Source organism: Bathymodiolus platifrons methanotrophic gill symbiont (assembly GCF_002189065.1).
Classification (GTDB): Bacteria; Pseudomonadota; Gammaproteobacteria; order Methylococcales; family Methylomonadaceae; genus Methyloprofundus.
In genome coordinates, this window is sequence record NZ_BDMN01000159.1 from 1 (window position 1) to 54036 (window position 54036).

Here is a 54036-nt window from a genome sequence, read left to right on the forward strand (position 1 = left end):
CATCCTCAATGCGAACATTAACAATGCCTTTTATTTCATCCGTTAATTTATAACCTCTTTAGGCTTGTTTTTGTGTCGTTCTTGGGCAAAATCTTCTGCTTGTTTATGCCTGTAGCCTCTTTGACCTGTATTGCGTTTAATCTCGCGTGAAATATTGCTTTGGCTTCGTTCTAAAGCTTCTGCTATTTTATTCTGTGAAGTTCCCTTTTTTAATTCAATTTCTATATAATATCTTTCTTCAGGACATAGGTGTGTATAGCTCATTTGTAGCCTCTGTAAATTGTTTGGTAGCTGTTTACTTTCACCTATGTCTTGTCTTAATTCAACAGGTGTTAGTCTAGCCAATACTTGCAGAGGGTTATGCACTTATTATACGAATTCAGGAATGTTTAAATTCTTAAGGAAAGCTGATACGCTGGTTGCCTGGAAACTAGATAGGCTAGGAAGATCATTACAACACTTACTCGGAGTTATAAATGATCTTGAAAAAAAAGGAATCGGCTTTGCCTCATTAACTGAGGTGATTGACACAACAACCAGTACCGGGAAATTAACTTTTAATATTTTTGGTTCACTTGCAGAATTCGAACGCTCATTAATTAAAGTGATTGAGCCACTTTTCCAGAGAAATAGTTAGTTTCGGGGGGGGGATGGTTTGTCTCCTGCAGGACAGTTTTATTCATTAACTGCATAAAGGTCGGTTATGACCAATCTTTACCGTCATAATAAGTTCTTGCGACAGAACCCTATTATGGTTCTGTCGCAAAAAAGACAAAAACAGGCTATTACCTACGATCATAAGATTAAATTTCAGCCAAAGAAGGTTCGCATGTTCAACTAAAAATGGTGCTACTTTTCAAGTTATTATTCTCGCGAATGTCATATGGTATGGTACCTGACTTTACAACTAGTTTATCGGATGGGATGAGAAAGTTTTTCTCCTGGATGGTGTCTTATCCATTGGTTGCATAAAAACAGGTTACAGTTGATTTTTACACAAATATTTATTTCTTTTGCGACAGAACCCTTAACGGTGACATAGCCTATGAATTCGGGGGAGGTTTACTTTGCATATTGAATCCATAAAGCTGAAAAACTTTAAAAGTTTCCGTGATACGAAAATGCTCGACATACCAAAGTTTTGTGTCATTGTTGGTGCAAATGGTGCGGGAAAATCCTCGCTATTTAGCGTTTTTGAATTTCTTCGTGAAGCATTGGATAGTAATGTACATACTGCGCTGGTAAAGCTTGGTGGTAATCGAGGTTTTAGTGAAGTACGTAGTCGTGCTGTATCGGGAAATATTGAAATCGAAATTAAGTTTCGAGAAACAGATAAGTCTCCCTTGGTTACTTATTTGGTAGTGGGTTAAATCTGTTATTATGCATGAATATCTCGTCCAAATTCGACTTTATTAATTAATAGTCCAATGACAATATCATGCATTTGTTCTATTTTGGAAAAACAGATTGTTCGACGCGTTAAGCGTTTAACCCATGTTCTAAAATTTAGGTTTTTTCGTTCAATTTTTTGAGTGTTTTGTTTGCCTATTTCATGTTCATTTACATCTAAGTTTCGCTCATAAGCCCCCCAGTCATCTGTATAATATCTGCTTATTTCAAAAGGAGTCAGTAAGGCTTTTAGCTCTTTGAAAACATCATCTTTACGCTTGCCAAATACATAAGCAATGACTGTATTAGTCGCATGATCAACAGCATGCCATAACCATCGCTGATTCGACTTTTTACCTACAAATGACCATTGTTCATCAATCTCAACTTCTTCGCAAACAAGCTCCAGCCGAACGTCTAAAGGTGTTTCTGATTTTTGAGATAGAAAAATAGGATTTACCTGTACAAGGCTATCTTCTTTGCTTTTCAGGATGCTGATGACTGTATTTTTATTGATTTTCAGAACCCGTGCGGTGTCTCTAATACCACTGCTATTAATAGCCATTTCGACGACTTTTTCTTGGACTCCAGGCACACATGCATTATAGCGATAGTACAGCATAAATGTTTGAGTTTGGCAGGCACTATTTTTGCAGCGATACCGCTGTATATTTTGAGCATTCTTTCCTGATTTCATGAAGCGACAATTTGGGCAACTTACTTCTTGATAACATTTCATTCGAGGAATTATGATGTAAACCTTTTACTTCTCCTAATTATTTAAGTGAAATAACAGATTTAACCCACTACCCAAATAACATAGGAAAGTGAAAAATATGAGACAAAACCCTTTTCAATTACACTCATTAATACATAATAATTTATTATTAGCGGTAGCATTAACTGTTGCACCTAGTTCCGCAAGCGCTATTAGTGTAGAGGCTTTGGAGAAACTGATTAAAGAGGTAAAGGCATCCGAAGTTGCAACTCGGGAGAGGTCTAACCTAAATACCACTCTAATCAACAAAGCAGAAAACAACATCAATCTCAATAAGAAAAATATTAAAATTAACAAACAAGGTATTGAGGTGTTTAGAAAAACTCTTGACAAAAGTAGTGGGGATATTGAGACGGCTCAGAAAACTGTTCAAGGGCTTAAAGTGACTCATGACAGCAATAATAAGGGTCTTATTGGTCAGATTACTTTATATACGGATAAAGTAACAAAGATTAAAGAAACTATTTTACCTGAGGAAGTAGCTGCAATCGGTACCTTATCCCTAAGAAGATGCGCGGGTACGCATCAAGTTACATGGAATAAGTGTGTTTATAAGCTGGGGGGAAAGGGGCCAAAAGGAGGCATCATATTCAAAATAGGCCATCAAGGGAATCATGGCTCGGAAGTTACCCCGGAGGATGTCATAACCGCCCCCTTTGGCTGTCTGAATGTTAATTTTAATGGAGAGTTAAAAGAATACATAGGATCAGGAAAAGATAACACAGATGTTATTCTAAATAAGAAATGTACGGGGAGTCTCGCAGCTGGGGTAACAACCAGTTTCAAACTGAAGGGACAGGGAGGCTGGTATTTACCTTCGGTTTATGAATTGAGAATAATACGAAATGCGCTGCGGACCTTAGGATTAGGGGATTTCAATAACAATGAATACTGGTCATCTTCTGACAATGGGGGCAACAACGTAGCAGCCTATACATTTGACTTTGAAAACAATTATAAAATAGCAAGGGAGAGAAGTAGCCTTCACTCAATAAGACTTGTTTCAGATTTCTAATAAGATTTTGAGCTAATGAAAATGAATAAAATATTTAGTAGATTAGTAATAGGTGCAGGTACGGTAGTATTAACTACCGCACCTAGTTTATCAAGTGCTATTAGCTTAGAGGATTTGGAGGATCGGATTATCGATGTAAAAGCGTCCGCCGCAGGAACTCTGATAAAGGTGGGGCGTAATACCTCTCTAATAAGTAAAGCAAACAAGGACATAAATCTCAATAAGCAGAATATAACTATTAATAAAAAAGAGATGGATGAAATTAAAACTGATATTGATAAAAATAGTTCAGAAATTCATGATATCAAGCAATCTGTTATTGATCTTGAAGTAACACATAACAGAGATATTGAAAATCTGGTTAAACAGCTTAAAGGGTATATAAAAATAGTAACAAAGATAAAAGACACTATTTTACCTGAAGAAGTAGATGCAATCGGTACCTTATCCCTAAGAAGATGCGCGGGGACACATCAGGTCACATGGGATAAGTGTGTTTATAAACTTGGTGGAAAGGGTCCAAAAGGAGGGATCGTGTTCAAAATAGGAGATCATGGGGAGCATGGGTCGGAAGTTACCCCCAAAGATGTTATAAGACAAACTTTTGGGTGTCTTAGTGTTAATTTTAATGGAGATTTAAAAGAATACATAGGATCAGGAAAAAATAACACAGATGTTATTCTAAATAAGAAATGTACGGGGAACCTCGCGGCAAAAACAGCTATAAATTTTAAGCTGAAGGAGCAAGGGGGTTGGTATTTACCTTCCGTTTCTGAACTGAAGCTAATGCGGAATGCGCTTCTTGGATCAGGAGTAGGAGGTTTCCATAACAATGAATACTGGTCATCTTCTGACAATGGGGGCAACAACGTAGCAGCCTATACATTTGACTTTGAAAACAATTATAAAATAGCAAGGGAGAGAAGTAGCCCTCACCCAATAAGACTTGTTTCAGATTTCTAACCAATACCTTTGCCAATTTTAATTTAAGCCAAAAATTACAATCTTACACCTATATAAATCAATCGCTTATAGGCTGTAAAATTCATAAAAATGAGTGTATTTTCATCTTGGCGAAGGTGTTGCTAATAAGATTTAATTAATATTAATAAGGTGTATAAATGAAGCTTTCAATTAAAACAGCAGTAGCAATAATAATCACAGCGTCCTCATTCCAGGCAATGGCAGAAAAAAAGGAATCCTTTTCAGGAACCCGTAAAGATTTTTCAGATTTCATAGAAACACTAGGAGAGGGAGACGTTTATTGCGAATCAAAAGGGTTTGATAAAATTACTAATAACGGGGGTGGGGATAATGCTCTCAATGCCCAGAAAGGATACGAAATAGGAGGTGTGGGCCCGCTAGGCGGAATAGTTTATCAAATTGTGGATGAAGACGGTCTACATGGAAACGAGGTAACTCCAGAGGATTTCCTAAGCGACTTTGGATGCTTGGGAATGCCACTGAGAAAGAGACTTGAGGGGCTTTATAACCATGGAAGGGATAACACGTCGGATATCTTTGATGGTTATTGTGACGGGGGGTCTTTAGCAAACACGGCAGTTAACTACGAAATTAATGGATTAAAAGGTTGGTACATCCCTACACAGAATGAATTACATGCTCTTTATGAACACGCAACCAGATTCTCCGGAGACCCCATTGGTATTGAGTTATCTGAGGATGAATATTGGAGTTCTACAGTACTTGAAGAGGGTTGGGGTTTAGGAGAGTACGCAATAACAGTAGACTTCAATAATGACACTCCTCACGGCGTGGCAACGAATAGAGGTAGAAATGAGGTGTATCGAGTTAGATTGGTGCATGAATTTTGATACTGTAAATAAGAATCTGTCTCAAAAATAGAGAGGGTATCAAACAGTTATTCAAGGTTCTGTCGCAAAAGATAAGTATTTGTGTAAACCAGGCTATAAACCTGTTTTCATTCCTCTCATGAAAAAAGCATCATGCAGGAGAATATACTATTACCTCATCGGGATAATTGAATGGATAAGCCAGGTATGATCTGGTGTTAAGGAAAATAATTACTTAAAAAATGGTACAATTTTTAGTTGAGAATGCAAACCTACTTTGGGTGAAATTAAATCTTATGATCGTAGGTAATAGGCACGGCTTTCTCATAAAAAGATGCTAAAAACCATGATACAATCCAAGCCCAAATTATGGAAGAAAGATTTAGTTTATGGAAAATAAAAATCCTTTTAACGACAAAGAAATCGCTAGCTTTGTCGACATGCTAAACACTGAGCTACCCGATATCCGAGATAATAGGGGTAAGCGTCACTCACTAACCTCAGTCATTGTTGGAGTTGTATTGGCAACGTTGGTTGGTCGTCAAAAACTTTCCGAGATTCACCGCTTTATCAGTAATCGCATTGTTTGGTTAAGTGAACTGACTAAGACAAAATTAATTAAACCTATCTCTCGTGCTCATTTGCCACGATTACTTGATGGGCTGAACTGGACATCAGTGAATGAGCTAGTTGAACGCTGTTTTGGTGTAAAGATACGGCATGATGAAATTAAAAAATGGGTTGCTATTGATGGAAAAGCACTGCGTGGCACTTTGGATTCAGGCGATAAACAAAACATCGTGCTTGCAGTTGATCATGACACCCGAGAAGTCGTCGCACAAGCTCGACAATGTGGGGACAAGTCGAGTGAAATTCCAGTGGTTCGTGAGCTCTTGAAAGACACTGGTCTAGAACAGCAAAAAATATCGTTGGATGCACATCATTTTAATCCTAAAACGACGAGCCAAATTCAGCAAGCAAAAGGGATTTATTTAACGCAGGTTAAAGAAAACCAGGCAACCTTTTTAAAACAGTGTAAAGAGCTAAACAAAGATTTCTCCGCTTTTGCCGAAACGATTGAACATGAAAAGGCACATGGTAGGGTTACTACACGCTGTGCTCGGTTATTCTCTCTGGAATCATTAACTCTTGATTCACGCTGGAAAAACAGTAACCTTTCTCTGTTAATAGTGGTTGAGCGTGAAACATTTGAGGTCTCCAAACAAAAAACGACTTTCGAGACATCTTATTATGTCAGTTATTTGATGCTAGAAACCAGCGCAGCGAATTCTCTTGTGCAGGAAATGGCACAAGCTATTCGCCAGCATTGGGGAGTTGAATCCAACAATTGGATTCGAGATAGCAGCTTTAATGAAGATCACACCCGAAAAACTTTCGGGCAGCTATAGATAAATTTGCAGATTCTCACGTTGCCTTAGAAGCAATGCTTATGCAAGTGAAATTTTTATGAGAAAGCCGTGGGGTAGACGGTTAGCGCCACTTACCCCAATATATAGGGCTGTTGCTACTGAACCAGTCACTGATGCAGATATAACTTATGGTTATCAGGGGGGAAAACACAACATGTAGTTGTTGGTGGCGGGGGACGTTTTTTGAACCACGGGGCTTTTCTGGGGCCTTGTGTGTGTTTCTCTTGCCTCTCAACTAGGGTAGTCCCCGGATTTCAACTCGTAATTTACAGGATACAAAACAATATGTTATTTAAGAATTTTTTGTACATAGGTGTTGCTTTATTATTATCTCAGAATGCTTTTGCTGATAATAAGGGTAAGCAGGATCCTTATTATCTTTCGCGCGCTAATTGCATGCTTCCACATGATGTCTTTTACAAGAATCAATTGAGGAATGAGTCCATTACTTGGGATCCAATAGAGTTCTGGGATAGGTTCACAAAGATTGGGGGGTACAAATATTATCAGATAAAAACAACCAGCTCTCATAATGTGATGCTGACCGGCGAAGTAAAAATGCATTTGCATGACAATTCAGATGAGGAGCTTTGGGGAATCCATTCCGCAGTCACACACAGAGACGATGTAGCTCAGAGTCTTTTTGGTGTGGCAGGAGATCACTTTTATAAAGGACCTTGGGGCTCTGATAAAGAGGGAAGTCAAGAGGTAGCTAATACAGAATTTACCAAGTTCCCGAACACCTGGGAGGAGGACTGCAACCTGAAGTTATCTCAATGGATAGGTGGCGCTCAAGATAATGACCCCGACTAGATCATAATCTCTTGCAAAGGGTGTTTAAGTAGTGCTTGCACGAAAAAGCCGTTTTCTGAAAAATACCCTACATAAGCTAACGGTATATTTTTTGAATTTTGATTCAGCTTTGCAAAAAACTGATATACGTTTCATCGGTTCTGTCGCAAAAGTTTATCGTGCGCATAAAAACCGGTCATAACCGAGTAAGTGGCGTAGCTTGTCTAGGTGGGAAGAATCGACGCTTACGTTTAACTGGCCATTAACACCAATATCATATTGTGTGGGTTCCAAAATATAGGTATAGAGTATTGAAAGATAGAGTTGGGTTTGAAATATCAAAAACAATTCGTATTTTTGCAGAGAGGCTTGGTTGTGAGGTTGTTGAACTGAATGTTCAGGAAGATCATGTACATTTGTTGGTAATGGTTCCGCCTAAAGTCTCTATTTCTCAGTTGGTTGGAACAATAAAAGGTAAGTCAGCGATTCAGATATTTAAGCAGTTTCCTTACTTGAAAAAGAAACCTTATTGGGGAAATCATTTTTGGGCTAAAGGGTATTGTGTTGATACATGCAGAAATGATACGAAAATATGTAAAGTTTCAAGAGAAAATAGAAAAGGACTTAGAGTCCTAAATTAAAATGTAAAATTAATAATAGGCGGCAATGGACTAGCCTTCTAAGAGGGCTAGTCATTACACCCTTCTAGGGTGCAATCAAAACCACGTTCTTAGAACGTGGTTTTTTACTCATTAGCTGCATAAAGGTCGGTTATGACCAATCTTTACCATCATAATAAGTTCTTGCGACAGAACCCATAGGGTTACTGTCCTTGATATTTCAATTTTCGTTTATCAAATGCTGGCTTAGTTCCTTCTAATATTTTAACAATGCTCTTGTTAATTTCAGGGTTTTCAATTGAGCCAGAAACGAAAGAGAATTCATTTTTATTTGTCTTATCGATACAAACATGAATAATCTGCTCAGCATCAGCCCCAACAGCTAAATTAGGGTTATGAGTCACCATAACTATTTGTCTCTTCTTTTTGGCTTGCTTGATAAATTTGCTAAGCATATTGTAAACACTTTCATTATCAAGGTTATCTTCGGGCTGATCGATAACAAGCGGTATTTCTTCTTTATCTGAAGTTTCCCAATAATTATTTATGGTAAAATTGAAACTATGCTACAACTATATGAAAAAAATAGTCTTTTCATTCGTTTCAAATGCTATTGCCTAAGGGGAATTAAGTAGGGGTTTGCTATAAACATGGCAAAACCACCTAAAATAAACCTCGATACACCAGCATTGTGTATTTCAGCTACTCAATAATTGGGAAACTTCAGCTTCTTTATCAATCATAAAATAAAAGATTAATAATAATGCTCCTCTTTCCCCAGGAGATAGTTGACCAAGTACTTTTCCACCTAGTTTTAATTCATATTTTGGTTTTAAATAATCTAGTGAAAACACATAATCATAGAATGAATTTAATTTATCATTATTTACTTGTTCACTGATTTCGGCATTATTTTCTTCAAGGCTATCAATTATATTGGTTAATAAAATTTCGATCTTATTTTCATTACTAAAACCACTATCTTCAACAATTGATTTTATCTTATTTCCACCTTTTTCTTCCCCTAGAAAACAGCCACTCTTCCTTTGATTAATAAAATTAAGAAAATCACTGTAGAAGTTTGAATTAAGGTAAAATGAAGAATCAATTTTTATATCATAGTCTTCAAGCAAGTCTTTACTTTGTGCGATTTTATCGTCTACGGATTTTTTGAATGAGTTGTAAAGTTCAATGATTTCATTCGCTGTCAGCCCCGGACGGGATGATAGTCTCCAGAAGGCGCAGGGTTGTTGCCAATCCGAAGTGCGCGATAGCGCGCGAGGGAGGCTAAAATTTTATCCCGAATAGCCGTAGAGCCATTTGTGGTAGCCATGACTGAGCTGCTTTGTGCTCAGTCTGTGGCGGACGCAGGGCGGCTGGAGCATCTCCTATTCGCTGCGTAGGTGAACGAATTACGGCGACAGGAGTCCCGGAATTTCGTGAGGTAGCATGGCGCGCCTACTTTTTCTTTTTTCTTTTAGTAACTGCTGTAAATGGACATTTATGAACTCTTTTTCCTTTTCATAAAAACCTAATGATTCAAGCGATGGGTTTTCAGGGACTCCAGTCAGCTCTTGAATTTTTTCATTGATTGATTTTTTTCGCTGTTCATTCTGTTGATATGCTTTTTCTTCACCTGTTAGCTTATCTGTTTCAGCTTTCAATTGCTTAGTTAGTAACTTGATTTTGTAGACAATACTTTCATTATTACTATCGGCACTCCTCGCTTTGGTAGACTCAACAGTCCCAATGAAAAGATTTATCTTTTCTAATTCTTTTTCAGAATTTAGTATTTTTTCCTCAATTGAGGAAAAATCCACTTTGATTTTTAGTATTTTATTGATGTCGAGGTTATATTCTTTAGCTTCTTCTGTATGACTTTTCAGAAACTCCTCTACAGATTGTTCTTGTAGCTCAACTTTCTTTTTAAATTGTTTAAGCTCTTCAATCTCACTTGTTAGAGTTTCCCTGCTTTTTTCTTTTTCTTTGAGGCTATCTTTTAACGCATCTAGTTCAGTATTCTGCTGCGCTATCTTACTTTGTTGTTCTGAGTCTTTATCATCGTTATTTGGGTTGGTGATTTTTGGTAAGCTTTCTAATAATCTATTTTGCTGGCCAATCTCGATTTGTTTTTTAGAAATAAAGCCTTTTATTGATTCCAAAAAGTCAGGGTGTTTCTTTTTTTCGAGATCAATAATCTCTTTATTTATATTTTGTTTTTTTGTTCTTGAATGGCTTTATTAACATTTTCAGCTTTATAACTTTCCAACTCTTCAAAGCTAGACTTATTTAATTTTTCACGATCGGGAATATATTCAAAAATTATATTTTCTAAAACATGTTGAAATTTACTTATCTGAAGTTTCCCAATAATTATTTATGGTAAAATTGAAACTATGCTAGCATAGTTTCAATTTTACCATAAATAATTATTGGGAAACTTCAGATTAGAAGCTGTGGATTTATTTATTAATGTAACACATTTATTTTAAAAGATTTCATATAAGCCATTGAAATCTACTAAACTTATTGTAGCTTTTTGTTTTTAACAATTAAAAGATAATCTGAAAATATAAATCCATACCCGCTCAATGTGAGTTCATAACCAATTTATTATAAAATATAATTAATGTATCTATCTGGTTTTTAGTTCAATATCTACCAATTTTTAAGATAAATATGACTAAAATCAGGTCAAAATAAAATATATCCACTTGATTTTAAAGTTAAAAAATACGCTGAGTAGTTACGTTTTTAATTAGTTGTTAAGTTCTGCTATTTCTTCTCTTACTGCTTGAATCTCACTCCTTACTTTAGCCAATTCTGTTACGTTATCATCTGCTTCTACGAGTTCTTTTCTTAGATCACTTATATGATCTAATAGAGTTTTTTCACCTATTCCAAAACTGATTAAGCCATCTTCTGATTTGTTAGCTTCGATTCGAACGAAAGCTTTTTCTCTAACAAAGTCTCCGCCAGATACGTACGTATTAACAGCAGCTTCAAGCGTCTTAAAGGATTCACTTTGAAACCACCACCCCTCATCTGAATATGCACCTGATTCAGGATGAGCAATATAGAATTTAACGCATTGATGAAGATCGTGATACCTTTGAAATTCATCGGCTAGTAGAACAGTAGCTGCTTTAACTATTCTTATATCAATTAAGCCATCTTCTTGCCCTTTAGGACACGTCGTCGCTGTCTTATAGGATTTGGTAGAGTCATATTCCGAAATGAAGAAACTGTTATTATTAGTATTATTTTCCGCCATTATATTGAGCGATATGGTGGATAGAACAATTGCTGATACTGATAGTATATTTTCATGGATTTTCATGGATTTTTACTTAGTGTCTTATGTGGTAGCTGGATTGCTTTTTAGAGCTTCTAGCTCTTCTTTAAGAGTTTTTAAATAAGCTTTTAATGTCGCTAATTGGCTCTTAATTTTATCATTTTCAACTTTGCTTTCTTTCAATTCGAAGATTTCATCTTTTAGGGTTAATTCTCTAAGTCCTAAGTCGTATAGACCTTCTTCCGTTTTCTTAACCTGAATGCGAACATAAGCATTTTTCCTAATGAATTCTCCACCTGATACATAGTGGTTAATAACTTCCTCAATTACCTTAAAGCTATCGCTATCAATCAGCCAACCTTCTTCTGAAAAAGCATTGGGATGAGCAATATAAAACTTAACGCATTGATGAAGATCGTGATTTTTTTGGAATTCATCAGCTATTTCATCAGTCTCTCCTTGAACAAGCCTTATATCAATTAAGCTATCTTCCATTCCTTTTGGACAAGTAGTCGCTGTCATATAAGATTCAGTAGAGTCATAGCCTGAAATATAGTAATCGTTTTTAGCACCACCCTCTGGCTTCATATTTCTTTGAGGACCAGAAGGAAGATCAGTAACAGGAGTAGGCTCTGGTAAAGGAACATATTCGTCATCATCATCTGCACCAAACCAACTCTTTACCTCTTTCCACCATTTACTTAATGTAGGCAGAATTTCTTCCTCCAGAAACTTATTAACTACTGGTATCTGAGTTATTCCATAAATAATAGCTGATGTAATAGAAAATTTTAGTAGGCCAATTAAAGAGAATGGAAAAGTACCATTGTAAGGAGACATATAGAATGTTACAGGCACTTTCACCCATCGATATGTTATAGATGGATCAATTGGAATACTGGGTGGCAATAAGACTGGCACTAAGACTGGAGGATATACTTTAGCCTGTGTCTGCATAGATGCCATTGCCAGTGAGAATGTAAGTATTATGTATAGTATTTTCTTTTTAATTTTCATTTTCTCTTCATATTCCTTCGCTAAAAACCATGGGTTCTGTCACAAGTATTATTGAAAAAGCAGAAACCCTGATCTTCAGGTATAACTATCCTGCTAAAGCCATAAACTGCTTGGTAGTGGGTTAGATCTGTTATTAGGCATTAATATCTCGTCCAAATTCGACTTTATTAATTAAAAATTAAACCACGTCCTTAGGACGTGGAGTTGGTCGAAAGGATCCGCCTGGAGAGACAAATAAAGTCTATTCATGCATTCTAGTCATGTTGTCGCCACAACAAAAACTAGGAGAAAAAGCATGAGTAGATTTCGTAAATTATCACATGTGGTATGGCATTGCCAATATCATATTATGTGAGTTCCAAAATATAGGTATAGAGTATTGAAAGATAGGGTTGGGTTTGAAATATCAAAAACAATTCGTATTTTTGCAGAGAGACTTGGTTGTGAGGTTGTTGAACTGAATGTTCAGGAAGATCATGTCCATTTGTTGGTAATGGTTCCGCCTAAAGTCGCAATTTCTCAATTGGTTGGAACAATAAAAGGAGCCCTAGTGACGATAGTGGATCGCGTCTCTAAATTCACCTTGATTAAAAATGTCGATAGCAAGCAGAGCAAAGTCGTCACAGAAGCGACTATCATGATTCTGAAGCCTTATTTGGATAAGACCCATACGATAACAGCAGATAATGGCAAAGAGTTTGCAGGGCACGAAAAACTGGCGGAACAATTAGAAACGAAAGTTTACTTCGCTCATCCTTACGCTTCCTGGGAGCGAGGTTTGAATGAGAATACCAATGGGCTGATAAGGCAATACTTTGTTAAAGGAAGTCGCTTTGAAGAAATAAGTGGTGAGGAGGTCGAAGCTGTTATGAATAAGCTCAACCACCGACCACGAAAAACGTTAAACTATGACACCCCCCTCATGCTGTGTTTTTTCATAAGAATAAACGTGAGGCCGCATGATTACAGGAATTGCACTTCAGAGTTGAATCCACCGTAGTTTATACCAAGCACAGGAGGTCTTTATAGAAGGCTATATCACCGTTAAGTATTGAAAATTTAGCACGGAACTTTTGAAAGCTTGATTTTCCTCACTTTAAGAAGTATTTCATGAGATCATCAAGTGATTGAAATATTAAGGTTGTTAAAAATTCAACACTTAACGATGACATAGCCTTATAGAATGATTACTACCATTAAAGATAAAGCAGGAATGGTTAGCTCACCTGTTTACAAATTTTCTTATTACTGGACTTCAACTGCATGGGATCATCCACTATATAAATGGGGGATGGCTCTGGACATACGGGGGATTTTACGCTAGACCTGTAAGAGAATTCTAAATAAAAACTAATTAAAAGGATAATAAAATGAAACTATTAATTGCAATGGCTCTTATTGCGCCATTATTACTACATAACGCTAATGCAGAAGATTTGTACAAGGTAGGCGATACAGGGCCTACAGGAGGCTTAGTAATCTATAGCCCTAAAGAAGGAAGCGCAGTAGAAGCTGCTGAATATGATGTAGCAAGCGAAGATTCCTATGCAGATAAATGGAGGTCTGCTATTAAATTGAGTTGGTACGATGCTATGGGTAGATCATGGGCATTAAGCAACAAACACAACTGGAGATTACCAACGGTTAAAGAACTAAAAGCGTTAAAAGCACTAGAAGATCAAGGTTTAGTTACAAATATGAAAACTACTTGGTACTGGACTGCCGATAACGCACCAACTACTAAGGGGAGTTGGTACTCTAAGGCTTTCGCTTTCCTAAGTGAAGAAGAGCTAGACGGACGCTCTAATGTTCAGAGCTTTCCAGCAATAGGAGGACTCGAAATGCGTATTCGACTAGTAAGAAACATACTTTATCACCGTTAAGTATTGAAAAAATAACTCGAAACTTTTGAACGCTTGAGCTTCCTCACTTTAAGTGGTATTTCATCTGATTCTTAAGTGGTTGAAAAATAAAGATGTCAAAACTATTGCTAACAAGCTCATCTGACTGAAATGTAAACTGATTGACATAAGCTTCGTTAAAGCACATAACATTACCAATGTTTTCAGAACATTGGATCTTCGGTCTGAATGACTCAGGATTTTCCTTCCTAAGTTTAAATGGCATTAGGTCTGCTAGTTTTTCATCATCCGCATAATGCATTATCGCTTTCGCAATTGTACTTTTACCTGCTCCATTTGGAGCAAATTTTATATTAAGTTTATTTTTGCTTATGTCTAAAGAAGCACTATGAATATTGTTGCAATTACTAATTTCTATATGCATTACTTATTCCGGAGTTATGATTAGAACTGGTGTTTGACAAAAAGTTAGACAGCGAATGTCTTCAGGCTCCGCCTGAAGCCCAACTCCACGTCCTTAGAAATCCTTGATTGGCAACACTGTCCTGACCTATTCCAAACCATCTTGATTCCAAAATAGGGGCTGAGCTTGAAAGGAGAGAAGAAAACCGAAAATGCTTAACAAATGAGAGGCTAATTAAGATATAATTAACGTCCGTTTGATTGCAAGAGTTGGTCTCTTACTTTCAAGCTGTGGTGAGTGTTCGTCGCACTCATACACAACCTTTATTAAAGGCAAGAAACCTAAGCACTTAAAAATGCTTGGGTTTTTTTTTGCCTTTAAGCCCCAAACTTTAAAAGTTCGGGGCTTGTTTCTAAACCTGAAAGAAGAAATATCAGGTTTTATTGCCAATAACTTTAACCCATACACCCAAGACATAGCAAGTACGGTAAATAGTTTCATGACTCACAGAGTTCTTACCTTGTTGTTTTAAGCGCCCTTAAATGCAGTCAGGACTCGATTTTTTTTGATTAAAGGCGTTATTATCTGCTGTAACTCAGGCGTCATCTTGATGTTTTTGGGTTTATCAATATGGCGTTGTTTGGCTATTTTTTTCAGCTTTTAGTTTCAGGTTTTAGTCGATGGAAACTATACCATCTAATCCCTTTACAGAGGTGTTGCAGTTATTATATGAATTCAGGAAATCTATGCTCCTGGCAATGGCTAGATACATTCTATTTCTGAAATAGAGTCACTGAGAACCCAGCACCAACTTTTAGAATAATCACAGGATTTGAGCCACCGCCCATTGTTTAATACTTATATTTGTATAAAATATACAAATATACAATTTATATAACAATTTTTAGCCATGTTGCTACAATTTAAAGTCAATAATTTTCGTTCTATTAAGGATACAGCTGTACTTAGTATGAATGCAGGAAAAGGTAAGACAACAGTTAATAGTATTGAAAGTAAAGGCTATCACATACTAAAGAGTGCTGTTATTTATGGCGCAAATGCCAGCGGCAAGAGTACCGTATTAAATGCTCTGGCCTATATGAGAGAAATGGTTTTGAACCGTTATAAAGTCACTCAATCCGTGGATAAACTACCCTACTTTCCTTTTTTACTGAATACTGAGACAGAAACGGCTTCTAGTCATTTTGAAATCATTTTTTTAAAGGGTGATTGTAAGTACCGATATGGTTTTGAGGTGGATAGCGAGAAGGTCTATTCTGAATGGTTGTATGCTGATACGAGAGGCAAGGAATCGCGTTTATTTCAGCGTGATATTGAGGGTAATATTTTTTACGTGAATCAGCTGAAGTTTAAGGAAGGACGTCGCCTTAAAGCGATTGATAATCAGTTGTTTATTTGGCGGTGCGATCAAGAAGGAGGCGAGGTATCAAAGACTATTTTAGAGTGGTTTTACGATCTTAATTTACTTAATGGCTTACAAAATCAGCCTTATATTGATTTTGCTTTAGAGCAAATGAAAGACCCTAACATTAAAGCCAAACTTTTAGATTTGCTAAAGAAAGCTGATTTAAGTATTAATGATTTAAAAATTGATGAACAAGATATTCCTGATGAACAAGCTAAAGAACTGCCTTTACCTGCTGAAATAATGGAGAAAATTCTTAGTGGTGGTGCTCGTATTACTTATAGCGACATACAAACCAGCCATAAAAAGTTTGATGCAGATAATAACGCGACTGGTGCTACTTACTTCTCGTTAAATACCGATGAATCCCAAGGGACTAAAAAGTTTTTAGCTTTATCTGCACCTATTTTAGACACTCTAAAGTCAGGGAAAATTTTATTGATTGATGAAATTGATGCCAGTTTGCACCCTATGCTAACCGAGAGGCTTATTAAATTATTTCATAATGCTGAGAATAACCCCTTTAATGCTCAGTTAATTTTTACAACACATGATGTTAGTTTTCTTTCCCGTCCCCAGCTTTTTGGTCGCGATCAAATATGGTTTACTGAAAAAAACCTTTATGGCAGTACTGAGCTGTATTCATTGTTGGAGTTTAGGAAAAATAGCAAAGGTAAGGATGTTAGAAGCACTGATAATTTAGAAAAGCATTATTTACAAGGGCAATTTGGTGCAGTACCGTATTTGGGTGATTTTTAATGGCTCGTCGTATTGGTGGTGCTGAAGGGTTTGATAGTAATAAAAAAAACAGAAAGCAAATTAAAAGAGTCAAAGAAATTAGAGTAATTAGGAAAAGTATTTTGGTGGCGTGTGAAGGTACTAAAACTGAACGGCTTTATTTAGAAGATATTTTCACGTCATTAAAGTATCAACACAAGATTGCAGCGGGGTCTCTGGTAATAGCAAAACATAATCATACTGACCCTAAAGGTGTTTTAAAGGATTTACTGGATCACACTGATTATGAAAGTTTCTCTTATAAATGGATTGTTATTGACAGAGATATAGAGCGAACTAAAGGCGCCGGGCATTCAGCCAATGATTTTAATGCAGCACTAGCAAAAGCAAAAAGTAAGGGGATTGAAGTTGCTTATTCTAACCCTTGTTTTGAAATTTGGTATTTATTGCGTCTTGAGTATAGAAATACGGCCATAGATAGGACTGAGTTACAAAGTAAGCTAGAAGATGAGTTTAACTATCAGAAAAATATTCTTTTTAAGCATGGAACAGAAAAGGAAGCTATTGCTAATGCAAAGAAGCTTTTAAGTAGTTACGACTCCGATGACCCAGCAAACAACAACCCAAGCACCAATGTGCATGAGTTAATTACTATTTTAAGGGGGTTCTGTCTCAAAAACTAAACAACAACCCGCTGAAAGACGGGTGGATTAGAGGGGGTGGCGACTGAAAGTCGTGATACAGGGCGAATATGGTTCTGTCGCAAAAGATACGTATTTGTGTAAACCCGACTATGAACCTGTTTTTATTCTTCTCATGAAAGAAGCATTATGCAGAATAAAACACTATTACTCGATGTTCAAGTTTTCCATCCCATTGCCATTAAACTCTTACCTTCACCCAGCAGAACAATACTTTAATGATGGTGTTGGCTCTAAGCGCCCTAAATCTCTGCCAATCATATGTTTTCCTGATGGCATCAGTTGAAACACATCCTTTATTAATTCACCTAACTCTTTCAGCTTATCACCAGGATCTGGAAACTCTAGCAATGACGTGATGAACTCAAGCAGTACATCCATTTGAGACTTGCGCTGTAAGCTTCCTACGGTATACGCAGGTAGTTTGCTTTCAATGCGGGCTATTTGCTCTGGGTGAAGGAGAAGGCAATGGTCAAACAAAAGACTCAGAATCAGGCCACGGCTTGATCCCTCTTCATCTAATTGTTTGGCCTCACGCCCCCATCCTTCATAAAGCTTCCAGTCCTCAAAGAAAACCTCAATCAGCCATCTCAACGTATAGGCTTGAATAATATCTTGTGTGCGCCAAGTCAGGTCTGTCGCCACTAAATAGCGATAGTCGTTTTCACCGTCATATTTTAACGCAATGACAAAGCGTTTTTTACTGTGAGAACTCACCTTTAATCGTGCACTGCTGACAGTCACTTTAATCTCTTTGCCGCCACGTACACGTATTGTCTGATCAATGCCTTTGTTAATCGAATTAAAGTAGCTCTCGACTGACCTTATTCTACCTCTATATTCAATATTTTGGTTTTTACGTAATTGGCTAATCACCTGCGAGCCTCCAGATTCTTTAGCTGCTTCGTCCATAAAGGCTTTTTCACCATACAGCGCATCAGCCAGTACGCCTTTAATTTTAATCAGGCTATGCGCAACTTTAAACTCTTTTAATAAGCCTAATGCAATCTCTGTTTTGGTCGGGTAGGCACTGTCACGTTCAGGCTTAATAGGGCGATCTTTTTTTGCTATACCGATCTTTTTCAACCGTTTATCTTCTTTATCCCACTGCTTTAAGGCTGGATCCGGCATATAAAAGAAAAAACCGACAGGCACTGGGTTCTGTCGCAAAAACCAAAAATAGCCTATTACCTACGATCATAAGATTTAAGTTCACCCAAAGTAGGTTTGCATGCTCAACTAAAAATGGCGCCATTTTTTAAGTAATTATTTTCCTGAACACCAGATCATACCTGGCTTATCCATTCAATTATCCCGATAAGTTGAAATATTGTCTCCTGCATGATACTTTGTCATGAGAGGCATAAAAACAGGTTTATAGCCGAGTTTACACAAATACTTATCTTTTTCGACAGAACCGAAAAAAGAGGGGGGCAATGGAAACAAATGTTTACACGGAAAGACAAGCTTTAAGTGATTTAGTTAAGTGGTCGTTAGATAGACCATCATGGCAACGCGATGCTTTGAAAAGAATTGTGCTGCAAGAGGGTGATTTGTCCTCAATAGATATTGAGGAACTTACAAAAATTTGTCTTGATTCATCCTCTTCATTCGATCCTCTTACAAGTGATGATGTTAAGGCAGGGATAGTTACAGGTGAGCCAGTATCAATAGTGAGCGTTGAAAATCCAATTGGCATTAATGCCCTTGCAGAGCAACAACGTCTTGAGTTTTCAAAAACGGGATTAAGTATAGTCTATGGAGATAATGGATCGGGCAAATCAGGCTATGCTAGGATTCTTAAACATGCTTGCCATACGCGTGATGGTAAGCTTGATATTCGTGGTGATATTAAAGATATTGAACCAAAGGCGCAATCTGCGAATATTATTTTTTCAACAGGTGATAAGGAGACAACGCTTAATTGGAATCCTAAAAAATCAAGCCTTCCGAACTTATCATCTGTGAGTGTCTTTGACTCTAAGAGTGCGAATATTCATGTAGATGAAACAAATCCTATTGCTTATACCCCGGAACCGATGCGGATTTTAGGTAAACTTTCAGATATATGCGACACGATAAAAAATAATTTAGATAATCAAATTGCCCTGCTTATCAAGCAAACACCAGAAGCGATCAAAACTCCATCTTTAAATGAAAAAACCAAAGCGGGTATATTCCTTTATGGGCTGTCTGACAAATCAAGCCTAGAGACGCTCACAGAGTTATCTACATTAAGCGAAGAAGAAAAAATACGCCTATATCAGTTAGAAATTGATTTTGCACAAAACCCTAAAATATCGGCAGAAAAAATTGAGCGACAAAATAAATCTCTCGTTTTATATAAACAGCAGTTTCAAAAGCTACATAATGCGATTACAGAAGAATCCTTTAATCGCCGTGATAGTTTGAGACAAGAACGAGATAATAAAATGAAGCTCGCTAAATTAGCGTCTGAAAAGATTTTTGCAGCTTCTCCATTGCCTGATGTTGGTAAGGAAGTCTGGCAGCAGCTTTGGGAGGCTGCTAGGCAGTATTCAGATCAAGTAGCGTACCCAAATAAGAAGTTCCCAGAAGCCAATGCAGACGGAGATTTCTGTGTGTTGTGCCAACAAGAGCTTGATGAAGAGGCTGTTTTAAGGCGTTTAACTTTTGAGGAATTTATTCAAGGCACGACTAAATCTGATGAAACAACGGCCATAACTGCATATAAAGAAAATATTATTCAGTCTAAAACGGCAGATATTTCTCTTTCTACTATTAGGGATGCAATTGCTTTTTTTGAAAAAGATTTAGGCGAAAGCAAACTGGCTAAAAATGTCCGTGTTGCATTGATTACAGCCAAATGGCATTTACGGATATATATGCGTGGGTTATCACCTCAAGCAAAGGCTATTGAAATTCCTGAAAGTCGGCTAAATGAAATAAACCAATCCCTGTCTAAGCGCGCGTCTCAACTCTTAGCAGATGATAACACCCCAGAGAGCATAGAGTTAATAAGGGAATTTAATGAGCTTAAAGATCGTAAACATTTAAGCTCAATATTTGAAGATGTAAAAAAAGAAATATCTCGTCAACAAGAAATTGCAAATATCAAAAAAACAAATAGGACAACGGCAAAGAGAGCAGTAACGAATAAAAATAAGGAGTTATCAGATAAGTTGGTTACAGATGCTTTAAAAGAGCGTTTTTATCATGAGGTAAAAAAAATTAATCTTTTGGGTAGCCTGCCTGTAGAGCTACGCAAAGTTAAAGACCGAAATGCGGTTTCTTTTTTTCAGGTTTGTTTTGCTGAAAAACCCAATGAGCCTGTTGGTGACGTTTTTAGTGAGGGAGAATATCGCTGTATTGCCCTGGCTACTTTTCTAGCAGAGCTTGTAACCTCAAGTTTGCATTCAGGTATTATATTTGATGATCCTATGTCCTCGCTTGACCATATTAATAGAAAAGCTGTTGCTGCTAGGTTAGTCGAAGAATCTCAACACCGTCAGGTAATTGTATTTACGCATGATCTTACGTTTCTTTATGAGCTGAAATACGCAGCAGAAGAAAATGGCTCTGCCAATGTGCATTATCAAACCATCAACCGCAAGGAAAATCGCCCCGGATATGTTGGGGGTGATCTTCCTGTTAAAGCAAAATCAGCTATAGGTGTTGCCAATACTCTTCGTTCAGAGATAAAGACTGCGCGGCCTAATTTTAATAATTGGTCTAATATGCGGCGCACTATATTTTCAAAAGGTATTATTGAGCAATTGCGTGAGGCCTGGGATCAAGGAATTGCTGACTTTATTTTCCCTGTTCTTGGGAGGTTCGATAATCGTATTAAGGGCAATAGCCTATTTAAATAAGGCTTAATCTCATCCAAATAAGATTCACATGTTCAGTTTAAAATGGCGGTATTTCTTAAGGACTTATTAACCTGTATGCCAGGTGGCATATGACTTTACAACTTATCTGCCGAAATTTTAACGATAGGATGATCGGTGTTTTATTCTGTATGAAATATTATTCATTAGCCTCATAAAACTAAGATATAGTCGGTTTTTACACTTTTTGCGACAGAACCACGTAAGATGGCCACTTACTTAAAACCTTATAAGATGGTAGGTGTGCGAGTGATTTTAAAGCCCGCAGAGGTTCAGTATAAGGACTTTAAGATCCTTATAAGGCTATCAGATTCCAAGTACCTTACAGAGACTCGTAAGGAGATTCTTAAAATTCTGGCAAGTTATGAGTTGCTTTTAAATAAAGAGTTTAGTTATGGAGGGGTTCTAGTTAAGATAGGACAGGTGCAAGTTACGGATGTAGATGGGGCTAGGGTACACCCTATCACATCAGTTATACCCGACCAGTCCACTTTTGATATTAAGACCTCCCCGAATACCTATCTTAAGTTTAAAAATACAAGTATCACGCTTTCTTAAACCTTAAAATAATCTTAAAAAGAAGATTCTTTAAAATGAAATTATTAATAACCTATTTATTTATCTCCAGTATGCTCTTAGTGAGTAACTCTAAGGCAAGTCTAACAGATGGTTTAGTTGCGCATTATAAATTTGAGAACGATGCGTCCGATTCTAGTGGGAACGGGAATGATGGCGAGGAGCGCGGGGGCGTAACTTATACCCCTGGTGTGCGGGGGATGGCCGTTGAATTCGATGGTGTAGACGACTATGTATATGTTAAACATGATGACTCCCTTAACGTAGATGGGGATTTTTCGGTCTCCTTTTGGGTCTATCGTGCTACGAATAATGGGATACAAGATATCCTTGTAAAGGGTAGGGATTGCCTCAACCACTATATGTTTAATGCAAGTGGTTCAAACGCCGGAAGTCGAGGACAAGCTTTTAATGTAGGGGGTGGATCACGGTGGTGTGATGGTGTTTCCGCTTCTGCGTCTTTCCCTATCAAAGAGTGGCATCATGTGACGGGGGTTATTGATAATACCAACGGAGTTATCAAATATTACCTTAACGGAGAACTTGAATCCGAAAATCCAATATCCCCCTATAAAACAACAAACTCTTATCCTTTGATAATGGGTAGGCATTTCACTAGCCCCGACGGCCGATGGGGCATCTATAAATACCAATTTAAAGGTATCCTTGATGAGGTTCGTATCTACAACCGTGCTTTATCCGATGGTGAAATTAAGAAGCTTTATAATCCAAATATAGGTGTAACCCCTTCCCTCTATGATTTTGGAAAAGTTAAATCTGGGGAGGGTCGTACAGTACGGATATCAATTACAAATACAGGTGGTGAAAAACTGACTATTGAGGATATGTATTTTGAGAGTTATATACCAGGGGAATCTTTTACAGCGGAATTTCCAGACGTACCCTTTAAAATCAGTGCTGACTCTGAGGTAGAGATTCCAGTTAATTATAACCCCAGTGTCCTTTATGAATACGAGAGGAATATTCTTATTATTGAGAGCAATGACGAAGACACCCCCGTTACAGGAGTTTCCCTTTTAGGATCAGGTGTTTCGGGGACAGAAGATGTTCCCGCTGCTATAGATACCCTCCAAAAATTTATAGATGAAGCCCTGGAGGAGGGGACACTTTCCATCATTGATATGGACAAGTATGTGGAATTTAACGACATGCTAGTTTCAGCAGCTACCTCGGATTACCCTTGCGTGAACCTTCAGACAGCTTTACACAGAGTTGACGGGCACGAAGAACCCGAAGATTGGTTGGAGGGTCCCGCTAGACACGGTATTGCAATGTCCATTATGGACCTTATGGAAGATAATTTAGAATGTTCATTGAAAAGTAACCGTCCGGAATCTTTACGTCCTCCGCTGGGAAACAAATTACCTGGCACTGATATAGGAAAACCTTTATAGGACTTATAAACTAACCTTTAACTCATGATGAAAAATATATGCTCGATAGATGGAGTTCTGGCCGTGAGACTTATAATAAAAATCTTCGGGCTGATAAACTTGACGATAATGCTGTTACACTAGAAAAAATTCTAGAAAAATTTCCCCCGTATCAAAAAAAAGTATATCGTACAACTGAGACAAATGCATTCCGGGATGGATTAATAGAAGAAGGAGATATTGTAATGGATAAAGGTTTTTTGCCAACTAGCTCATCACCTGAGTTTATAAAAACGTTTAGAGCTTCTATCAATGATACATTTTTCGTTATTGAGCCAAAGTTGTCGGCTTATCCTCTTGTTAGTAATCCATTGCAAAATGAAGTATTATTTACTCCCCAAACAACTTTCAAAGTTAAAGAAGTTCAAACATTTAATGGCAAATCTTATGTTCATTTAGAGGAGACCGATATTCTTGGCTCGAGAGGAATTAAAAATATACATACTGGTGAACAATATCTTGATACTCGATGTTCAAGTTTTTGATACTACCTAAATTCGGGTACTCAATACCTTCGCCAAAATGAGAATACACTCATTTTTATGAATTTTACAGCCTGTAAGTGATTGATTTATATGGGTGTAAGATTGTCATTTTTGGCTTAAATTAAAAGTGGCGAAGGTATTGGGTCCTACTAAATATTTAAAATGATGAATTTTGATCGCTCAATGGATGATTTTTTTTATTTTCCATTAAACAAAGAAAAGAAAAGTCTAAATAACATAGGTTTGATCATTATGATGAGCCTACTATTTTTTGGCGTCATTCCAAGGGGACAGGCACACTCTTTTAATGAAATTATCTCTTTCGGAGACAGCCTAACCGATATCGGTAATGTTTCAGGTTTGACTCAAGAAGGCTCAAGCCCCGTCATTGATGGCTATTATAAAGAGACTCATTTTTGTGACAATGTCCTGTGGGTTGAGCAACTGGCAGAATACTGGGAATTGCCTACACGCACCCCTGGGCGCGGTGGCACTACATCACTATCGCCGCAGCCCTTAGGTAATACTTGGGCATGGGGCGGCTCTGAGGCCTCAGATAGCGCCATACAGCCACCAGGTGTCACAGAGCTTATTCCTAATTTGCTCACCGAAGTTTCTGAGTATCTTAATCACAACGAACCAAATAATTCTACTCTCTTTGCAATTTGGTCAGGTGCTAATAATCTTTTGGAAGGTAGAAAGTTTGGCCCTTTGGCAGCCATCGATGCGGTTAATGCGGTCACGCAATCAATGATTGACTTGGAACAGAGAGGTGCCCGACACTTTCTGATATTCAACCTGCCAAAACTCGGAGACACTCCGAAAGGACAAAGTGACATCTGGGTCAGGGATGCTGCAGATATCTACTCGTTACTTTACAACATAGAGCTCAAGGAACAGTTACGAAAATTTCGTCGTGATCGAAACTTCAAAGGACGCATCTATCTCGTTGATACATACACAAAACTTAAACTAATCGTTGACACAGTTAATTCGGGTGAAACCTACACACCAACTTTTTTTGTTCCTGGACCACCTGTTTCTATTACTAATGTGAGGGGTATGGCGCTAGATGTATTTAATGAAACAGGAACATATCCAAACAATTATCTTTTTTGGGATGACCTTCACCCAACTACAGTAACCCACCAGATTATTGTAGGCCTTATATTACAAGCCACTCAGGCTAGGCGCGCCATGCTACCTCACGAAATTCCGGGACTCCTGTCGCCGTAATTCGTTCACCTACGCAGCGAATAGGAGAGGTTCTGTCGCATAAAAACAAAATCACCCTATTATCTACGATAATAAGATTCATTTCAGCCACAGAAGATTTTTATGTTCAATTAAAAATGGTTCTATTTTTCAAGTTATTATTTCCCTGTATATCACATATTACTTGGCTTTAGCACTATATTAGCGTATTTTTAATGATGGCAGATAAAGTTTTTATCCTGTATGGTGTTTTATCCATTTGTCGCATAAAACAGGTGACTTTTTACACAAACATTTTCTTTGCGACAGAACCCGGGATGATAGTCTCCAGAAGGAGCAGGGGAATTTGCCAATTCGAAGTGCGCGATAGCGCGCGAGGGAAGCTAAAATTTTATCCCGAATAGCCGTAGAGCCATTTGTGGTAGCTATGACTGAGCTGCTTTGTGCTCAGTATGTGGCGGACGCAAGGCGCGCCTGATAGCTATAAAGTACAGTTAAACTTGCCATGTATTAGGGATATGAGTTAAGGTTGTTGACAATAAAACCTGATATTTCCTCTTTCAGGTTTAGAAACAAGCCCCCGAACTTTTAAAGTTTAGGGCTTAAAGGCAAAAAAAAACCCAAGCATTTTTAAGTGTTTGGGTTTCTTGCCTTTAATAAAGGTTGTGTATGAGTGATACCAGTCACTCACCACAGCTTGAAAGTAAGAGACACACTCTTGCTATCAAACGAATGTTAATTATATCTTAATTAGCTTCTCATTTGTTAAGCATTTTCGGGTTTTCTTCTCTCCTTTCAAGCTCAGCCCCTATTTTGGAATCATGATGTTTTGGAATAGGTCGGGACAGTGTTGCCAATCAAGGACTTTGCTAGGTTCTGTCGCAAAAAGTGTAAAAACCGACTATATCCTAGTTTTATGCATAATACCTCCAATTAACTCAGGAGGAATTTATGAGTCCATCTCAAAATAAAGCGGCTATGCAAAATCATATACCGCAATGGCAAGCCAGTCGTTTAACTCAGGTCGGGTATTGCAAAGCCCATGATATCAAGCCGCATATCTTCAGTTATTACAAAAAGCAATTCAGTTCGCTCGCTCCACCAGTGTTACAAGCCAAGCAATTGGTTCCGGTAACACTGGTTGCAGAGGAGATGTTGAACGGATCAGGCGTACCTGCTGATTCATCAGTTATCAAAGTGACTCATTCTAATGGCTTCAGTCTGGAAATTTGTGCCAGTACAGAACTTGCATCATTAAAGCCGCTACTGAAACTGGTTAGGTCTATCTCATGATAAACGGGCTTGTTGTTAATCAAGTGTTTTTGGCGACCGGCGTTACTGATATGCGTAAATCTATCAATGGTCTGTCACTGATTGTTTCGGAACAGTTTGGCCATGATCCCTTTGCCGGAAGTATTTTTGTCTTTTGTAACCGCTCTCGCGATAAACTGAAAATACTCTATTGGGAGTGTAATGGGTTCTGGCTTTATTATCGGCGCCTGGATAAGGGGAAGTTTCAGTGGCCAACCGAGTTAAACGAACATCCGTTATCATTAACCTTACGTGAATTACACTGGTTACTGGAGGGTTTATCCTATCGGCAAGCGCAAGCTCATACCGCTATTTCTGGCTTAATAAATAATTGATTTGTTGCCGTTATTTTACGTGGAAAATATCTAATAAAACAGCCAGTTAAATGATTATTTAACCCTGTTTGGTGGTATAATAAACACCATGAAATCACTTCCAGACGAGACGAATGTACTGCACAAAATGGTGCTGGACTATCAGTCGACAGTGGATCAATTACAGGAAAAACTGACATGGTATGAGGAGCAGTTTCGTCTGTTGCAACATAAGCGTTTTGGCACCTCCAGTGAGAAATGTCCGGGTCAAATGGAGTTGTTTAATGAAGCGGAGTCCATTCTTGATAGCTTAAAGCAGGATGATTCCGACCCTGAAGAAACCCTAAGCTATCAGCGTAAAAAGCCAGGCCGCAAGCCATTATCCAGAGATATCCCGCGCGAAGTTATCCGTTATGAATTACCTGAAGCAGAGCGTGTTTGTGCCTGCGGTCATGCATTGCATGAGGCTGGCGAAGACAAGTCAGAGCAGTTAGAAATCATTCCTGCCCAGATCAAAGTCATTGAACATATACAGATCAAGTATGGCTGCCGCGCCTGTGAAAATGGCATTATCAGTGCACCAAAACCCGCACAGCCCATTCCTCGTAGTTTTGCCTCGGCAAGTTTATTAGCTTACATTATTGTCGCCAAGTTCATGGATAGCCTGCCACTTTACCGGCAGGAAACCATTTTCAAGCGCTTAAGTGTTGACCTTTCTCGTGCCACGCTATCTAACTGGGTATTAAAGTCCGCTGAATTGCTCCAGCCCTTTTATGATCGACTGCATGCTCTGCTGATTCTACAGAAGATCCTCCAGGCCGATGAAACAACCTTAAATGTGATTCGGGATGGTCGAGAGACGAAATCGAAATCCTATATGTGGCTCTATCAGAGTGGTGGGCATGAATCCGAGCACCCGATCGTTTTGTATGATTATCAGTCAACGCGGGCAGGAGCGCATGCTGAAAGCTTCTTGCGGGCCTTTTCAGGTCACTTGCAGGTAGATGGCTATGCAGGCTATCATGCACTGGCATCAGATGATTGTATCCTCGTGGGGTGTATGGCACATGCGCGGCGTAAATTCGATGAAGCGCTAAAAGCCCTCCCTAAAGAGAGTCGCAAGAATAAAATGGGGCTGGCTCAAACCGCATTACGTAAGTTTGCCCGACTGTATGCACTTGAAAAACAGATCAAAGACCTGACGATAGAGCAACGTTATTTACAGCGTCAGGAAAAAAGCAAACCTTTACTGGAAGAGTTAAAGCAGTGGTGCGATAACAACCTTACCAAGACAGCAAAGGACAGCGCAATAGGTAAAGCCATTCGTTACACTATTAACCAGTGGGGTAGCTTGATCCGCTATATTGATGACGGTAATATACAAATTGATAATAATGCAGCTGAACGGCATATCAAACCGTTTGTGATTGGACGTAAAAACTGGATGTTTAACCAGACACCACGCGGTGCAAATGCCAGCGCACTACTTTACAGTCTTGTGCAAACAGCCGTTGCTAACAACCTGGAACCTTTTGATTACCTGAAATACCTATTAACTGAACTACCCAAGCTGGGTAGGCATTATAAACCAGAAGCACTGGATCAGTTTTTGCCCTGGAACTTGATTGAAAAAATTAAGCCTCTAAAGTAATTGGGGTAGCTTGTCTAGGTGGAGAGAATTGACGCTTACAGAATTATGATAGCAGATAACGTCGGGAAGGGGGATTTATGCGACAGAACCATAACTACTACTTAAAACAATAAAAGATATACAGCTAGCTATATAAATATACTACTAACAATTAAGCTATCCGCTTACTTTAGATAGCTATCCTGCTACTCTCTTAATAAGATAGTTTAATAGCTATCTATCTTTATTTGATAGCGTTCTAGCTATCTATATATCTTTTATTATTTAGGAGTTTAAAAAATGACTACAATTGTTTTTGCATCCTCGAAAGGAGGGGCAGGGAAGACAACCGCCGCCGTTGTTTTAACTGGGGAGCTTGCCAGACTTGGGGCAAGTAAAAATATTAAAGTGACATTAATAGACGCAGACCCGAATCAGCATAGCGCGGAATGGGCTTTAAAAGATGGATGCCCCGCTAATATTGTTTTAAAAAGCTCTGATGAAGATACTTTGTTAGATGATATAGAACAAGCACAAGAGCAAAGCGGCTTTGTGGTTGTTGATCTTGAGGGGACGGCTAATATAAGCGTTACCCATGCCATACATTGCGCTGATTTGGTTGTTTTACCGTGTCAGGGTTCGCATTATGACGCTAAAGAAGTGGTTAAAACTATTAAGTTGATTAGATCACAAAGTAAAATTGCGCGGCGTAATATTCCTTTTTCTATCTTAATGACCAGAACAAACCCAGCCATACAGCCGCGAGGATTAAAGGATATATTAAGCAAATTCGATCAAGCGGGATTTGATATTTTTAAATGTAGCCTGATTGAGCGCGAGGCGTTCCGCGCTATTATTTCTTTTGGTGGTATTGTGAATGATTTAGATAAAAAGCAAGTGTCAGGAATTGAAAAAGCCGCGCAAAATGCCTTTGCTTATGCTCATGAGGTAATCAATAAAATTAAGGGCTACAATCAGGATGAAGAAAAAAGGAGTGCTAAACATGGGTAAAGAAAGAACAGGGCTAGGGATAGAGGAAATAGACCCAGAGGATACTTTAGACCTTGAGGAAGTTATAAGCAGCTCTAAAGGACATTCACGAAGCAATGCAAGTGAGGCAGAAATTAAAACCGCATCCGAAAAAGCAGGATTTCCCAGTAGACAGCCCAGATCAAAAAGGGTACGGCCTAAGTCACCTTATACGGTACAAAGCAATTTAAAAACGCGGGCAGGGGTTAAGGAATTATTTCAAGAGATAGGCGCAAGGCTGGAAATTTTCGATCAAGAAACTTTTGAAAGGGCTTTAGTTGCCTTACTTGAAAAAGAGAAAATGAAGGACTTAGAAAAAGAATTTAGGGGGCTTATCAAATGACCGTAATTAAGAAAAAATCAGTTAAAAAGGCGGTTAAAAAACCCCCAAGTAAGGCCATTAAAAGTCTTCAATATGATTTGTTTTCTCAATTTTTAGCTAAGGATGAAAGCGAGGTTTCCAACACGGTTGAATATTGGGAACGTATCCCTAAATATTTTCTGTCAGCGCAGGAGCAAAATAAGCTTAGAACGGCGGAAGGACTAGCACAGCTCTATAGTTATGAATATAAAGTAAAAGATAAGCACGGTAATATTTTACCTTATTCAATTGATATTCAACCCGCTTTAATTAAGCAGTCTGATGGAAAAGGAAAGGCATTTTTCCCAACTAAAGCCGAGGAAATTATAGAGGAAGTTTTAAAAAAAATATTCACTGAGCAAAATCTAGGAGTGCATGACCCTAGAAAGGTTGAAAGCTGGGTGAAATTCAGTTACTCGATGATTCGCCGAGAATTGAAAAATAAAGGCTGTGAGCGGAAATATTCACAGATTAAGCATAGCCTTGAAGTAATGAGCAAATGCGTTTTAACAGTCTATGAGGATGGAAAAGAAATTTATATAGGTTCTATTTTACAAGATTATTGCAGTGTGGATAGGGCGGAATATTTAGCCGATACAGAGGCGTTACACGTTGCTAGATTTCCTATTTTTATTTCCCATGCAGTTAATACCTTACAAGCAAGACAGTTTAATTATGCGCGTTTTTTGGGCTGTGAGGAACAGCTTACACGATGGATTTATAAACGGCTGATAAATCGTTTTGTAAATGCTAATTATATGAATACTTATCATTTTTTATATTCGGATATGATTCTCTACAGCAAAGGGATATTGACTATATCAATGCTCAAGCCGTGATAATGGCGCAAGAGGTTGGGAAAGTTGTTAGCGCAAGCGAAGCCCTAAGATATATCATTCAAAGAGACAGGAGCGCGAAAGTATGAAAGGTATAGTAATAGTTGGAACTAAGGGCGGAGTAGGGAAAACTTCTATAGCCCATCTTTTAGCGTTAGGCGCAGCATGGAAGAATACCCCTGCTTATTTAATGCACACAGACGACAGAGAGCCTATAGAGGTTAATGGGCGGCCTTATATGTATTATGATGCAAGACAACCAGAAACCCTATCGACTCTAATGGGTGCAGCCATTAATAGTGATGGTTTTTGCATTGTTGATAGCGGTGGTAATCGCCCCAAGTTTGATAAATGGATAGCGGAAAGCGTTGATCTTGTTTTAATGCCTGTTATCCCAGACCCCGAAGGCGTGGACATGGCAATAAAACATATGCAACAACTAGAAGAGTACGGGGCTAAAAATGTAAGGTTCATTATGAATATGGTATCAAGTAATGAAAATGAACATTTACGCGACTTTAGGGAATATTTTTCTAAGCTTCCAGAGGGGAAGATTATCGGAAAAATTAAGAAAGTGGCAGCCGTTAAACGATTACGAGAAAGTGATATAGAGCCTTTTAAAACGCCGCCTAGTAATGTTAATAACCTATCAAGAACATTATATTTTACCGTTAAAGCAGCCCTTGAGAAAATTGAGAAAAGCGAAGGAAAAGAAACAGAAGCGGCATAGTATGAAGGTATGATCATACTTTCATACTATCTTACTTTAATTTGTTTCAGGTCGAACCAAAGAACCGTAAACGAACCATTCAAAAGGAGGTCATAGCATGATTGAATTATCAAAGGCATGTGTTAAGCAGCTTGATATAAAAGACGCTGTACTTATGCCTTATTATGATAGTAGCGACCCGCGATATTTTGATAAAGGGAAAAAGTTTGACAAGGGGAAAAAGAAAATGGTTAAAAAGGTAATAAAAAAGCCGCCAAGCAAGGTTATTAAAAGCGTTCAAATGGATTTGTTTAGTCAGTTCATAACAAATGACCTTGAAAGCGTTTCAAATACGGTTGAGCTTTGGGAGAGCATACCCAAGTATTTTTTTACCCCTGCACAAGTTGAGAAATTACGCACACCAACAGGCCATGCAGACCCCTATGAGCAGCCTTATAATTCTGAATTAAGAAAAGAAGTATCAATAGCATTTAAAGACAATGAGATTTTCAAAGGTGCTCAAATCACTGCAATTTCATTGGAAGATGAAATAAGCCGAGTTGAGCAGTTAGAAAATTTAGAATTTGAAACCAATTAACGGAGTTTAAAAAATGATAAATCTATTAGCATTACTGGCACTTGTTCTTTCGTCAGTTTTTTATTTTAAAAAACCTCACTCAAATATCTCGCGTTTTTTTACTGCTCTTTTTGTTCTTTTTTTTAGTTTAAGTGGTTATTTAATTGGCGGTGGTGTTCTTGCTTTTGCTTTCTTTGTCGGTATCGTTTTGTTGGTTTTATCATTAATACTTTTACCGTCTTGATTTTTCTTAGCAAACTTCATTTTAGTGACGTAATACGGTTCATCTCCAAATAGGGTTCTGTCGCAAAAGTTTATTGTGCGCATAAAAACCTGCCATAACCGGTCTTTATGCGGCTAATGAATAAAACTGTCCTGCAGGAGACAAGCCATCTCCTCCGATCATTTGCCCTTTTTTGATCATTTTCATTAGCTCAATACCTGCTAATGTTTTTTGAGCACTATAGAAGTTTTTAAAGCCCAGCATAGGTCGAGTGATTCGTTTAATATTCCTATGATCCTGTTCGATAATATTGTTTAAATATTTACATTGCCTGATGACAATAGGATCCACTTTAGGGGCTTCCGAGTCTTCCTTGTTGATGCTCTTAAGAGCTGCTTTATTTGAACCACTTTTATCTATATTGACTAATTCAGGACGGCCATTTCTCTTAATGGATTTCTTAAAAAAGCGCTTGGCTGCTTTCATATCACGCTTTGCAGTGAGTAAAAAGTCAATGGTGTTGCCTTCTTTATCAACTGCTCGATAAAAATATTTCCACTCCCCTTTGACTTTAATATAGGTTTTTTGAGTTTAAGATAAAACCAAAATGATTGGCTCTTATCTGTTCTGAACTATATTGATCTTTAATAACGTCATGTAACCCTTCCCTATCCAACTTTTTTATCTCTTCATAAATAATAGGATCAAACGTAATACTATCAATAACTAAATATTTGTGGGAATAAGGTTGAGTGTAACTACCGATTCTAACTTGTTTGCTAATTGCATTCATTGAATGCTTAAAATTAAACTTAGCTTCTAATTTTGCTTGTTGGTTAATAAGGTCGGAGATAATCCACTCTATAAGTTCTTTTTCGTTACTAATCGAAGAATATTTTTTACAAAAAAACAAAACAGTTTCTATATATTTTTGCTGAATTAAATTAGGTTTTCTTAGAATTTCATCTATTGATTCATTTAAGTTTAATACTTGAATTTTACTTAAATCTTGTGCTCTATGTGTTTTAATCGTAAATGATATTTTATCGAGTCCTCGCCTCTTTTCATAAAACACTTCAATATCATATTGTTTATGGCTGTTTATCTCTTTAACTGCGGGCTTAAGAACTTTAGCGTTGAAATGTTTCCATTCCTGATAGTTACCTTCATAAAAAAAACCTAACTGTTTTCTTAGTTCGTTAAACCCCATATCGAATGTTTTTTTAAAAGCGTATGATTTAAAAATCTCATAAAGCCTTATTGTATTGCCAGAGCCAAATTCTGAAAGCAATTTTAAGTCAAGTTGACAATACGACTTGATAGGAACCATTTGTTCATAAATTTCATTCGGAATTTTTACATACATATTCTGTTTGTCTTTGCTAGGGTTGTATGTAATTCGTGGGAAAATAGATATAAAATCAAACCCATATTGCCCATCGTCATCAATTGTTACTAAACTAATACGTTTTTCTGAAAGACCTTCTGCGGCTGTTAGCAAATCTCTTTGTTTGTTTTTCTTTTTAAAAAGAGAGTTGTCAAGATCATTAATAGACAGCGTCAATAAAATATTTTCGGATGAAAAAGTTTTTATATTCTCAGATGATTTAGACAAATAAAAATCTTTAATTACATTATATATTTCTATAAAAAGATACCTCTCTAACTTAGTCCAACTTTCACTGTACTCAGCCATACTAAAGTTTCTATTTAAAACTCTAAGTTCTCTTTCTTCAATATCATCCTTCATATATTGCTTTTCCTCATTGTTTCTACTTTCAGAGCCTTTTTAAGTCACTAAAACCAAGGGCTAAACCCTTTCGGCTCATTGTTTCTACTTTCAGAGCCTTTTTAGGTCACTAAAACCAAGGGCTAAACCCTTTCGGCTCATTGTTTCTACTTTCAAAAAATTCGCCAAAATGAGTGTATTTTCATTTTGGCGAAGGTATTGCTATAAAAGACATTAATTAGAAGTTTCTTATAGGCAGGGTATTGTATGCATGTCCTTTCCAGATGTGGAGAGACATCTCTGTATACTCAAGATGGATCACGTGTGCGTTCTCTTCTACCCACAAGGGATAAAACCCGTCATATTGCGAGGATGTCCAATAATAATCATGACCCGCATCAGGGGTGGGGAGAGAGGTAGTATTTAGCATTAACTCAATTTCATCCCTCGAACCTAGATACCAATCATTAAAACCGTTGACGCAATGCTCTTGTACTGCCTTGGCGATAGGGCTACAACCTTTTGCAATAAGAACATTGAAGTTCCCTTTTCCCTCGCCTATTCCCTTGTTTCCTGTGCCTTTGATATCAGTATCTAAACACCCCCAAGAAAACATCCCTGTTTCTACAGGAGAGGACTCCATCCCATGAGTGCCATTGCTTCCGCTCACAAGATAGAAAACCGTCCCGCCTGCAGGGCCTGTGTCGCCTATTTCATATTGGATTGCACAGTCTGTCTCCTGTAGAGTTTTACGTTGTTCAAGTGTATAGTCCCCATCACAATCTAGGAAATCCACCTCAAGCTCTTGGGTAGGCTCTTCATAGGTGGAATATCCTTCTGCATGTGCAACATTCAAAATTGATGCTGCAAGGATAATCATATTTAATTTGTTCATCTATTCTCCAATTAATCGATCTTCAATTTTTTCTATCCCATTGCCATCCAAAATAATTCATCAGTGAGTGATACTATCAGCCCTCCAGGGCTGATAGTAGGCGGAAGGCATGATCAAAAATTCCTAATGAATAATACGCTAAGTTTTACAGGATTATTTGCCGCAGTCTCTATCCCGTCCGTTAAGTTCAACGTCCACATCCAATTTTTATCCTTTTGTGAGGATGACCAAAAGAACTGCGGATAAGATGGATGCGCGGTTCTTTTCTCCGTTACGGTATAGGGGCCTAACACCTCGTGGATTTCGTATAACTCTCCCATAGATGGAATATACCAGTCATTAACCCCCCCCGCATTGTAGTCCAGTAATACATCGAAGATTATAGTTCCACCATAATAACTAACACAATCATTTTCTAGTGCGACGTCTGTATTGAATTTACCTGCACCAAAGGATCTATCTCTTGCACCTTCAAGATCCACCTCCCAACACCCATACTCTACAGTTGTGTGATGGTCAGGGGCGATCTCCATCCCATGCCGACCTTCGTCGGTGACATGAAATACTTTACCCCCGCCATAGCCAATATCGCCAGGTTTAAAGATGATCGCGCAATCGGTATCCTGTATCGCAAACATGGCATCCGTGTACTCTTCATCCGACATTGACGGGTCTCGCGCTCTTTGCGCCTCACAAGTCTCTTGGTACGTTACAAAGCCCTCCGGATCTGAATCTCCCCCTATGTCTAAAAATTCGGAGTCCATCTCATACGAGAGGGTTGTGGTTGCCCAGCCCATTAAGGCTAAGCTTGCTATAATTCTAATGTCCATTTTATTCTCCTAAAAATTCCTAATTAGTAATGTATAAAGCGGGGGTTCTGTCGCAATAATTATCAAAAGCGCAGACCTCCTGGTCTTCAGGCATAACTATCCTGCTAAAGCGATAAACTGCTTATAAGCAGGAATATTCTCCTCAGCCAATTGTCCCTTTCGGATCATATGTGCTGTTTCAATTCCATCAATGGTTGCTTGAGCGGAGTGAAACGCTTTAAAGCCCATCATTGGCTTTGTTATTTTTTTGATAAAGCGATGATCCTGTTCGATGATGTTATTCAAATATTTAACCTGTAATATGTCGATCATGGTGGTAAACCCTGCTAGGATTAACAAGAGGTTAATATTGGCTAATCCTGCATAGTTAGCGCCACTTTTATCCATAACGACCTTATCAGGAAAGCCATTATTGTTAATCGTTTGTTTGAAAAATACGGTTGCAGCCTCTTCATCACGGCGCTCAGAAAGCATGAAATCAAGCGTATCACCGTGACTATCAACAGCTCGGTATAAATAGGTCCACTGCCCCTTCACTTTGATATACATTTCATCCATGCGCCACGATTTATTGGTTTCTCGTTTCTGAGATTTAGCTTTCACAGCAATGGCAGGAGAATAACGGATAACCCAACGATTGAGCGTAGCATGATCCACTTCAACACCTCTTTCTTCCATAATTTCTTCAAGGTCGCGATACGAAATGCCATACCTGACATAAAAGAAAACAGCATAAAGAATGACATCTTTTGGGAAGTGAGTGCCTTTGAAGCTGAGTATATGATCTACCTTTTATTGAAATTGAGAATTATGATAGCAGATAACGTCGGGAAAGGGGATTTATGCGACAGAACCTTTTAAACAAGCCTTTCTTTTTAAAAAAATAAATGAAAACTTAAGTTAGATAAGTTAAAAGATAGTTAATATAAGTTACAGGGCAAAAAAAAGCTCTGTATATACTGGTATTAAAGGGCTGTTGATTTTTTTTGGTTAGACTTCTACGACATTTGGTTAGACTTCTACGACATTTGGTTAGACTTCTACGACATTTGGTTAGACTTCTACGACATTTGGTTAGACTTCTACGATATAGAAAAAAACGCCTAATAAGACTTAAAATATAAAATAGGTTTTCAATACACCGATAATATTAGTATGATGTACTCTCCCTTTGGTTTTTGATACACCGATAGAATGGATGATTTATTATTACCTGATAGATATAAACAAAACGATTTTTTTATTTGCGATGTTTTTGATTCCTTTAAGGATGATATGGCATCTATGGAACATCCCGTTTTTAGCTTATCAAAGAAACCCGACCATAGAGTTTTAGTGTATGAAAGCAATGGTAATTCAATAAAAATAAAGCCTAGTTATACAGGCTTGGCAACTATTTTGGATAAAGATGTTCTGTTGTACCTTGCCAGCTCATTAATGAATGCTAAGAATAATAGGGAGAAAATATCTAAAACCGTTAGATTTACTTCGTATGATTACCTTATTGCCACAAATAAAGGCACTGGCGGCTTTCAGTATAAGCAATTACAGGAGGGCTTAGAGCGTTTAAAAGGGACTGTTATTCAAACTAACATAAAAACAAATGGCGTTGAGGTTATTGAAGAGTTTGGGTTAATTGATCGCTGGAAGATTGTTAAAGAGGGTACCAAAGGTAAAGCTGTTGCTATTGAAGTGACACTGTCTGACTGGTTTTTTAATTCAATACTCGGTGATTCTGTATTAAGCATTGATAAAGATTACTTCAGGCTTAGAAAACCAACTGAAAGGCGCTTATATGAATTAGCTCGTAAGCATTGCGGTAACCAGGTTACATGGAAAATAAAATTAGAAAATTTAAAAGCCAAAATTGGTATTACTTCACCGACAAAGACATTACGCTTTAACATAAATAAAATAGCCGAAACCAACCATCTACCTGAATACAACATATCAATTGAAAATGATATGGTGATGTTTACTAGGAAAGAACCACCGAAAGAAAATAATGCTTCAGGTCAGTTACCTAAACATGTGACTAAGAAAGAGATTGAGAAGCAGGCTAAACCAGGAGAAAGCTATGATCAGGCGGCAAATAGGATTAAGGGGCTGAAGGATGCATTAAAGTAGATACTTAACGGTGACATAGCCTAAAAAAAGGATAGGGAATTAAACTTTATTCCGTAACTCATCGTTAATAATTAACCTGAGTTCGGGATAAGGAATTATAGCAAATGCAATAAATCTTCTCTTCTTAGGTTGAGAGCAGGCTTTTTTTCTTGGTATGAATAAGCAACCAAGCAGGCGACTGCATTCGCTGAAAATCCTGGAAACGGAGCATAGCGAAGTGAAGATTTTTAGACCGCGATAGGCAACGCTTGTAAGAGTCCCTACTTTTGCGACAGAACCGGGGAAAGGTCAAAAGCTCCTAAGAAAAATTCATTCGCTTAAAATCAGGGAAACGGAGCCTAAGCGGAGTGATGATTTTTAGTCCCTGGTAGGCGACAGGGCAATTCACTGATCCGAAGTGCGCTAGTAGCGCGCGAGGGAGGCAAGAATTTGCATTCCGAATAGCCGTCCAGCCATTTGAGGTAGTCTTAACGGAGCAGGGTTTTGTGCGTAGTTGAGACGGACGCAGGGCGACCAGGGCATCTCCCATTCGCTGCGTAGGCAAATGAATGTTGGTGACAGGAGTCCCAGAATGTTGTGGGGTAGCATGGCGCGCCTGGGATTATTTTGTTTATGATGGTGCGCTAGGTAATAACGCGGGGTTACAAATGGTCAAGCAGCTCGGATTACATTTGGTGTCTAAATTACGTCACGATTCTACTCTCTATTTCCCGTTTGCAGGTGAATACGCGGGAAAAGGAAAGCCTCGCAAATATGGCGAACAACTCACCATAAACACATTGCCTGAAGATAGCTTGCGTGGAAGAACGGTAAAAAAAGATGTCGAAACGAGCCTGCATCAGGTTCAGGTTTGGCATAAAAACTTTCCCGATTTATTGAATGTCGTGGTCATTGTGAAAAGAAATCTTAAAACAGGAAGAGTCGCAAAGGCCTTATTGTTTAGCGATGATCTTGAATTGCCTTACGATAAACTGATTGATTATTACCGATTGAGGTTTCAAATTGAGTTTAACTTTCGTGATGCCAAGCAGTACTGGGGCCTGGAAGACTTTATGAATATCAAAGAAACTCAAGTGACTAATGCGGCAAACTTCTCTTTATTTATGGTGACCTTTTCAAAGCTACTACTGCCTCAAATAGAAAGCCTAGGTCAGAAAAGTATATTGGATTTAAAAGCCACCTTCAGGGCGCGAAAATACACGCGTAGGATTATTAATTCCCTCAGCTTAAATGCAGAGGAGTTTTTAATAAATAATCCGGTTTTTCAGGCCGCAGAACTTGGTAAGATTCATGAAAATGTTGTATGATTTTTGGCGAAGGTATTGGAACTCAGGTTATAATAGAAACATGAAAAAACTAACTACTGGCGTCATTCTAGGCGTATTATCATTTAGCATACAAGCATCAGCCCCTAAGACTCTTACTTACGGGGCTGGGGATGGATATGTATGGGCGCATAACTGCGAGAGCCTCGACGATAATACAACCATCTACATCCATGAATCTCTGAAATCATCTCAAGACTATATAAATAATGAGAAAGAAAACAAAAATGGTGATAATGAAAGATGTAAAGTCGTCGTTATAAAAAATATCGGTGTTGAAGAAACGGATCATTCGCATTCGGGGGTTGACTTTGCTGTAGAGAAGAAACATAAAGACTACACAAAGGATATCTTAGATTTTTTACTTCCACTTTTTTTATAAAACAGCGGGGGACTATCAGCGGTCTCTCCAGGCGGAGCCTTTCGACCAACTCCACGTCCTAAGGACGTGGTTTAATTTTTAATAAAGGATATAGAATGAAAACTAAACTAATGACAGCAACAGCGTTGCTGATTTTATTCAACAACCCAGCCTCCGCTGGGCGGGATACATTCCGCCAGGATCCAGGTGTAGAACTACCTCATTTAATCCCCGAGGACGGGGAAGATCGTCGCCAAATCTCGGCATCTACGCAACTATTCCTAGATGCTGCGAAACGCCTTGAGGAAAAAACTAAACGCCTCGCAGAGGCTGCTCGTAAAGCGGCGGAAAAGGAAGAAGAGCGGAAAGCTAGGGAAGAAGCAGAAAAAGCCCGCTTGGCAGAAGAGGCTAGAATAGAAGAAGAGAATAGAGCGGCTGCTGAGGCTCGCGCTAACGACATATACCCAGAGATTTATGTGACACAAGGCAAGTTGTTCTCTCTGTACGATGACGAACACATGACATTTTCCTTTTACCCCGAAACCTCTGGTTGGCATCTCTTCCAGACTTACGGGTTCACGGATACTGTTATGGAGATCTATCATAACGGGGAGTCCATTGTAAATGCGGGTAAGAGTGATGGTGACGACGGGATAGATAATAACGAGCTTCAGCATAAGTATCTTGAAGCAGGTGAGAGATATGTTGTACAGGTATATCTGGAGTATTGGACGGTTCACGGTAGTATGCTATTAAATGTCCGTGCGGAAGATCCGGTCGAGAAATTATGGGATCCTCTAACTCTGGGATACGCTAAGAAGGTTTGGCTAGCACCAACCAGAACTCACTTCACAACTAAATTTACCCCCAAAGAATCTGGCTGGTATAATATCGAAACTTTCAGTGATGACGAAGATACCGTGATGGAAATTTATCATCCGGATGGTTATTCTATGGTAGCCGCAGGAGAGAGTGACGGTGATAGAGGAGTCGGTAATGAAGAATTACAAGTAAAACGCTTTGAGGCGGGTAAAACTTACACAATTCAGGTATACATGCAAGACTTAGATGATGAGGGATTCGCTTGGGTGCATGTTTGGCGTAGCCTTAGAGAACCTATCAACATGTCATGATTAAGGAGGTCTGATTTCAGCTTTTTCATAATTTCCAAATACTATGGTTCTGTCGCAAAAATAAGAATTCTATATTTATTAACTGGGCCTTGGATAAAGCACATCATAAAAATGGGTATACAGGATGCGATCTTATTATAATTGTTGACGCGGAGCATCCTGAAGGTTGGGATTACACAAACCTTGATTTCCAAAAGATGTGGGATGATCTTGAAAGGTTTTTAAGTAATCACAATATACCAGTGCTATTAGAGTCAATTACAGATGCTGAGACGGGAGATATTTTACATAACTCTTCACCAGAAGTAACAGTTGAGAATATACCTGATGACGTACGTGAAGCTATTTATGATACTGGATACAATGATGCTTATTACACTGGATTTAATAAAGGACATTCATCTGGAAATAAATATGGGTATGATTCTGGTTTCAATGATGGCTATCTAATTGGTTTTGATAATGGTTATAAGCAAGCTGAAGTTTCCCAATTATTGAGTAGCTGAAATACACAATGCTGGTGAATAGGCGACAGGGCAATTCGCTGATTCGACGTGTGCTAGCAGCACGCGAGAGGAGCAAGAATTGCATTCCGAATAGCCGTCCAGCCAGTGAGGTAGTAATGACGAAGCGGCTTTTGTGCGTAGTCGTTGCGGACGCAGGGCGTTCAGGGCATCTCCCATCCGCTGCGTAGGTGAACGAATTATGGCGACAGGAGTCCCGGAATTTCGTGAGGTAGCATGGCGCGCCTGGCCTGTTTGTAGAGAGCTTTTAAATCTAAGTCCTGAATCACTTCGTTTCCATTTTTATGGCTTGTTATCCGGTATTTTAGTTTGCTCTTCTTCATTCTGACGATGGCAGTCAAGGATAACTCTTCTGCGCTACGGAGCATAGGCTTGGTGCCAAACCATGCATCGGCCAGCAGAAAATCTGCATTTATTCCTCCTCGAATGGCTCTTGCCATCATCCCTTTTGCCATTTTCGGTTTGGTGAGCTGCAATGCCTGAAGATATCGCTTGCCAGCAATGCTACGACCATCCTTAAATTTTTCATGCAAACCCTGAACTTTAACATCACTGATAAATATCTCGCTATCCAGAGGAACAAACCCATGCTCACAGCTATATCCTAGGTTCAAAACCTGCTGTCCCATGACTGAGCACCCCAGGGTATGGTCAAAATGACTGGAAACCCCTGGCATTTTCTTGCCATGGCGAATTTTGATTGAATCGTCCAGTACAAAGGCTTTTGCTGACTGGCAGGCTGGCAGGCTGGCATTTGATTAACTGTCTTTAGCGCTGTTTGAAGATTGAGTTTCCGCCAGTTTAGATCCTCCCGGTTCATTATCGAGTAGAGCGCGTCTTTTTCAGCCGTTGTAAAATGCTGCAAGGATTCACGGGCAAACATCCCAATCGACTCTTTTTTTAGCCAAACCCAAAGCATTAATACATAAACCAGCTCATAAATGGGTGTGCCTGAGCGTTTACTAAAGCCAGCCTTGTTCAATAAGGCTTTCATTCCCATTTGCTTCCATAAGTCGGCAAATAGATTATCGACTAGACAACCGTCTTGCTGAAGTAGATCTGCGGTTAGTGCTGGCAGTCCAGAGATTTTGGTGGTAGTATTCATATATGGCCTCCTTTGGTAGATATTGACTTTTAGTACAAGCAATATTATACCATTTAGGAGGCATTTTTTATTTTTATATCAATAAGTTACTAGATTGTTTATTGATTCTTTGAAGTCCGAAACTTTAGTTATTTAATATGTCTATTTTTAGATTAGGTTAATTGAGATTTGTTGTCAATTACTATTTTCGTTTGAAAAAGTGATTTTCTGATTCTGCATCTGGAGTATAAAAACAAGTATTTATACTTTTTGAATTCAGGCAGTGTGTGTTTGCACTCCGAATTAAAAAATACGCTGAATCATTACATTTAATTAATTTCTTTGACCTTTAACTGATTCTTGTTATCATTAAAAAAATGAAACGAGTGAGTATTTATTTTTTAGCATTTTTGACGTTCTGGGTGTCTACCTGGATGGTGACGGATATCCATGACTGGTCTATAGCCAGTGCGGATCAAGCTCACCCTGTTTCTGCGCAACAAACTCAGCACGTTTCTGATGACCACACAACAACTCAAGATCATAAACCACATTGTGGTGTTTGTATTTATGACCATGGCGGACATATGGGACAAACACTTGCAAGCAGTGATTTTGTAGCAAAAAGTCTTGTTGTACAAAAGGCTATCAATTCCCCCCTCCCTGCTGATTTCTGGTATTCCAGAAATACCTTACCCAAGTTACGACCTCCTATTGCCTGAACGTTTTGGCGTTTGGTAGAAATAGTTCCGCATAATAAGATGTAGGATGCGCTGAGGTACAAAGCGCATCAAATATAAGCACACTTGCACATCACTTATGCGCTTCGTGCCTTAGCACATCCTACAATAATCTTTACCTAACGCCTCCCCTATTTCATTTCTCAAGTATGACTTGAGGTTTTGTTATCAGTTCAGGAGGTTCAATGAACCCACGAGTAAAAAAGAATACTTACGTGCGCGAGATAGTCTCGCTTACGGCGGTAGGATTTTGTTTATCCTTTTCCCAAGTTTATGCAGAAGCAGTCGATAATGGCTCTCAGCATCCGCTTAACTTAGAATCACCCGACATAATGGCACAGCGCCCCGTTGCTTTAGCGCCTATTAAAGAGCCAACGGGTCAACTGGTGTTAGCACAAGCACTAGCGCTGGCATTAACGGGTAACCCTAAGCTTGCGGCATTTTCTCAGGAAATCCGTGCCCGCGAAGCCGCGACTATACAGGCTAATCTGTTACCCAACCCGACGTTTGGCGTGCAAGCCTCAAATTTCGGCAATAACAAGTTTAAAGGGGCAGATGGCGATGCGATTACCATAGCATTAAGCCAATTAGTTGAATTAGGTGGCAAGCGCGCTGCCAGAACCGAAGTGGCAACATTAAATCACGAACTGGCTAACTGGGATTATGAAACGCAACGCATTAATGTTTTAACTCAGGTCACACAGGCTTATATTGAAGTGCTTGCGGCTCAGCAGCGCTTGCATTTAGCAGGGCAATTACTGGATTTAGCCAGAAAAATGGTTAATATTTCGGCTGCAAAGGTTCTCTCAGGAAGCGTGGCACCACTGGAAGAAACCAAAGCAAAAGTGATTCAGGCTTCCGCTCAGATTGATCTGCAACGTACCCAGAAACAATTACTGGCCAGTCGCCAGCGCCTGGCAAGCACATGGGGAAATACACAGGCATTATTCCAGTCTGCACTGGGCGATCTGGAAGATATTCAGCAACCGCCAGTATTGCAGAATTTGATCCGGCGCATTAAAGAAAACCCTGATTTAGCGCGATGGGCAACTGAAATTAATCAGCGCCAGGCATTAATCAACCTGGAAAAATCCCAAGCGATACCTGACATCACCTTTAATTTTGGCACTAATACTTATCTGGATGGGCATGATTACAATATGAATGCCGGATTTTCCATGCCGCTACCTGTATTTGATCGCAATCAGGGCAGTATTCTTGCGGCTCAACGGCGCTTGAACAAGGCAGAGGATGAGCGTAGAAATGCCGAAATCAATACCATGACTGCGCTCAATGTCGTTTATCAGCAACTCAATTCAGCTTATGTAGAAGTCACGACTTTGCGTACTGATGTCATACTCGGTGCGGAAAGCGCTTTTAAAGTAGCAAGTCGTGGTTACCGTTTAGGGGAATACGATTTTCTGCAAGTGCTCGACGCACAGCGCACACTTGTTGGTGTAAAAACACAATATATACAGGCTCAAACAGATTATCACCTGAATGTTGCCAGAATTGAACGATTAATCGGTGGCAGCCTCAACCCATCGTCTATAAAAATGAGCGAGGACATCCAATGAAGCGAGTCAATTTAAAATTAATATCCTGTATTTTTTCCCTATTCATTATTTTATCTGTACCGCCTTTTGCTTTTGCGGAGGAACATGGAGATGAGCATGGGCAACACGAAAATCATGAGGAACATAAAGAGCCTGAGCTCAATTTTTCTGCTGCGCAATTACAAGAGTTCGACATAAAACTGGCTCAGGCAAAATCGGGAGTGATTAATAAAACCCTGAATTTAACTGGAGAAGTCATTGTTGCCCCTGAGCGTTTGTTTCATATTGTCCCGCGTGTTTCAGGCGTGGTTCGCCAGGTATTTAAACACTTGGGTGATAAGGTCATAGCAGGCGACCTTTTAGCAACTCTTTCAAGCCGTGAACTGGCAAATGCCAAAGCGGAATTTGTCGCAGGAGAGAGTCTATTACAGTTGGCAAATACCAATCTAAAACGTGAGCGGGATTTGTACAAAGGCAATATCACAGCAAAGCGAAACTATCTGGCAGCTCAGCAAGTTCAGACTGAAATGTCGATTAAACGTAAAGTGGCCGAGCAGCGGCTATTGGCTATCGGTTTGACCAAAAAATCTATTCTTGCTGTGTTGCAGCATGCCGATAAAGACCTGACTTTATATGAATTACGTGCACCTGCAGAGGGCGTTATTATTGAAAAACATGCCGTTCAAGGTGAAGTACTCAATACCAATACCCGTAGCTTTACAGTCGCGGATTTATCGCAAGTCTGGGTGAATCTAACGGTTTATCAAAAAGACTTGTCCTTTATTCATCAAGGGCAACAAGTACTCATCAGTACGCACTTTGGCATAACGGATAAAACAACGGTAGCAAAGAGTGATATTAGCTGGTTAAGCCCTACATTAAATGAAAAAACCCGTAGCGCAACCGCCAGAGTGGTGATTGACAACCCGAATGGCTATTGGCGACCGGGGTTATTTGTCAATGCTAAGGTGGCTATCGCAAAAAAACAGGCTGACATTGTAATTCCTTTAACTGCACTGCAAACAGTCGACGGGCAAACCAGTGTTTTTGTACAGCATGATGATGGTGACTTTGAACTACAAGCGGTACAAATTGGACGCAAGGATTTTCAACAAGTGGAAATTATCCAGGGCTTAAAACCTGGACAAACCTATGTCAGCAAAAATGCTTTTTCTTTGAAAGCACAGTTACAGAAAGGTGAATTTGGCGAAGGCCACAGCCACTAATATATACTTCACGCGGCCACGACTGCGGTTTTCTATTGGTTAATTTTAGCCGATAGCTGCGTTAATAAAACAGTTGCGTAGCCAGCTATGCGCCTGTTTTATCGCCTTGCTCTCGACTAAAACAAACTCACTATAAAATCCGCATCCGTAACCGAGTGAAGTATACCTAACAAAGTAGGATGTGCTGAGGTACGAAGCGCATCAATGATGTGCAAATGTGCATATATTTGATGCGCTTCCTATCGTCAGCACATCCTACACAAAACTCCCTTTGGAGATTTTATGATCAATCAAATAATTAATTTATCTTTACGCAGTCGGCTGTTAATGCTGGTACTTGCCGTTGTGGTGATAGCAACGGGCTATAGAAGTTATCAGGGTTTACCCGTCGATGCCTTTCCTGATGTCTCACCTAATCTGGTACAAATATTCACCATTACTGAAGGCCTAGCACCTGAAGAAATTGAAATGTATGTGACTTATCCCGTTGAGGCAGCCATGACAGGGCTACCAGGTATAGAGAAAATCCGTTCAGTCTCGAATTTCGGCTTATCGGTAGTCAATGTCTATTTTGAAGATGATGTCAGTATTTACTTTGCCCGGCAACTGGTCGGTGAACGCTTGCAGGAGGCAAGAAACCAGATACCAGCTAGTTTTGGTGAGCCATCAATGGGACCGATTTCGACCGGGATGGGTCTGGTACTGTTTTATTATCTAAAGGATGATACGCATAAATATACGCTGGAAGACCTGCGTACCATGCAGGACTGGATTGTTAAATTCAACTTGCAAACTGTACGTGGAGTCACGGAAGTACTGGGTATTGGTGGATTTGAAAAGCAATTTCATGTGGTGGTACAACCCGATGCATTATTACGCTATCAAGTTACCTTAAATGAGTTGATAGAACGTGTACGTGCTAATAACCTTAATGTCGGCGCTCAGTATCTGGAGAAAAACAATGAACAGTTCATTATCCGTTCTGTGGGTTTGGCAAAAGGCATTCCCGACATTGAAAACATTGTGGTAAAGACCGTTGATGGACGTCCTGTTTATTTATCAGAACTGGCTGAAATAAAAATTGGCGGTGCCATTAGACGCGGACTACAGACCCGTAATGGTGAAGGTGAAGTGGTTGCCGGTATGGCCATTAAATTATATGGCACTAATGCCTCCACAGTGATAGAGCGAGTTGAACAAAAAATACAGGATATCAATCGAACTTTGCCCGAAGGGGTCAGTATTGTGCCTTATTATCAACAAAAAGATATTGTTGAAGGGGCTGTGAATACCGTTAGCAGTGCATTGATACAGGGTATTATTCTGGTTGCTTTGGTGTTATTGGTATTTATGGGCGGCTTTCGCCCCAGTCTGGTGGTCGCCCTTGCCATTCCATTTTCAGTCATGTTTGCTTTTATCGCCATGGGTTTATTGGGCATGTCAGCTAATTTAATGTCATTAGGCGGACTAGCGATTGCCATTGGTATGATGGTTGATGGCACGATTGTGATGGTTGAGAATGTAGACCGTTTATTGCGCGAATCAAACCCGGAAGAGTCACGTTTACACGTTGTTGGTAGAGCCTGCCGTGAAGTGGGAAAGCCAATTTTGTTTGCTATTACTATTATTATCATCGTGTTTTTACCTTTGTTTACTTTAGAGGGCGTGGAAGGTAAAACGTTTAGACCCTTAGCCTATACAGTGGCATTGGCCATGCTAGGTTCTTTGGTGTATGCCCTATTCCTGGCTCCAGTCTTATCTGACGTATTAATGCGACGTAATTCAACAAAGGATGGGAAACCAGGGTTGGATGAACGTATTCTCAATGCCTTGCTAAAACCGTATCGACCTTTGGTTGAATATTTTGTCAATAATCGAAAAATTGCAGTTGCCTTATCAGCTGGACTGTTGTTATTGGGCATGGTGATTTTTCCTTTTCTAGGTTCTGAATTTACCCCGAAACTACAGGAAGGCACCATTGTAGTGCGTTTGACCATGGCTCCCTCAATATCCATCAATGAAAGTAAACGCAATACATTGATTGTGGAAAGGCGCTTATTAAAGATTCCTGAGGTGATCGAAGTCACTAGTCGAATTGGGCGAGGCGAAGTGGGTGCTCATGCAGATCCCATTAATTCAGCGGAAATGTATATTATTCTTAAAAGTAAGGATGAATGGCGAGATCCGGGGAATCAAGGACTTATCGAAAAGGAAATTCGAAAAATAGTGGCTGATTTACCGGGTATAACCGCGAATTTAACCCAACCAATTGAAATGACTGTGGATGAGCTAATGGAAGGTGTTAGGGCGGAACTGGCGGTTAAATTATTTGGTGATAATTTAGCACAGCTCAAAACTAAAGCCGATGAAATCGCTGCTGTGATTAAAAAGGTTGAGGGTGCGGCCGATGTTCAAGTTGACCAGGTTTCTGGTACACCACAATTAGTTATCACACCAGATCGCCTTGCCATTGCCCGTTATGGTCTTAATTTAATTGATGTGCAAGAGGTTATTAGTGGTGCTATTGGTGGTGTGACTGCGGGACAAGTCTTTGAAGGGATACGCCGTTTCGATATTCTGGTGCGTTTTCAAAAGCAGGATCGGGATAGTATCGAAGCGATTCGCAATTTATTAATCAGTGGACCGGATGGGATCAAAGTGCCTTTGGCACAAATCGCAACGATTGAGGAAATTGTTGGCCCTAGACAAATCACTCGGGAAAATAATCAGCGTTTTATCAGTATTCAAGCCAATGTGATTGATCGGGATATTGTCTCTTTTGTTGAAGAAGCGCAACAAGTGATTGATCGTGAAATTAAACTCCCTCCTGGCTATTTCACTACCTGGGGTGGACAGTTCCGCTTACAACAGGAAGCGAATAAACGTCTGGCGATAGTGATTCCAGTGACTTTAGTCATTATTTCATTATTGTTGTTCAGCAGTTTTGGCTCGGTTAAAAATGCGGCGTTGATTTTACTGAATATTCCATTAGCGCTAGTTGGTGGAGTGATTGCTTTGTGGCTCAGCGGACAAAACCTGTCTGTTCCTGCATCCGTAGGTTTTATTGCCTTGTTTGGTATTGCCCTGGAAAATGGCATGGTGTTAATGACCTATTTAAATCAACTGGTTAAAGATGGGCTTCCTATAGACGAAGCCTCCATTAAAGGGGCTTGTTTAAGAGTTAGGCCTGTTTTAATGACCGCAGTAACCACGGCATTAGGACTGATTCCGTTATTGCTGGCAACGGGTACAGGGTCTGAGGTGCAAAAACCTTTAGCAACCGTGGTTGTTGGTGGTCTGGTTACTTCGACCTTTCTGACCTTGCTAGTGATTCCTGCCTTGTATAAATGGTTTGTATCATCTGATAAATAAATTGATGCGCTTCCTATCGTCAGCACATCCTACCTAATTAATTAGGTAGTGCTTGCACGAAATAAATAATACCCTTTTAAAACAACATATTATGGTATAATAACGCCAAATATCACTACTGAAGATTCTGAGTGCCCCATTTTGGTATTATGCTTTGTTTACTACCGATTTAAATTTATCCATCACACAGATTATCGAGTATTACGGGGCAAGGTGGAAAATCGAATCCGGGTTCAAAGAACTCAAGCAGGACATAGGTAGTGCTTGCACGAAATAAATAATACCCTTTTAAAACAACATATTATGGTATGATAACGCCAAATATCACTACTGAAGATTCTGAGTGCCCCATTTTGGTATTTATCGTAAAAAATGGTTATACCATTGTTATTGAACAAGTATTTATTCTTACAAATCGAACTGGCAAATACTGAGTCCTCAATAACAGTTCCATTCCAGCAAAACTTCGCATCAGATCCATGAGAAATATCATATCGTCACAACTGGAAATTGGGCAAGTAGATATTGCCAGCATTGTCATTGATGTCTCATCGCGTGATGATATTCCACTCATCCTGCTGGGCTTGCAACACATCTATACAAGCAAACTTTTGAAAGAAACTGTTTTTAAAATCCTTCAAGAAGTTATTCCACGTAAGAATAAAACAGGCAGCGATGAAATAGTTGCCGTAGCGTCTAATAGAGGGCGCCCCGGAATGGAGCAGTGGACCATTTTGGTATTAGGTACCTTGCGGCTAGCGCTCGGTGCTGACTTTGATCGTCTCCAGGAACTAGCCAACGAACACCGAACCCTCAGAATGATGTTGGGGCACGGTATCTTTGATGACAAGAATTATCGCTTACAGACTCTAAGAGATAACCTAAAGTTATTTACACCTGACATCATGGATCGGATAAACACCGAAGTCATTTGTTCGGGTTATCAATTGCTTAATTTAGATGTCAGTGCATCCATTAAGGGGCGTTGCGATTCATTCGTCTTAAAAACAGACGTTCATTTTCCAACGGACATTAATTTGCTTTATGATGCCATGAGCGCTTTATTCCGTCAGTGCGTTCACTGGCGCCAAGACTATCACCTTCCCGATTGGCGTCAGCATAAACACAACCTGGCTCAATTCAAACAACAATATCGGCGTATCCAGCGATTACGGCACTCCACCTCGAAGGATGAAAAGAAAAAACTAGCTCAGGCCGATTTGATTTGCAAGGCACACCAGATTTATATCGATCTGGCTCAAAAATACCTGAATCTAATCACTCAAAGTTATGAGTTATTGATAGGAAAATACCAGCTTCCTAAAGTCTTATTGCTTGATATGCAAACATTTCTCCAGCATGGTGATCGGCAAGTCGACCAGATTAGACGACGTGTCATTGAGGGAGAAACCATCCCGCACGATGAAAAAGTATTTTCATTATTTCAACCGCATACCGAATGGATCAGTAAAGGCAAAGCCGGTGTGCCGGTTGAGTTGGGCATACGCGTTTGTATTATGGAAGACTATCATGGATTCATACTACATCATAAAGTCATGCAAAAAGAAACCGATGACAAAGTAGCCATTGAAATGGTCAAGTTGACTCAAGCAAAATTTTCGGAATTCAACGCATGCAGCTTTGATAAAGGCTTTCATAGCAAAAGTAATCAAAGTGGATTAAAAGAGATATTAGATGAAGTGACGTTACCGAAGAAAGGAAAATTATCAATCAAGGATCAGCCGCGTGAATATGCCGAAGAATTCAAACAAGCCAAAAAGAAACACTCGGCCGTCGAATCGGCCATAAACGCACGACAGGTTCATGGATTGAGTAAATGTCGTGACCATGGAATTGAAGGTTTTGAGCGATATACCGCATTAGCCATATTATCAAGAAATATACAAAAAGTGGGCGCAATCAAACGGGACATGGAACGACAACGATTGGCCGAAGAAAAAAAGCAAGCCGCTTAAGTTTTTTTTAAGAAAGTGATCTTACTGAGGGTTTGGTGTGTCTAAAAAGTGGAAAAACGGCACTGTACTAATAAAACTCGTAAGAGTTGATGAGTTTTTAGCGAAGCTGAATCAAAATTTAAAAAATAATTCATTAAATTAAGTAGGGCATTTTTAAAAAAATGGCTTTTCGTGCAGGCACTACCTAAGGGGGAATAAATAAAGTATGCTTCAAAGATTCGGGGACTGCTCTCGATAGAGTGGCAGAGGTTATCGAGATAGCTACGTTAAGACTATTTATTTCCTTTTATCATTCAACAATACTCTTCACTGTTGATACGTACCATTTGCCACCGCACCTAGTTTATTCATTCTTTAACCACGCATCCCCTTGGCAATCCTAACAATTCGACACTCACTAGAGGGGTATGGATACACTGATAGAGGGAGTTAAATAAACAAGTGTTTGATTTACATCACCATCCGCACCAATAATCACCTTCAAGTCGCCCTGATTCTTCGCAAATAGCGTTAAAAAAGGCTGTTAAAAAACCAAACCACTGAAATTGTTAATAAATCCCCTGTTAAAGAATGGCTTTAAAGATCAGGATACGGACTACGGCAGATTTTAGAGGTAATATTTAGTTTCCATTTTGCCATCGCTTACCTCCGGCAATGAAAAAGGTTCTGTCGCGATAAGGTATGGGTATAAAAATAGTTTCTATCCAGTTTTTTGTAAGAAGTTTTACAATATTTTAAAATGTAATTACACTATTGTGATTAAAAAAAAGGGGGGTGATGGCTAGAAAAACAGAATTAAAACAAGACTTAGTATTGCTGGTTTCGCGATAGAACCCAGGTATAGTTCTTCTCATAATCTGCATACAGCAATATGTGGTTCTGTCGCAAAAAAAAATATTTGTGTAAAAATAAACTGTAACCTGTTTTTATGCAACCAATGGATAAGATACCATCTAGGAGAAATACTTTCTCATCCCATCCGGTAAACTAGTGAGAAAGTCAGGTACTATATGACATTCATGAGAATAATAACCCCGGGGATCGTACCCCGATAATCATTTTTTCCATAGCGTTTACGGTAAGGTTTTGCTTGATGGCTTAAATACGTATACAAGTCACCACCAGCAGCTTTATCAGTCAGAATATAGCGATAAGTTGAAGACCAGGCTGTCTACATTTCCAATAATACTTGCGACAGAACCAAGAATTGTTAGCTGGTTTTTTTTGGACAGCTATTTCTTTACGTGCTTAATAGCTGCTTCTAAAACATCCAGCTTAAATTGATTAGATTTACCGGACAATACTGTCTCTACAATTTTTAAAACCAACATTTTTTTAGTAACCTTTATGGTTTTTTTATTTTCTAAAAAGTCTTTATACAATAGATATTTCACCTGCTTAACTGGTAAATTTCTACCCTGAATTTCATCATAAACAATAAGTGCTTTACCTCTGTTAATGGGAGCACTTATTTCATAAGCTGACGTTATGGTGATCCCTGCCATAGTACGCCCATCACTAAAAAAGTCAGCAAGGTGCATCAGTCTATTTCTAGATTGCTGGCTACCCACACATAATGAGTGGGTAGAAGCCCACTGGCCAAATTCTTTGTCTGATGGGAAACGACCTCTCGCCTCTAGTAATATTTGCCCTTTTAATAAATGAGATTGACGATCTATTTCTATAAACTGATTTGCTAACTCTTCAAGAGATAGAGTTGTTAGATCAGGCGTAAAATCATCTTTATAATCTTCAGCTTTTGCTAAGAATGATTGCTCAGTAACCTGCTCTTTTTGTTTATTTGTTTTAAGCTGTTTTCTATTAAGAATCGCCATTAACAATCTCCTCCATTAACAACTGAAACTGCCCTGTTGCTTGACCATGTCCAGATTCAGTTATCCCTTTACCTAAGGCTACAATATCCATCCATATTTTTCGTGTTGTAATAAAATTACTAGCAAATAAGACATCTTCGTATTCACCCAGCATATCTTCTATCAGCTTCCTACTCTCCTTAGTATCTTTGACTAAATGATTAGCACTGCATCCAGTCAATACGACAATCACCTTAAGTTTATTATTAAGGATTTTTGCATCGACACATGCATTCAAACTAGTTTCTAATGTTAAAAGAGATAGAGAGGATGGAAAAACAGGAATGATTACTGTATCACTTACCAATAGAGCACTTCGACCACTCGTGTCATTTTTCCCTCCACAATCAGCCACAACTATTTCATACCGACTATCAAACTCTTTCAAATCTTTAGCTACTGTCTTTCCATATTTTTGAATACAAGGTATTTGCTTTAATTTTCCATTATCAGATCTAAATTCTAGCCATGCAGTTGCACTCGCTTGTGTATCTAAGTCAGCAAGTAATACGTCTTTACCTTTATTTGCTAAATAAACTGCTGTAGAAACAGCTATAGAGGTCTTTGTTGATGACTTAGTTGCGTATACAGTGATTATCATATTTCAAACTCTTCTTCCGTTCTTTAGCGTCACCCCAACTTTCCCCTGGTTTAGAAAAATCAGACATCAATGTACCAGTCAAACGTGCAACAACAGCCGCCTTAGTTTCGCCAGGCTTAGCTAAACGATTAATTTCTTTCTTTGCTTTGGTTGATCTTTCACACCAAATTGGAACTGAAAGTGTGTCACCGTCCTGCCAGACTTCCTTTGACCATACTTCACCCATAGATTGGAATGCTCGTTAATTTCAGCTATAGCTGGTTCAATCACACGCCTCTTTAGACCACGTCAATCATGTTTTAATCATTATCTATTCACTCTCTAACAGAAGGGTGTGTGTACCAAAAGATTTCACTTTCAGATAGCTTTTGCTGACTAATCCCTTGAACATTCTCTGGTGGTGTTTCTGTATGCCTAGAGTAAATAGTGACTCTATCTGTGTCATAAGCATCCGTACTTATAACCCAGCCTTTATAAATACATAGATTCTTATCATAAGTAACAGTACCACAACCCTGAGAATTATACTTTGAAGCTGCTATCCAAGTTGTTGTTACACCCCAGTTATACTTATAAAGATAAGACTCTCCAGGCTGAATTATTTCACTATGACAACTAAGACCTACGCCACCATAAATACCTGCACAGCCTGCACCTGACCAAACAGCTGTGATTTCTGAAAGACTCTTATTAACTATCCTAATCTGACCTCCGGCACCTGATCCAGCACAAGCTGAATTAGATACAGTGGACAAAATCAGTAAAAGAATTAGTACTTGTGAAATTGCTAGTCTCATAATCATTTTATTGAAGC

52 protein-coding genes and 11 pseudogenes are annotated in these 54036 nt (G+C 38.9%); 39 read left to right on the plus strand and 24 right to left on the minus strand.

Annotation, left to right across the window (positions count from 1 at the left end):
- Positions 1-264 (minus strand): annotated as a pseudogene (locus tag CDZ78_RS24295) (helix-turn-helix domain-containing protein); the annotation flags it as partial.
- Positions 265-394: 130 nt separating this feature from the next.
- Here CDZ78_RS24295 and CDZ78_RS23085 point away from each other — a divergent pair.
- Together CDZ78_RS23085 and CDZ78_RS09780 are read left to right on the plus strand one after the other, a co-directional pair.
- Positions 395-604: pseudogene (locus CDZ78_RS23085) on the plus strand (recombinase family protein); the annotation flags it as partial.
- Between the two features lie 463 nt (positions 605-1067).
- Positions 1068-1355, plus strand: a pseudogene (locus CDZ78_RS09780) (AAA family ATPase); the annotation flags it as partial.
- Positions 1356-1378: 23 nt separating this feature from the next.
- Here CDZ78_RS09780 and CDZ78_RS09785 read toward each other — a convergent pair.
- A complete protein-coding gene (locus CDZ78_RS09785; RefSeq protein WP_087869851.1) occupies positions 1379-2128 on the minus strand; it encodes an IS1 family transposase in 750 nt (249 codons plus the stop codon).
- An 88-nt stretch (positions 2129-2216) separates the two neighbouring features.
- Here CDZ78_RS09785 and CDZ78_RS09790 point away from each other — a divergent pair, with 88 nt between their 5' ends.
- From CDZ78_RS09790 to tnpA (CDZ78_RS09815), 6 genes and pseudogenes are all read left to right on the plus strand, one after another.
- A complete protein-coding gene (locus tag CDZ78_RS09790; RefSeq protein ID WP_140413976.1) occupies positions 2217-3182 on the plus strand; it encodes an Lcl C-terminal domain-containing protein in 966 nt (321 codons plus the stop codon).
- Between the two features lie 15 nt (positions 3183-3197).
- Entirely contained in the window at positions 3198-4145 is a 948-nt protein-coding gene (locus CDZ78_RS09795; RefSeq protein WP_140413977.1) for an Lcl C-terminal domain-containing protein, read from the plus strand.
- A gap of 158 nt (positions 4146-4303) precedes the next feature.
- Positions 4304-5017 carry an Lcl C-terminal domain-containing protein gene (locus tag CDZ78_RS09800; RefSeq protein ID WP_087869854.1) on the plus strand — a complete coding sequence of 238 codons (714 nt, stop codon included), beginning with the start codon at positions 4304-4306 and terminating at the stop codon, positions 5015-5017.
- A 368-nt stretch (positions 5018-5385) separates the two neighbouring features.
- Entirely contained in the window at positions 5386-6405 is a 1020-nt protein-coding gene (locus CDZ78_RS09805; RefSeq protein ID WP_087869855.1) for an ISAs1 family transposase, read from the plus strand.
- 306 nt (positions 6406-6711) lie between these two features.
- Positions 6712-7239 (plus strand): hypothetical protein, encoded by a 528-nt coding sequence (locus tag CDZ78_RS09810; RefSeq protein ID WP_087869856.1) that lies wholly within the window; start codon positions 6712-6714, stop codon positions 7237-7239.
- A gap of 257 nt (positions 7240-7496) precedes the next feature.
- A pseudogene (tnpA, locus tag CDZ78_RS09815) lies at positions 7497-7854 on the plus strand (IS200/IS605 family transposase).
- Between the two features lie 187 nt (positions 7855-8041).
- Here the strand turns inward: tnpA (CDZ78_RS09815) and CDZ78_RS09820 are convergent.
- The 6 genes and pseudogenes from CDZ78_RS09820 to CDZ78_RS09840 all read right to left on the minus strand — a co-directional run.
- Positions 8042-8362: pseudogene (locus CDZ78_RS09820) on the minus strand (TrlF family ATPase); the annotation flags it as partial.
- 174 nt (positions 8363-8536) lie between these two features.
- A complete protein-coding gene (locus CDZ78_RS09825) occupies positions 8537-8971 on the minus strand; it encodes a hypothetical protein (RefSeq protein ID WP_087869858.1) in 435 nt (144 codons plus the stop codon).
- A gap of 74 nt (positions 8972-9045) precedes the next feature.
- Positions 9046-9171 carry a hypothetical protein gene (locus CDZ78_RS23705; RefSeq protein WP_263458934.1) on the minus strand — a complete coding sequence of 42 codons (126 nt, stop codon included), beginning with the start codon at positions 9169-9171 and terminating at the stop codon, positions 9046-9048.
- Positions 9172-9250: 79 nt separating this feature from the next.
- Entirely contained in the window at positions 9251-10000 is a 750-nt protein-coding gene (locus tag CDZ78_RS09830; RefSeq protein WP_087869859.1) for a hypothetical protein, read from the minus strand.
- 596 nt (positions 10001-10596) lie between these two features.
- Entirely contained in the window at positions 10597-11178 is a 582-nt protein-coding gene (locus tag CDZ78_RS09835; protein ID WP_087869860.1) for a hypothetical protein, read from the minus strand.
- A gap of 18 nt (positions 11179-11196) precedes the next feature.
- On the minus strand, positions 11197-12150 hold the full coding sequence (locus tag CDZ78_RS09840) for a hypothetical protein (RefSeq protein WP_140413978.1): 954 nt from the start codon (positions 12148-12150) through the stop codon (positions 11197-11199).
- A 379-nt stretch (positions 12151-12529) separates the two neighbouring features.
- On the opposite strand from CDZ78_RS09840, the pseudogene CDZ78_RS24510 reads away from it, so the two are divergent.
- The 4 genes and pseudogenes from CDZ78_RS24510 to CDZ78_RS09850 all read left to right on the plus strand — a co-directional run.
- Positions 12530-12640 (plus strand): annotated as a pseudogene (locus CDZ78_RS24510) (transposase); the annotation flags it as partial.
- Positions 12641-12691: 51 nt separating this feature from the next.
- Positions 12692-13150, plus strand: a pseudogene (locus CDZ78_RS09845) (IS30 family transposase); the annotation flags it as partial.
- Between the two features lie 183 nt (positions 13151-13333).
- The gene (locus CDZ78_RS21885) at positions 13334-13474 is read left to right on the plus strand and encodes a hypothetical protein (protein WP_167374243.1); all 141 of its coding nucleotides are present in this window, start codon (positions 13334-13336) and stop codon (positions 13472-13474) included.
- A 46-nt stretch (positions 13475-13520) separates the two neighbouring features.
- The gene (locus CDZ78_RS09850) at positions 13521-14033 is read left to right on the plus strand and encodes an Lcl C-terminal domain-containing protein (protein ID WP_087869863.1); all 513 of its coding nucleotides are present in this window, start codon (positions 13521-13523) and stop codon (positions 14031-14033) included.
- Positions 14034-14076: 43 nt separating this feature from the next.
- Here CDZ78_RS09850 and CDZ78_RS09855 read toward each other — a convergent pair whose 3' ends face one another.
- A complete protein-coding gene (locus CDZ78_RS09855; RefSeq protein WP_087869864.1) occupies positions 14077-14436 on the minus strand; it encodes a P-loop NTPase family protein in 360 nt (119 codons plus the stop codon).
- A 949-nt stretch (positions 14437-15385) separates the two neighbouring features.
- Here CDZ78_RS09855 and CDZ78_RS09865 point away from each other — a divergent pair.
- Both CDZ78_RS09865 and CDZ78_RS09870 read left to right on the plus strand, forming a co-directional pair.
- Positions 15386-16600 (plus strand): AAA family ATPase, encoded by a 1215-nt coding sequence (locus CDZ78_RS09865; protein ID WP_221901810.1) that lies wholly within the window; start codon positions 15386-15388, stop codon positions 16598-16600.
- Complete coding sequence (locus tag CDZ78_RS09870) at positions 16600-17262, plus strand: RloB family protein (RefSeq protein WP_087869867.1); 663 nt, start codon at positions 16600-16602, stop codon at positions 17260-17262. The genes CDZ78_RS09865 and CDZ78_RS09870 overlap by 1 nt, the downstream gene beginning before the upstream one ends.
- Before the next feature lie 213 nt (positions 17263-17475).
- On the opposite strand, the gene CDZ78_RS09875 is transcribed toward CDZ78_RS09870, so the two are convergent.
- On the minus strand, positions 17476-18450 hold the full coding sequence (locus CDZ78_RS09875) for a transposase (protein ID WP_230991085.1): 975 nt from the start codon (positions 18448-18450) through the stop codon (positions 17476-17478).
- Positions 18451-18716: 266 nt separating this feature from the next.
- Here CDZ78_RS09875 and CDZ78_RS09880 point away from each other — a divergent pair, with 266 nt between their 5' ends.
- From CDZ78_RS09880 to CDZ78_RS09900, 5 genes are all read left to right on the plus strand, one after another.
- Positions 18717-21131 carry an AAA family ATPase gene (locus CDZ78_RS09880; protein ID WP_087869868.1) on the plus strand — a complete coding sequence of 805 codons (2415 nt, stop codon included), beginning with the start codon at positions 18717-18719 and terminating at the stop codon, positions 21129-21131.
- A gap of 225 nt (positions 21132-21356) precedes the next feature.
- Positions 21357-21707, plus strand: a complete 351-nt coding sequence (locus CDZ78_RS09885; protein WP_087869869.1) for a hypothetical protein — start codon at positions 21357-21359, stop codon at positions 21705-21707.
- A gap of 35 nt (positions 21708-21742) precedes the next feature.
- Positions 21743-23140, plus strand: a complete 1398-nt coding sequence (locus CDZ78_RS09890) for a LamG-like jellyroll fold domain-containing protein (protein ID WP_087869870.1) — start codon at positions 21743-21745, stop codon at positions 23138-23140.
- 38 nt (positions 23141-23178) lie between these two features.
- On the plus strand, positions 23179-23664 hold the full coding sequence (locus CDZ78_RS09895) for an ADP-ribosyltransferase domain-containing protein (protein ID WP_087869871.1): 486 nt from the start codon (positions 23179-23181) through the stop codon (positions 23662-23664).
- Positions 23665-23829: 165 nt separating this feature from the next.
- The gene (locus CDZ78_RS09900; RefSeq protein WP_087869872.1) at positions 23830-24900 is read left to right on the plus strand and encodes an SGNH/GDSL hydrolase family protein; all 1071 of its coding nucleotides are present in this window, start codon (positions 23830-23832) and stop codon (positions 24898-24900) included.
- On the opposite strand, the gene CDZ78_RS23710 is transcribed toward CDZ78_RS09900, so the two are convergent.
- On the minus strand, positions 24851-24982 hold the full coding sequence (locus CDZ78_RS23710; RefSeq protein WP_280175563.1) for a hypothetical protein: 132 nt from the start codon (positions 24980-24982) through the stop codon (positions 24851-24853). The genes CDZ78_RS09900 and CDZ78_RS23710 overlap by 50 nt on opposite strands.
- Before the next feature lie 848 nt (positions 24983-25830).
- On the opposite strand from CDZ78_RS23710, the gene tnpA (CDZ78_RS09905) reads away from it, so the two are divergent.
- From tnpA (CDZ78_RS09905) to CDZ78_RS09945, 9 genes are all read left to right on the plus strand, one after another.
- Positions 25831-26172 (plus strand): IS66 family insertion sequence element accessory protein TnpA, encoded by a 342-nt coding sequence (gene tnpA / locus CDZ78_RS09905; RefSeq protein WP_087869873.1) that lies wholly within the window; start codon positions 25831-25833, stop codon positions 26170-26172.
- Complete coding sequence (tnpB, locus tag CDZ78_RS09910) at positions 26169-26525, plus strand: IS66 family insertion sequence element accessory protein TnpB (RefSeq protein ID WP_087869874.1); 357 nt, start codon at positions 26169-26171, stop codon at positions 26523-26525. The genes tnpA (CDZ78_RS09905) and tnpB overlap by 4 nt, the downstream gene beginning before the upstream one ends.
- Positions 26526-26613: 88 nt before the next feature.
- Positions 26614-28155 (plus strand): IS66 family transposase, encoded by a 1542-nt coding sequence (gene tnpC, locus CDZ78_RS09915; protein ID WP_087869875.1) that lies wholly within the window; start codon positions 26614-26616, stop codon positions 28153-28155.
- Between the two features lie 279 nt (positions 28156-28434).
- On the plus strand, positions 28435-29145 hold the full coding sequence (locus CDZ78_RS09920; RefSeq protein ID WP_087869876.1) for a ParA family protein: 711 nt from the start codon (positions 28435-28437) through the stop codon (positions 29143-29145).
- Positions 29114-29506, plus strand: coding sequence for a hypothetical protein (locus CDZ78_RS09925; RefSeq protein ID WP_244559215.1), 393 nt, complete (start codon positions 29114-29116; stop codon positions 29504-29506). The genes CDZ78_RS09920 and CDZ78_RS09925 overlap by 32 nt, the downstream gene beginning before the upstream one ends.
- The gene (locus CDZ78_RS09930) at positions 29503-30363 is read left to right on the plus strand and encodes a hypothetical protein (protein WP_087869878.1); all 861 of its coding nucleotides are present in this window, start codon (positions 29503-29505) and stop codon (positions 30361-30363) included. Before CDZ78_RS09925 ends, CDZ78_RS09930 begins: the two co-directional genes overlap by 4 nt.
- An 82-nt stretch (positions 30364-30445) precedes the next feature.
- Complete coding sequence (locus CDZ78_RS09935) at positions 30446-31090, plus strand: P-loop NTPase family protein (RefSeq protein ID WP_087869879.1); 645 nt, start codon at positions 30446-30448, stop codon at positions 31088-31090.
- A gap of 97 nt (positions 31091-31187) precedes the next feature.
- Positions 31188-31667, plus strand: coding sequence for a hypothetical protein (locus CDZ78_RS23090; protein WP_087869880.1), 480 nt, complete (start codon positions 31188-31190; stop codon positions 31665-31667).
- 13 nt (positions 31668-31680) lie between these two features.
- A complete protein-coding gene (locus CDZ78_RS09945) occupies positions 31681-31890 on the plus strand; it encodes a hypothetical protein (protein WP_087869881.1) in 210 nt (69 codons plus the stop codon).
- A gap of 105 nt (positions 31891-31995) precedes the next feature.
- Here CDZ78_RS09945 and CDZ78_RS09950 read toward each other — a convergent pair.
- The 5 genes and pseudogenes from CDZ78_RS09950 to CDZ78_RS09970 form a co-directional block, all read right to left on the minus strand.
- Positions 31996-32454: pseudogene (locus CDZ78_RS09950) on the minus strand (IS6 family transposase); the annotation flags it as partial.
- On the minus strand, positions 32441-33619 hold the full coding sequence (locus CDZ78_RS09955; RefSeq protein WP_087869883.1) for a replication initiation protein: 1179 nt from the start codon (positions 33617-33619) through the stop codon (positions 32441-32443). The gene CDZ78_RS09955 and the pseudogene CDZ78_RS09950, both read right to left, overlap by 14 nt.
- 217 nt (positions 33620-33836) lie before the next feature.
- Positions 33837-34478 (minus strand): hypothetical protein, encoded by a 642-nt coding sequence (locus CDZ78_RS09960; RefSeq protein ID WP_167374244.1) that lies wholly within the window; start codon positions 34476-34478, stop codon positions 33837-33839.
- A 128-nt stretch (positions 34479-34606) separates the two neighbouring features.
- The gene (locus tag CDZ78_RS09965; RefSeq protein ID WP_087869885.1) at positions 34607-35323 is read right to left on the minus strand and encodes an Lcl C-terminal domain-containing protein; all 717 of its coding nucleotides are present in this window, start codon (positions 35321-35323) and stop codon (positions 34607-34609) included.
- A 96-nt stretch (positions 35324-35419) separates the two neighbouring features.
- Positions 35420-36103, minus strand: a complete 684-nt coding sequence (locus CDZ78_RS09970) for an IS6 family transposase (RefSeq protein WP_087869886.1) — start codon at positions 36101-36103, stop codon at positions 35420-35422.
- Positions 36104-36517: 414 nt separating this feature from the next.
- Here CDZ78_RS09970 and trfA point away from each other — a divergent pair, with 414 nt between their 5' ends.
- Complete coding sequence (gene trfA, locus CDZ78_RS09975; RefSeq protein WP_087869887.1) at positions 36518-37450, plus strand: plasmid replication initiator TrfA; 933 nt, start codon at positions 36518-36520, stop codon at positions 37448-37450.
- 95 nt (positions 37451-37545) lie between these two features.
- Here trfA and CDZ78_RS24515 read toward each other — a convergent pair.
- Positions 37546-37635, minus strand: a pseudogene (locus tag CDZ78_RS24515) (IS982 family transposase); the annotation flags it as partial.
- 363 nt (positions 37636-37998) lie between these two features.
- Between CDZ78_RS24515 and CDZ78_RS09980 the strand changes: the two are divergent.
- From CDZ78_RS09980 to CDZ78_RS09995, 4 genes are all read left to right on the plus strand, one after another.
- Entirely contained in the window at positions 37999-38757 is a 759-nt protein-coding gene (locus CDZ78_RS09980; RefSeq protein WP_087869888.1) for a transposase, read from the plus strand.
- A 40-nt stretch (positions 38758-38797) separates the two neighbouring features.
- On the plus strand, positions 38798-39157 hold the full coding sequence (locus tag CDZ78_RS09985) for a hypothetical protein (protein ID WP_140413981.1): 360 nt from the start codon (positions 38798-38800) through the stop codon (positions 39155-39157).
- 95 nt (positions 39158-39252) lie between these two features.
- A complete protein-coding gene (locus tag CDZ78_RS09990; protein ID WP_087869890.1) occupies positions 39253-40269 on the plus strand; it encodes a hypothetical protein in 1017 nt (338 codons plus the stop codon).
- A gap of 89 nt (positions 40270-40358) precedes the next feature.
- On the plus strand, positions 40359-40775 hold the full coding sequence (locus CDZ78_RS09995; protein WP_087869891.1) for a FliH/SctL family protein: 417 nt from the start codon (positions 40359-40361) through the stop codon (positions 40773-40775).
- A gap of 197 nt (positions 40776-40972) precedes the next feature.
- Here CDZ78_RS09995 and CDZ78_RS10000 read toward each other — a convergent pair whose 3' ends face one another.
- Together CDZ78_RS10000 and CDZ78_RS23095 are read right to left on the minus strand one after the other, a co-directional pair.
- Complete coding sequence (locus tag CDZ78_RS10000; protein WP_307190482.1) at positions 40973-41506, minus strand: transposase; 534 nt, start codon at positions 41504-41506, stop codon at positions 40973-40975.
- Positions 41404-41898, minus strand: coding sequence for a hypothetical protein (locus tag CDZ78_RS23095; RefSeq protein ID WP_244559216.1), 495 nt, complete (start codon positions 41896-41898; stop codon positions 41404-41406). Before CDZ78_RS23095 ends, CDZ78_RS10000 begins: the two co-directional genes overlap by 103 nt.
- Positions 41899-42254: 356 nt before the next feature.
- Between CDZ78_RS23095 and CDZ78_RS10010 the strand changes: the two genes are divergently transcribed.
- The 6 genes and pseudogenes from CDZ78_RS10010 to CDZ78_RS10035 all read left to right on the plus strand — a co-directional run bounded on the left by CDZ78_RS10010 (position 42255) and on the right by CDZ78_RS10035 (position 50747).
- Positions 42255-42599, plus strand: coding sequence for a hypothetical protein (locus tag CDZ78_RS10010; protein WP_087869893.1), 345 nt, complete (start codon positions 42255-42257; stop codon positions 42597-42599).
- A gap of 203 nt (positions 42600-42802) precedes the next feature.
- Positions 42803-44194 carry a TolC family protein gene (locus tag CDZ78_RS10015; RefSeq protein WP_140413982.1) on the plus strand — a complete coding sequence of 464 codons (1392 nt, stop codon included), beginning with the start codon at positions 42803-42805 and terminating at the stop codon, positions 44192-44194.
- Entirely contained in the window at positions 44191-45399 is a 1209-nt protein-coding gene (locus CDZ78_RS10020; protein WP_087869894.1) for an efflux RND transporter periplasmic adaptor subunit, read from the plus strand. Before CDZ78_RS10015 ends, CDZ78_RS10020 begins: the two co-directional genes overlap by 4 nt.
- Before the next feature lie 282 nt (positions 45400-45681).
- Entirely contained in the window at positions 45682-48771 is a 3090-nt protein-coding gene (locus tag CDZ78_RS10025) for an efflux RND transporter permease subunit (RefSeq protein ID WP_230990760.1), read from the plus strand.
- Positions 48772-48916: 145 nt separating this feature from the next.
- A pseudogene (locus CDZ78_RS10030) lies at positions 48917-49036 on the plus strand (transposase); the annotation flags it as partial.
- Between the two features lie 214 nt (positions 49037-49250).
- On the plus strand, positions 49251-50747 hold the full coding sequence (locus CDZ78_RS10035; RefSeq protein ID WP_087869895.1) for an ISNCY family transposase: 1497 nt from the start codon (positions 49251-49253) through the stop codon (positions 50745-50747).
- A 1036-nt stretch (positions 50748-51783) separates the two neighbouring features.
- Here the strand turns inward: CDZ78_RS10035 and CDZ78_RS24520 are convergent.
- From CDZ78_RS24520 to CDZ78_RS10055, 5 genes and pseudogenes are all read right to left on the minus strand, one after another.
- Positions 51784-51900, minus strand: a pseudogene (locus CDZ78_RS24520) (IS30 family transposase); the annotation flags it as partial.
- 79 nt (positions 51901-51979) lie between these two features.
- Complete coding sequence (locus CDZ78_RS10040; RefSeq protein ID WP_087869896.1) at positions 51980-52582, minus strand: hypothetical protein; 603 nt, start codon at positions 52580-52582, stop codon at positions 51980-51982.
- Positions 52569-53222 (minus strand): nucleotide-binding protein, encoded by a 654-nt coding sequence (locus CDZ78_RS10045; protein ID WP_087869897.1) that lies wholly within the window; start codon positions 53220-53222, stop codon positions 52569-52571. The genes CDZ78_RS10040 and CDZ78_RS10045 overlap by 14 nt, the downstream gene beginning before the upstream one ends.
- 120 nt (positions 53223-53342) lie before the next feature.
- Entirely contained in the window at positions 53343-53492 is a 150-nt protein-coding gene (locus CDZ78_RS24300) for a replication initiation protein (RefSeq protein WP_147883282.1), read from the minus strand.
- Between the two features lie 44 nt (positions 53493-53536).
- Positions 53537-54036: hypothetical protein (locus CDZ78_RS10055; RefSeq protein WP_211200763.1), on the minus strand; the 500-nt coding region annotated here is incomplete at its 5' end.

What these genes read in the sequence shown, in the direction of transcription:
- CDZ78_RS09870 (WP_087869867.1), top strand. Translation starts at nt 16,600, where the DNA reads ATGGCTCGTCGTATTGGTGGTGCTGAAGGGTTTGATAGTAATAAAAAA.
- CDZ78_RS23095 (WP_244559216.1), bottom strand. Translation starts at nt 41,898, where the DNA reads ATGAATACTACCACCAAAATCTCTGGACTGCCAGCACTAACCGCAGAT.
- CDZ78_RS09850 (WP_087869863.1), top strand. Translation starts at nt 13,521, where the DNA reads ATGAAACTATTAATTGCAATGGCTCTTATTGCGCCATTATTACTACAT.
- CDZ78_RS10020 (WP_087869894.1), top strand. Translation starts at nt 44,191, where the DNA reads ATGAAGCGAGTCAATTTAAAATTAATATCCTGTATTTTTTCCCTATTC.
- CDZ78_RS09880 (WP_087869868.1), top strand. Translation starts at nt 18,717, where the DNA reads ATGGAAACAAATGTTTACACGGAAAGACAAGCTTTAAGTGATTTAGTT.
- CDZ78_RS09785 (WP_087869851.1), bottom strand. Translation starts at nt 2,128, where the DNA reads ATGAAATGTTATCAAGAAGTAAGTTGCCCAAATTGTCGCTTCATGAAA.
- CDZ78_RS23090 (WP_087869880.1), top strand. Translation starts at nt 31,188, where the DNA reads ATGATTGAATTATCAAAGGCATGTGTTAAGCAGCTTGATATAAAAGAC.
- CDZ78_RS23705 (WP_263458934.1), bottom strand. Translation starts at nt 9,171, where the DNA reads ATGGCTACCACAAATGGCTCTACGGCTATTCGGGATAAAATTTTAGCC.
- CDZ78_RS09990 (WP_087869890.1), top strand. Translation starts at nt 39,253, where the DNA reads ATGAAAACTAAACTAATGACAGCAACAGCGTTGCTGATTTTATTCAAC.
- CDZ78_RS09805 (WP_087869855.1), top strand. Translation starts at nt 5,386, where the DNA reads ATGGAAAATAAAAATCCTTTTAACGACAAAGAAATCGCTAGCTTTGTC.
- CDZ78_RS10045 (WP_087869897.1), bottom strand. Translation starts at nt 53,222, where the DNA reads ATGATAATCACTGTATACGCAACTAAGTCATCAACAAAGACCTCTATA.
- tnpC (WP_087869875.1), top strand. Translation starts at nt 26,614, where the DNA reads ATGAAATCACTTCCAGACGAGACGAATGTACTGCACAAAATGGTGCTG.
- CDZ78_RS09855 (WP_087869864.1), bottom strand. Translation starts at nt 14,436, where the DNA reads ATGCATATAGAAATTAGTAATTGCAACAATATTCATAGTGCTTCTTTA.
- CDZ78_RS09810 (WP_087869856.1), top strand. Translation starts at nt 6,712, where the DNA reads ATGTTATTTAAGAATTTTTTGTACATAGGTGTTGCTTTATTATTATCT.
- CDZ78_RS09965 (WP_087869885.1), bottom strand. Translation starts at nt 35,323, where the DNA reads ATGGACATTAGAATTATAGCAAGCTTAGCCTTAATGGGCTGGGCAACC.
- CDZ78_RS09800 (WP_087869854.1), top strand. Translation starts at nt 4,304, where the DNA reads ATGAAGCTTTCAATTAAAACAGCAGTAGCAATAATAATCACAGCGTCC.
- CDZ78_RS09985 (WP_140413981.1), top strand. Translation starts at nt 38,798, where the DNA reads ATGAAAAAACTAACTACTGGCGTCATTCTAGGCGTATTATCATTTAGC.
- CDZ78_RS09840 (WP_140413978.1), bottom strand. Translation starts at nt 12,150, where the DNA reads ATGAAAATTAAAAAGAAAATACTATACATAATACTTACATTCTCACTG.
- CDZ78_RS10040 (WP_087869896.1), bottom strand. Translation starts at nt 52,582, where the DNA reads ATGGCGATTCTTAATAGAAAACAGCTTAAAACAAATAAACAAAAAGAG.
- trfA (WP_087869887.1), top strand. Translation starts at nt 36,518, where the DNA reads ATGGATGATTTATTATTACCTGATAGATATAAACAAAACGATTTTTTT.
- CDZ78_RS09795 (WP_140413977.1), top strand. Translation starts at nt 3,198, where the DNA reads ATGAAAATGAATAAAATATTTAGTAGATTAGTAATAGGTGCAGGTACG.
- CDZ78_RS10010 (WP_087869893.1), top strand. Translation starts at nt 42,255, where the DNA reads ATGAAACGAGTGAGTATTTATTTTTTAGCATTTTTGACGTTCTGGGTG.
- CDZ78_RS09935 (WP_087869879.1), top strand. Translation starts at nt 30,446, where the DNA reads ATGAAAGGTATAGTAATAGTTGGAACTAAGGGCGGAGTAGGGAAAACT.
- CDZ78_RS09890 (WP_087869870.1), top strand. Translation starts at nt 21,743, where the DNA reads ATGAAATTATTAATAACCTATTTATTTATCTCCAGTATGCTCTTAGTG.
- CDZ78_RS09930 (WP_087869878.1), top strand. Translation starts at nt 29,503, where the DNA reads ATGACCGTAATTAAGAAAAAATCAGTTAAAAAGGCGGTTAAAAAACCC.
- CDZ78_RS09925 (WP_244559215.1), top strand. Translation starts at nt 29,114, where the DNA reads ATGAAGAAAAAAGGAGTGCTAAACATGGGTAAAGAAAGAACAGGGCTA.
- tnpB (WP_087869874.1), top strand. Translation starts at nt 26,169, where the DNA reads ATGATAAACGGGCTTGTTGTTAATCAAGTGTTTTTGGCGACCGGCGTT.
- CDZ78_RS21885 (WP_167374243.1), top strand. Translation starts at nt 13,334, where the DNA reads ATGATTACTACCATTAAAGATAAAGCAGGAATGGTTAGCTCACCTGTT.
- CDZ78_RS09955 (WP_087869883.1), bottom strand. Translation starts at nt 33,619, where the DNA reads ATGAAGGATGATATTGAAGAAAGAGAACTTAGAGTTTTAAATAGAAAC.
- CDZ78_RS09895 (WP_087869871.1), top strand. Translation starts at nt 23,179, where the DNA reads ATGCTCGATAGATGGAGTTCTGGCCGTGAGACTTATAATAAAAATCTT.
- CDZ78_RS09945 (WP_087869881.1), top strand. Translation starts at nt 31,681, where the DNA reads ATGATAAATCTATTAGCATTACTGGCACTTGTTCTTTCGTCAGTTTTT.
- CDZ78_RS09980 (WP_087869888.1), top strand. Translation starts at nt 37,999, where the DNA reads ATGTTGGTGACAGGAGTCCCAGAATGTTGTGGGGTAGCATGGCGCGCC.
- CDZ78_RS09960 (WP_167374244.1), bottom strand. Translation starts at nt 34,478, where the DNA reads ATGATTATCCTTGCAGCATCAATTTTGAATGTTGCACATGCAGAAGGA.
- tnpA (WP_087869873.1), top strand. Translation starts at nt 25,831, where the DNA reads ATGAGTCCATCTCAAAATAAAGCGGCTATGCAAAATCATATACCGCAA.
- CDZ78_RS10035 (WP_087869895.1), top strand. Translation starts at nt 49,251, where the DNA reads ATGAGAAATATCATATCGTCACAACTGGAAATTGGGCAAGTAGATATT.
- CDZ78_RS10015 (WP_140413982.1), top strand. Translation starts at nt 42,803, where the DNA reads ATGAACCCACGAGTAAAAAAGAATACTTACGTGCGCGAGATAGTCTCG.
- CDZ78_RS10025 (WP_230990760.1), top strand. Translation starts at nt 45,682, where the DNA reads ATGATCAATCAAATAATTAATTTATCTTTACGCAGTCGGCTGTTAATG.
- CDZ78_RS09865 (WP_221901810.1), top strand. Translation starts at nt 15,386, where the DNA reads ATGAATGCAGGAAAAGGTAAGACAACAGTTAATAGTATTGAAAGTAAA.
- CDZ78_RS09920 (WP_087869876.1), top strand. Translation starts at nt 28,435, where the DNA reads ATGACTACAATTGTTTTTGCATCCTCGAAAGGAGGGGCAGGGAAGACA.
- CDZ78_RS23710 (WP_280175563.1), bottom strand. Translation starts at nt 24,982, where the DNA reads ATGAATCTTATTATCGTAGATAATAGGGTGATTTTGTTTTTATGCGAC.
- CDZ78_RS09885 (WP_087869869.1), top strand. Translation starts at nt 21,357, where the DNA reads ATGGCCACTTACTTAAAACCTTATAAGATGGTAGGTGTGCGAGTGATT.
- CDZ78_RS09835 (WP_087869860.1), bottom strand. Translation starts at nt 11,178, where the DNA reads ATGAAAATCCATGAAAATATACTATCAGTATCAGCAATTGTTCTATCC.
- CDZ78_RS09900 (WP_087869872.1), top strand. Translation starts at nt 23,830, where the DNA reads ATGAATTTTGATCGCTCAATGGATGATTTTTTTTATTTTCCATTAAAC.